Annotated in this window: 49 protein-coding genes (2 of these 49 running past the window's edge); 29 read left to right on the top strand and 20 right to left on the bottom strand. The window is 63.8% G+C overall.

All coding sequences use genetic code 11. The features are described 5' to 3' along the window. Positions 1-11,125, top strand: the 3' portion of a protein-coding gene (locus SJI03_RS11005; RefSeq protein WP_322427212.1) for a hemagglutinin repeat-containing protein. 7,196 nt of this gene lie to the left of the window's left edge; only the last 11,125 of its 18,321 coding nucleotides appear in the window; its start codon lies beyond the left edge, outside the window; its stop codon occupies positions 11,123-11,125. Further along, the gene (locus SJI03_RS11000; RefSeq protein WP_322427211.1) at positions 11,122-11,466 is read left to right on the top strand and encodes a hypothetical protein; all 345 of its coding nucleotides are present in this window, start codon (positions 11,122-11,124) and stop codon (positions 11,464-11,466) included. Before SJI03_RS11005 ends, SJI03_RS11000 begins: the two co-directional genes overlap by 4 nt. Positions 11,467-12,420: 954 nt before the next feature. On the opposite strand, the gene SJI03_RS10995 is transcribed toward SJI03_RS11000, so the two are convergent. Further along, complete coding sequence (locus SJI03_RS10995; RefSeq protein WP_322427210.1) at positions 12,421-12,954, bottom strand: ankyrin repeat domain-containing protein; 534 nt, start codon at positions 12,952-12,954, stop codon at positions 12,421-12,423. 218 nt (positions 12,955-13,172) lie between these two features. Here SJI03_RS10995 and SJI03_RS10990 point away from each other — a divergent pair, with 218 nt between their 5' ends. Further along, positions 13,173-13,541 (top strand): cupin domain-containing protein, encoded by a 369-nt coding sequence (locus SJI03_RS10990; protein WP_077403412.1) that lies wholly within the window; start codon positions 13,173-13,175, stop codon positions 13,539-13,541. A gap of 30 nt (positions 13,542-13,571) precedes the next feature. On the opposite strand, the gene SJI03_RS10985 is transcribed toward SJI03_RS10990, so the two are convergent. After that, positions 13,572-14,771, bottom strand: a complete 1,200-nt coding sequence (locus tag SJI03_RS10985; RefSeq protein ID WP_099377093.1) for a YbfB/YjiJ family MFS transporter — start codon at positions 14,769-14,771, stop codon at positions 13,572-13,574. Positions 14,772-15,077: 306 nt separating this feature from the next. Between SJI03_RS10985 and SJI03_RS10980 the strand changes: the two genes are divergently transcribed. The 4 genes from SJI03_RS10980 to SJI03_RS10965 all read left to right on the top strand — a co-directional run bounded on the left by SJI03_RS10980 (position 15,078) and on the right by SJI03_RS10965 (position 17,042). After that, positions 15,078-15,752 (top strand): CsgG/HfaB family protein, encoded by a 675-nt coding sequence (locus SJI03_RS10980; protein WP_071077629.1) that lies wholly within the window; start codon positions 15,078-15,080, stop codon positions 15,750-15,752. Positions 15,753-15,760: 8 nt separating this feature from the next. Further along, positions 15,761-16,129: a DUF4810 domain-containing protein gene (locus SJI03_RS10975; RefSeq protein WP_225240994.1), complete on the top strand. Its 369-nt coding sequence runs from the start codon at positions 15,761-15,763 to the stop codon at positions 16,127-16,129. Continuing rightward, complete coding sequence (locus tag SJI03_RS10970; RefSeq protein ID WP_099377092.1) at positions 16,126-16,788, top strand: DUF799 domain-containing protein; 663 nt, start codon at positions 16,126-16,128, stop codon at positions 16,786-16,788. The genes SJI03_RS10975 and SJI03_RS10970 overlap by 4 nt, the downstream gene beginning before the upstream one ends. Positions 16,789-16,853: 65 nt before the next feature. Further along, on the top strand, positions 16,854-17,042 hold the full coding sequence (locus SJI03_RS10965) for a hypothetical protein (protein WP_099377091.1): 189 nt from the start codon (positions 16,854-16,856) through the stop codon (positions 17,040-17,042). On the opposite strand, the gene SJI03_RS10960 is transcribed toward SJI03_RS10965, so the two are convergent. Further along, positions 17,039-18,145, bottom strand: coding sequence for a tryptophan 7-halogenase (locus SJI03_RS10960; protein WP_322427209.1), 1,107 nt, complete (start codon positions 18,143-18,145; stop codon positions 17,039-17,041). The genes SJI03_RS10965 and SJI03_RS10960 overlap by 4 nt on opposite strands. Beyond that, positions 18,142-20,007: a LodA/GoxA family CTQ-dependent oxidase gene (locus tag SJI03_RS10955; RefSeq protein WP_322427208.1), complete on the bottom strand. Its 1,866-nt coding sequence runs from the start codon at positions 20,005-20,007 to the stop codon at positions 18,142-18,144. Before SJI03_RS10955 ends, SJI03_RS10960 begins: the two co-directional genes overlap by 4 nt. A gap of 232 nt (positions 20,008-20,239) precedes the next feature. Here SJI03_RS10955 and SJI03_RS10950 point away from each other — a divergent pair, with 232 nt between their 5' ends. From SJI03_RS10950 to SJI03_RS10940, 3 genes are all read left to right on the top strand, one after another. After that, positions 20,240-20,410 carry a hypothetical protein gene (locus SJI03_RS10950; protein ID WP_322427207.1) on the top strand — a complete coding sequence of 57 codons (171 nt, stop codon included), beginning with the start codon at positions 20,240-20,242 and terminating at the stop codon, positions 20,408-20,410. Between the two features lie 78 nt (positions 20,411-20,488). Further along, positions 20,489-21,154, top strand: a complete 666-nt coding sequence (locus SJI03_RS10945; RefSeq protein WP_322427206.1) for a response regulator transcription factor — start codon at positions 20,489-20,491, stop codon at positions 21,152-21,154. Then, positions 21,148-22,458, top strand: coding sequence for an ATP-binding protein (locus tag SJI03_RS10940; RefSeq protein WP_322427205.1), 1,311 nt, complete (start codon positions 21,148-21,150; stop codon positions 22,456-22,458). The genes SJI03_RS10945 and SJI03_RS10940 overlap by 7 nt, the downstream gene beginning before the upstream one ends. 69 nt (positions 22,459-22,527) lie before the next feature. Here SJI03_RS10940 and SJI03_RS10935 read toward each other — a convergent pair whose 3' ends face one another. Further along, complete coding sequence (locus SJI03_RS10935) at positions 22,528-23,166, bottom strand: NAD(P)H-dependent oxidoreductase (protein ID WP_322427204.1); 639 nt, start codon at positions 23,164-23,166, stop codon at positions 22,528-22,530. A gap of 109 nt (positions 23,167-23,275) precedes the next feature. Next, positions 23,276-24,274, bottom strand: a complete 999-nt coding sequence (locus SJI03_RS10930) for an aldo/keto reductase (protein WP_322427203.1) — start codon at positions 24,272-24,274, stop codon at positions 23,276-23,278. Between the two features lie 100 nt (positions 24,275-24,374). Between SJI03_RS10930 and SJI03_RS10925 the strand changes: the two genes are divergently transcribed. Beyond that, positions 24,375-25,262 carry a LysR family transcriptional regulator gene (locus SJI03_RS10925; RefSeq protein ID WP_322427202.1) on the top strand — a complete coding sequence of 296 codons (888 nt, stop codon included), beginning with the start codon at positions 24,375-24,377 and terminating at the stop codon, positions 25,260-25,262. Here SJI03_RS10925 and SJI03_RS10920 read toward each other — a convergent pair whose 3' ends face one another. Both SJI03_RS10920 and SJI03_RS10915 read right to left on the bottom strand, forming a co-directional pair. Then, positions 25,263-26,348, bottom strand: a complete 1,086-nt coding sequence (locus SJI03_RS10920; protein WP_322427201.1) for an ATP-binding protein — start codon at positions 26,346-26,348, stop codon at positions 25,263-25,265. Further along, on the bottom strand, positions 26,348-27,103 hold the full coding sequence (locus SJI03_RS10915) for a response regulator (protein ID WP_219308741.1): 756 nt from the start codon (positions 27,101-27,103) through the stop codon (positions 26,348-26,350). Before SJI03_RS10915 ends, SJI03_RS10920 begins: the two co-directional genes overlap by 1 nt. A 163-nt stretch (positions 27,104-27,266) precedes the next feature. Here SJI03_RS10915 and SJI03_RS10910 point away from each other — a divergent pair, with 163 nt between their 5' ends. The 3 genes from SJI03_RS10910 to SJI03_RS10900 are packed head-to-tail and all read left to right on the top strand — an operon-like array spanning position 27,267 to position 32,944. Continuing rightward, positions 27,267-28,394, top strand: coding sequence for an efflux RND transporter periplasmic adaptor subunit (locus SJI03_RS10910; protein ID WP_322427200.1), 1,128 nt, complete (start codon positions 27,267-27,269; stop codon positions 28,392-28,394). A 33-nt stretch (positions 28,395-28,427) separates the two neighbouring features. Next, positions 28,428-31,574 (top strand): efflux RND transporter permease subunit, encoded by a 3,147-nt coding sequence (locus SJI03_RS10905; protein WP_322427199.1) that lies wholly within the window; start codon positions 28,428-28,430, stop codon positions 31,572-31,574. Next, on the top strand, positions 31,574-32,944 hold the full coding sequence (locus SJI03_RS10900; RefSeq protein ID WP_322427198.1) for an efflux transporter outer membrane subunit: 1,371 nt from the start codon (positions 31,574-31,576) through the stop codon (positions 32,942-32,944). The genes SJI03_RS10905 and SJI03_RS10900 overlap by 1 nt, the downstream gene beginning before the upstream one ends. 3 nt (positions 32,945-32,947) lie before the next feature. Here SJI03_RS10900 and SJI03_RS10895 read toward each other — a convergent pair whose 3' ends face one another. The 3 genes from SJI03_RS10895 to SJI03_RS10885 all read right to left on the bottom strand — a co-directional run bounded on the left by SJI03_RS10895 (position 32,948) and on the right by SJI03_RS10885 (position 34,622). Then, positions 32,948-33,769 carry a hypothetical protein gene (locus tag SJI03_RS10895; RefSeq protein WP_322427197.1) on the bottom strand — a complete coding sequence of 274 codons (822 nt, stop codon included), beginning with the start codon at positions 33,767-33,769 and terminating at the stop codon, positions 32,948-32,950. Between the two features lie 89 nt (positions 33,770-33,858). Continuing rightward, entirely contained in the window at positions 33,859-34,434 is a 576-nt protein-coding gene (locus SJI03_RS10890; RefSeq protein ID WP_322427196.1) for a type VI secretion system tube protein Hcp, read from the bottom strand. Between the two features lie 41 nt (positions 34,435-34,475). Continuing rightward, positions 34,476-34,622 carry a hypothetical protein gene (locus SJI03_RS10885; RefSeq protein WP_322427195.1) on the bottom strand — a complete coding sequence of 49 codons (147 nt, stop codon included), beginning with the start codon at positions 34,620-34,622 and terminating at the stop codon, positions 34,476-34,478. 321 nt (positions 34,623-34,943) lie between these two features. Here SJI03_RS10885 and SJI03_RS10880 point away from each other — a divergent pair, with 321 nt between their 5' ends. The 8 genes from SJI03_RS10880 (at position 34,944) to SJI03_RS10845 (ending at position 42,880) form a co-directional block, all read left to right on the top strand. Beyond that, a complete protein-coding gene (locus tag SJI03_RS10880; RefSeq protein ID WP_322427194.1) occupies positions 34,944-36,590 on the top strand; it encodes a DUF4394 domain-containing protein in 1,647 nt (548 codons plus the stop codon). Between the two features lie 113 nt (positions 36,591-36,703). After that, positions 36,704-37,984 carry an arsenic transporter gene (locus SJI03_RS10875; RefSeq protein WP_099377074.1) on the top strand — a complete coding sequence of 427 codons (1,281 nt, stop codon included), beginning with the start codon at positions 36,704-36,706 and terminating at the stop codon, positions 37,982-37,984. Between the two features lie 59 nt (positions 37,985-38,043). Continuing rightward, on the top strand, positions 38,044-38,631 hold the full coding sequence (locus SJI03_RS10870) for a TetR/AcrR family transcriptional regulator (RefSeq protein ID WP_322427193.1): 588 nt from the start codon (positions 38,044-38,046) through the stop codon (positions 38,629-38,631). Positions 38,632-38,703: 72 nt separating this feature from the next. Further along, entirely contained in the window at positions 38,704-39,804 is a 1,101-nt protein-coding gene (locus tag SJI03_RS10865) for an alkene reductase (RefSeq protein ID WP_322427192.1), read from the top strand. 41 nt (positions 39,805-39,845) lie between these two features. Beyond that, positions 39,846-40,229, top strand: coding sequence for a nuclear transport factor 2 family protein (locus tag SJI03_RS10860; protein ID WP_322427191.1), 384 nt, complete (start codon positions 39,846-39,848; stop codon positions 40,227-40,229). Positions 40,230-40,287: 58 nt separating this feature from the next. Beyond that, positions 40,288-40,917: an NAD-dependent dehydratase gene (locus SJI03_RS10855; protein ID WP_322427190.1), complete on the top strand. Its 630-nt coding sequence runs from the start codon at positions 40,288-40,290 to the stop codon at positions 40,915-40,917. A 45-nt stretch (positions 40,918-40,962) separates the two neighbouring features. Then, positions 40,963-41,412 (top strand): GNAT family N-acetyltransferase, encoded by a 450-nt coding sequence (locus SJI03_RS10850; RefSeq protein WP_322427189.1) that lies wholly within the window; start codon positions 40,963-40,965, stop codon positions 41,410-41,412. A gap of 163 nt (positions 41,413-41,575) precedes the next feature. After that, on the top strand, positions 41,576-42,880 hold the full coding sequence (locus tag SJI03_RS10845) for a glycosyltransferase (RefSeq protein WP_322427188.1): 1,305 nt from the start codon (positions 41,576-41,578) through the stop codon (positions 42,878-42,880). On the opposite strand, the gene SJI03_RS10840 is transcribed toward SJI03_RS10845, so the two are convergent. From SJI03_RS10840 to SJI03_RS10830, 3 genes are all read right to left on the bottom strand, one after another. After that, on the bottom strand, positions 42,846-43,787 hold the full coding sequence (locus SJI03_RS10840; RefSeq protein WP_322427187.1) for a DUF2145 domain-containing protein: 942 nt from the start codon (positions 43,785-43,787) through the stop codon (positions 42,846-42,848). The genes SJI03_RS10845 and SJI03_RS10840 overlap by 35 nt on opposite strands. Further along, a complete protein-coding gene (locus SJI03_RS10835) occupies positions 43,784-44,215 on the bottom strand; it encodes a hypothetical protein (protein WP_322427338.1) in 432 nt (143 codons plus the stop codon). The genes SJI03_RS10840 and SJI03_RS10835 overlap by 4 nt, the downstream gene beginning before the upstream one ends. A 92-nt stretch (positions 44,216-44,307) precedes the next feature. Continuing rightward, entirely contained in the window at positions 44,308-45,141 is an 834-nt protein-coding gene (locus SJI03_RS10830; RefSeq protein WP_233516049.1) for an HDOD domain-containing protein, read from the bottom strand. A gap of 259 nt (positions 45,142-45,400) precedes the next feature. Here SJI03_RS10830 and SJI03_RS10825 point away from each other — a divergent pair, with 259 nt between their 5' ends. Next, positions 45,401-45,886, top strand: a complete 486-nt coding sequence (locus SJI03_RS10825) for a cupin domain-containing protein (RefSeq protein ID WP_322427186.1) — start codon at positions 45,401-45,403, stop codon at positions 45,884-45,886. Here the strand turns inward: SJI03_RS10825 and SJI03_RS10820 are convergent, their stop codons facing one another. After that, positions 45,887-46,780, bottom strand: coding sequence for a LysR family transcriptional regulator (locus tag SJI03_RS10820; RefSeq protein ID WP_322427185.1), 894 nt, complete (start codon positions 46,778-46,780; stop codon positions 45,887-45,889). A 93-nt stretch (positions 46,781-46,873) separates the two neighbouring features. Between SJI03_RS10820 and SJI03_RS10815 the strand changes: the two genes are divergently transcribed. The 3 genes from SJI03_RS10815 to SJI03_RS10805 are packed head-to-tail and all read left to right on the top strand — an operon-like array spanning position 46,874 to position 49,626. Beyond that, the gene (locus SJI03_RS10815) at positions 46,874-47,536 is read left to right on the top strand and encodes an RraA family protein (protein ID WP_322427184.1); all 663 of its coding nucleotides are present in this window, start codon (positions 46,874-46,876) and stop codon (positions 47,534-47,536) included. A gap of 34 nt (positions 47,537-47,570) precedes the next feature. Beyond that, positions 47,571-48,218, top strand: a complete 648-nt coding sequence (locus tag SJI03_RS10810) for a 4-carboxy-4-hydroxy-2-oxoadipate aldolase/oxaloacetate decarboxylase (protein ID WP_322427183.1) — start codon at positions 47,571-47,573, stop codon at positions 48,216-48,218. A 40-nt stretch (positions 48,219-48,258) separates the two neighbouring features. Then, positions 48,259-49,626 carry an MFS transporter gene (locus SJI03_RS10805; protein WP_322427182.1) on the top strand — a complete coding sequence of 456 codons (1,368 nt, stop codon included), beginning with the start codon at positions 48,259-48,261 and terminating at the stop codon, positions 49,624-49,626. Here the strand turns inward: SJI03_RS10805 and SJI03_RS10800 are convergent. The 4 genes from SJI03_RS10800 to SJI03_RS10785 form a co-directional block, all read right to left on the bottom strand. Beyond that, complete coding sequence (locus tag SJI03_RS10800) at positions 49,612-50,709, bottom strand: acyl-CoA dehydrogenase (RefSeq protein WP_322427181.1); 1,098 nt, start codon at positions 50,707-50,709, stop codon at positions 49,612-49,614. The genes SJI03_RS10805 and SJI03_RS10800 overlap by 15 nt on opposite strands. Before the next feature lie 61 nt (positions 50,710-50,770). Further along, entirely contained in the window at positions 50,771-52,327 is a 1,557-nt protein-coding gene (locus SJI03_RS10795) for an FAD-dependent monooxygenase (RefSeq protein WP_322427180.1), read from the bottom strand. A gap of 285 nt (positions 52,328-52,612) precedes the next feature. After that, positions 52,613-53,227: a glutathione transferase GstA gene (gene gstA, locus SJI03_RS10790; RefSeq protein ID WP_322427179.1), complete on the bottom strand. Its 615-nt coding sequence runs from the start codon at positions 53,225-53,227 to the stop codon at positions 52,613-52,615. Positions 53,228-53,341: 114 nt separating this feature from the next. Beyond that, positions 53,342-53,842 (bottom strand): LysR substrate-binding domain-containing protein, encoded by a 501-nt coding sequence (locus SJI03_RS10785; protein WP_322427178.1) that lies wholly within the window; start codon positions 53,840-53,842, stop codon positions 53,342-53,344. Positions 53,843-54,033: 191 nt separating this feature from the next. Between SJI03_RS10785 and SJI03_RS10780 the strand changes: the two genes are divergently transcribed. The 3 genes from SJI03_RS10780 (at position 54,034) to SJI03_RS10770 (ending at position 56,596) form a co-directional block, all read left to right on the top strand. Continuing rightward, positions 54,034-54,495, top strand: coding sequence for an MFS transporter (locus tag SJI03_RS10780; protein ID WP_322427177.1), 462 nt, complete (start codon positions 54,034-54,036; stop codon positions 54,493-54,495). A 22-nt stretch (positions 54,496-54,517) separates the two neighbouring features. Further along, complete coding sequence (locus tag SJI03_RS10775; RefSeq protein WP_322427176.1) at positions 54,518-55,033, top strand: hypothetical protein; 516 nt, start codon at positions 54,518-54,520, stop codon at positions 55,031-55,033. Between the two features lie 435 nt (positions 55,034-55,468). Then, entirely contained in the window at positions 55,469-56,596 is a 1,128-nt protein-coding gene (locus tag SJI03_RS10770; protein WP_322427175.1) for a fimbrial protein, read from the top strand. 121 nt (positions 56,597-56,717) lie between these two features. Here SJI03_RS10770 and SJI03_RS10765 read toward each other — a convergent pair whose 3' ends face one another. Continuing rightward, positions 56,718-57,507, bottom strand: the 3' portion of a protein-coding gene (locus SJI03_RS10765; RefSeq protein ID WP_322427174.1) for a LysR substrate-binding domain-containing protein. It continues 71 nt past the right edge of the window; the window shows 790 of its 861 coding nt (coding positions 72-861); its start codon lies beyond the right edge, outside the window; it ends in the stop codon at positions 56,718-56,720.

Genomic DNA, 57,507 nt, shown 5'->3' with positions numbered 1-57,507 from the left:
CAACTTGCAGGGTGCCGGCGGCAGCATCATCGGCAATGGCACCGTCGATTTCAAGGCCGGTCTGTTCGACCATGCCAACGCCACCACCACGGGGCGTACCCTGAGCGTACAGGCTGATAGCCTGAGCAACCGGGGCGGTCATTTGCTGCAGACGGGCGCGGGCGGCATGACGGTCGCCGTCACCGGCCAGCTCGACAATACGAGTGGGGAAATCGCCGGCAATGGCGTGTTGTCGGTGCAGACCGGCAACCTGGACAACAGCAAGGGCAAGATCACCTCGGCCACTTTCGCCGACATCGTCAGCACTGGCGCACTCGTCAATACCGACGGCGTGATCGCGGCAGCGACCGATCTGCACTTGGGCGGTGCCATCGACAATACGCGCGGCTTGTTGCAGGCAGGCACTGGCGCCTTGAGCCTGGACACGGCCAGCCTGCGCAATGCGCAAGGCACGCTCAGCGCGGGCACGGATATCACGGCCAAGGTCAGCGGCGACGTGCTGAACGCTGGCGTGCTGTATGCGGGGCGCAACCAGACCCTGGACATCGGCGGCTTGCTCAGCAATACAGGCTCGCTGGCTGCCCTGGGCAATACGACGATCACGGCGGGCAGTCTGAACGGTAATGGATTGCTGGCCGCAGGCATGCGCGCCGATGGCAGCTTTGCCTCGGCTGGCGATCTGACGGTGAAAACGGGCGGTGCCTTGCAGGCTGCTGGCCAGAACATGGCGGCAGGTCAGCTGCAATTGACGGGCGCATCGGTCGACGTGGGCGGCAGCCAGACCAGCGCGGCGAATATCGGCTTGACGGCCTTGACGGGCAATGTGACGACCAGCAAGGCGATCGTATCGACCAATGGTTTGCTGGCCATCACGGCCAATGCCGCCAACGGGCAGGTACTGGCCAACCAGGGCGGCAGCCTGAGCGCCGGGCAGTTGGCCATGCGCGTTGCCAACTTGGACAATACCAAGGGCACCTTGATACAGACGGGCGCCGGCGATACGGTCATCGAAACGGGCAAGCTGGACAATACGGGCGGGCGCATTGCCGTCAACAGCGCCAATCTGCGCCTGCAGGCGGGCGACCTGACGAATATCGACGGCAAGATCGAACATGCGGGCAAGGGTGTGCTGGACATCCGCGCCACGAATCTGTATGGACAGCGGGGCCAGCTCACGGGCAATGGCGCGCTGCAGGTGGCGGCCAATTACATCGATCACCGCAACGCCAGCCTGCTGGCGCAGCAGGTGGGCGTCTCCGCCGGCATCCTCGACAATCGCCAGGGACAGATCACGCAGCTGGGCACGAGTGCGGCAACGGTACTGGCCAGCACGCGCCTGGACAATAGCGGCGGCAAGATCGAAGCGAATGGCAATGTGCGCGTGGAAACGGGCGAGTTGCTCAACGACCATGGCCGTATTGCGTCCGCGCAGGACGTCAATGTGGCAGCGACGGGCAAGCTGGACAATACCGGAGGCGTGATCATTACCGGGCGCGACCTGACAGTGGCCGGCGGCAAGGTGCACAATACGCTGGGCCAATTGCAGGCGGCAGGCGGCAATGTGCAATTGAGCATGGACGAACTGCTCAATGAACAGGGCAGCATCGTTGCCAGCGGCAATCTGACGACGACGGCAGGCAGCGTGCGCAACAGCGGCAGCCTGTTTGCCGGCGGAGAACAGGTGCTGAAGGTGAGCGGAGCGTTGGAGAATGCCGGCGTGATCCTGGCCCAGGGCAACAACACGATCAGCGCCAATAGCGTCAACAGCGGCGCGGCCAGCCTGATCGGCGCGGGCGTGAAAGCCGATGGCAGTTTGCAGGACAGCGGCAATCTGCAGGTCACGGCGCAGCAGGCGCTGGGCGCCCACGGGCAGGTGCTGGCGGCGGGCAATGCCATTCTGGGCGGCGGCAGCGTCGACCTTGGTGGCAGCCGCAGTAGCGCCGCCAATATCAGCCTGACGGCCAGCGTGGGAGACGTCAGCACCAGCGGCGCCGTGGTCACCACGCCGGGAGCCTTGACGATCAAGACCGGTGCGAATAACCAGACCTGGAACAACCAGCGCGGCGATATCAGCGCCGGCCAGCTGGCCGTTGGCGTGGGCAACCTGAACAACCAGCAAGGCAGCATCGTGCAAACGGGCACTGGCAACACCGTCATCGAGCTGACATCGCCAGCGGGCGCGCTGGACAACACGAGCGGCCGCATCGCCGTCAACAGCGCCAATTTGACCCTGAAGGCAGCCACCCTGACGAATACGGATGGCAAGATCGAGCATGCGGGCAGCGGCACCTTGAACCTGCAAGCGAACCAGCTGAACGATCTGCGCGGACAGATCACGGGCAATGGCGCGCTGGTCGTGACGGCCGGGGCGATCGACCACCGCAACGCCAGCACCATCGCGCAGCAACTGAGTGTGACGGGTAGCACTCTGGACAATGGCGGCGGCAACCTGACGCAGCTGGGTAAAGGCGATACCAGCATTCAATTGACCACCAGTCTGGACAATCACGGCGGCACCATCGCCAGCAACGGCAACACCAGTATCGTCGCACCGACCCTCAACAACCAGGGCGGCAAGCTGCAGGCGGCCGGGAGCGCCAACCTGACGGTGACGGCGAACAATGTGCTGGACAACAGCCATGGCGGCGCTATCGCCGGTGGCGGCAATGTCGTGCTGGGCGCAGGGAATCTGCTGAACCAGGGCGGCAGCGCCACGGCGGGCGGGCAGCTGACGGCGAACGTGGCGCAGGCATTGAACAATGCGGGCGGCTTGCTGGCCGCCACGGGCAATATGACTGTGAACGCGGCCAGCGTCGACAACAGCGCTGGCGGCAAGCTGGCCTCGGTACAGGGCCAGTTGCAAATGATCTCTACCGGCGCCACCATCAACAATGGCGGCACCCTGCAAGCGGGTGGCGACATCATCCTGCGTAACGGCGGCCTGTCGAATGTGCAGGGAACTATAGCGGGCGCGAACGTCACGCTCGACACGCATGGCCAGCTCTTCAACAACACGCAGGGTACCCTGGTGGGCGCAGGAACCGTCAACTTGCAGACGGGCATCCTGGACAACGATGGCGGCTTGCTGCAGTCGGGCGGCGCCATGGTCATCGACACGCACGGCAACGCCTTGCTCAACACCAATGCGGGCGCGTATGCAGTGCGCCATCCCGGCAGTGCCGGTGGCATCAGCAGCGGTGCCGGCCTCAGCTTGCAAACGGGCAGCTGGAACAATGCGGGTGGCTATCTGGGCGCGGCAGGCAACATCGCGGGCAGCGTGGGCCAGCTGGATAACCGTGGCGGCCAGATCGTCGGCAAGTCGGCGCTGGACCTGACCCTGAGCGGCTTGCAAAACCAGGGCGGGCAAATCCAGGTGCTGGGCAATATCGGCTTGAACGCCGGTGGCGGCAGCATCAACAACCAGCAAGGCTTGATCCGTTCCGGCGCTGCCGTCACGTTGACGGGCGGCGCGATCGACAATGCCAGCACCCTGGGCGCGAACCAGGGCATCGAAGGCGTGCATGTGACTTTGAACAGCGCTAACGTCAGCAATGTGCAGGGCGCGGTGCGCGCCGATGGCAACCTGGCGATCAACAGCGCGGGCAGCGTCAACAACACACTGGGCATGCTCAGTGCCGGTGGCGCGCTGACGCTGCACGATAGCGGTCCTGGTCGTGGACTGGCCGTGACCAACACGGGCGGTACCATCATCGGTGGCGTGCGTACCGATATCCGCGCGGGCAGCCTGAGCGGCGACGGCAAGGTGCTGTCGCAGAAGGATCTGGCGCTGGACCTGGCCGGCAACTTTACGCTGAACGCAGGTGCCGAGATCATGGCCAATGGCAATGCGGATATCACCATTGGCGGATTGCTGACCAATGCAGGGAAGGTTCAAGCGCGTACCACCCTGACCCTGGGCGCGGCGAATTTCGACAACGCGGCCACGGGCGACCTTAATGCGGGCACAACGCGCGTCAACGTCGGCGGCGTACTGAACAACCGGGGGGTGATCGACGGCATCAGCACACAACTGAACGTGGGCACGCTGAACAACGTCGGCACGGGCCGCATCTATGGCGACCATCTGAGCATAGCCGGCGGCACCGTCAACAATGACGTGGAAGGCGGCGTGGCGGCCACCATTGCCGCACGTGACCGCCTCGATATCGGCGTCACCAAACTCAACAACCGCGAACACGGCCTGATCTTTAGCGGCGGCGACATGGCCATTGGCGGCTATCTGGACGGCAACCGCACCGCCACGGGTTGGGCGGAATCGGTGACGAATGCCAGCGCGACGATCGAGGCGTTGGGGAACCTGGATCTGAGTGCGAATCAGGTCAATGTCCTCAATAACCATCTGGTTTTTGATGCTGGACGGGAAACGACAGAAACAGTAACCGAGTATCAGATATATGGATCCGCGAACAGGTATCGCGAAGGTACTCCGGGATTGAAAATTGTTATGATGTTGCATCGACCCGGCGAGTTATCCAGTTTAGAGACTCCAGACGGTGCAATTTCAGTCCTCTTCTTTCGTCGGGATATAACTCGAACCATTTATGAAAGTGCGATAGTTAGTTCTGATCCGGGACGAATTATTGCAAGTAACAGATTAAAGATTAATTCAAATTATGTATTAAATGACAATAGTCATATTATTGCTGGTGGTGAGCTGGCAATGGATCGTGTAGTTTTGCACAACAAAACTACACGAGGGGGGGGAAGTATTCACGAAAAAGGTGTGTCTTACTTTATTAGCCCTACTCGCGGTGGCGGTGGACAGGAGACGCTTATTGAAAGCACACCAATTAATACAACTGAGAGTTTTCCATCGGCCAATATTGACACGGCTCGTAACGAGCAATTTACGGCGCCGGGTGGCCAGGGTACCCGACCTGCCAATGTGGCAGCAGCTGGCGTCAGCACTGGGGCGGAGCACATAGGGAATACATCTGCAAGTATTAATACGTCAAATGTTGTCTTGGGTTCGGTCGGGGTTGGAAACGCCAGCAATGTGAGTGGCAAGAAAATCGCTCACGTCGATGGGGGAAGCACTATCCAGAGAACTGACCGCGCTGGTAATTCAACCGTAGATGCGGCCATCGGTGTCGCTCCGGCCAACCAGCTCAAGGCAGCGAAAGGTGTCGCCGCCGATACTGCCTCTGAATTGAATCATGCATCGGCTGTGGCGGCGGGTCTTATTGCAGGACAAAGCGCAGCGCTGGCATCCGGTAGTAAAGGTATGGCTGGCAGCACGCGCACGGGCGATGCGGCTCGCACTGTTGCCGTTGACACGGTGTCCAGCGCGCGTGTTGATGCTGCCAGCGGTGCTGGCCAGCATGGCGCAGGCGTTGATGCGTCCTTGTTATCTCGCTCGTCTGTGGGTTCGGTCACGGTGGTATCAGGCGGCAATGGACCCGGTGGCGCCGCTCATGATGGCGCCCTCGGCCGGGCAGGCGAGATCGCAACGCTGGCGTCGACTGCGCTGGCTGGTGTCAACGGCGCGCAAGCAAGCGCCGGCACGGGGTTGAAGCCGCTGAAAGACGTGGCTATCGCAGCTTCGACAGGAAGTGCTGCACACGCAGGTGCTGTCGGTGGAATGGGGCAGGTGCGCATGAATGGCATTACTCAGGTGAAACTGGGCAATCCATCCACGCGCGCACAAGTGGTGCGGACCACTGGTTCATCGCTGCAGATTCCGAACGCCAGTCTGTATAAAGTGAGCTCTGCACCATCGTCCCGTTATCTTGTGGAAACGGATCCGCGCTTTGCCAGCTATCGGGAATGGACGGGTTCCGACTATCTGCTCAACCAGGTAAAAAACGATCCATCCGTGACGCAAAAGCGCCTCGGCGATGGCTTCTATGAGCAACGCCTGGTGCGCGAGCAAGTTGCCGCGTTGACGGGACAGCGTTTCGTCGGCGACTACAGCAACGACGAACAGCAGTACAAGGCCTTGATGGATCAGGGCATTGCCTTTGCCAAGCAGTGGGACCTTCGTCCCGGCATTGCGCTGACAGCGGAGCAAATGGCGGGGCTGACCAGCGATATCGTCTGGCTGGTGGAACAGGAAGTCGTTCTGGCCGACGGCAGCACGCAAAAAGTGCTGGCGCCGCAAGTGTATGTGCGCGTGCGCGAGGGCGATATCGATGGCCAAGGGGGATTATTGGCCGGTAAGGAAGTCAATCTGAATCTCGAAGGCGATTTGACCAATAGCGGTACGATTGCCGGACGCACGATCGTCAAGCTGAATGCGGAAAATATCGACAACCTCGGTGGGCGCATCACGGGCGATGCCATTTCTGCCAATGCCAGGACGGACCTGAATAACATCAGCGGCACCATTTCCGCCAACAGCGAACTGCAAATCACTGCGGGCAGGGATATCAACGTGAAGACCTCCACGCTGGCATCCAGCAGCAATGATGGTAAAAACAGCTACAGTCGTACCACTCTGGATAAGCTGGCTGGTCTGTATGTCACTGGCAATGGTACGGCCGGCAGCGGTAATTTGCTGTTATCTGCCGGGCGCGACGTGACTATCGCGGGTGCTTCCGTCGTGAATACGGATACCGGTGGCGGTATTGGTATTGCAGCCGGCCGTGATATTGCCGTCACGACGGTGAGCAGCGGTAGTGAGTTCAAGTTGTCAGGTCCTGGGCAGCGGCATACGACCGACACGTCCAGCAAAGAGACCGCCAGTACTATTTCATCTGCCGGCGATATTCGCCTGAGTGCCGGTGATAATATCCAGCTGAAAGCGGCAAATGTCCAGGCAGCGGAAACGCTCCAGCTATCTGCGGAACGCAACATCGATATTGCGACGGCACAGGATACAGAAACGCGTCAAAGCTGGTATGGCAGCAGCTCGACCAAGAGTGCCACCCAGGGCAGCGAGCTGGGCGGCAAGCAGATCGTCATGCTGGCTGGCAACGATATTAATAATGTTGGCGGCCAGGTGATCGCGACAGACAAGCTCATCGCCGGTGCGGGTCGCGACATCAATGTGGTCACGACCACGGTCAGCAACGCCAGCTCGAAATGGGCGGGCAACAGTGAAACCAGCACCGTCGTCGACAAGGTCGCCGGCATGTATGTGACTGGCACGGGCGAAGGCAATACGCTGATCGTGCAGGCGGGCCGTGATATGACGCTGACTGGCGGCGTCATCGCCAATGCCGCTGCAAATGGCCAGACCAGCCTGATCGCGGGCAATAACCTGACCCTCAATACCGTCGCCGTCGCCTCGACCCACGACGAAGTGCGTAACGCTAACAATTACCGCAAAGAAAGCAAGACCGGCGAAGTGGGCAGCCAGATCATCGGCGCCGGCAATGTCAATTTGCAGGCGGGCAATGACTTGCTGGCCCGCGCTGCGAATGTGCAGGCGGGCGGGGCGCTGGGTCTGGTGGCGGGCAATGACATCAGCCTGGTCAATGGCGTGGCCACCGACAGCCTGGATGTGGCAAGCAAGGTCAAGAAGAGCGGTACTTTCTCCAGCAAGACCACGACCACGCGCGATCTCGTGCAAACCAGCACGGCGCTGGGGACTTCATTGACGGGCAATACCGTCGATATCGTCGCCGGGCATGATTTGAAGGTGGCGGGTTCATCGGTACTTGCGCACGAAGCAGCCAACTTAATTGCGAAAAACGATATCAGCATCGAGTCCGTCGGACTGGACGGCAAGGAGATTCACTCCAAGCAAGTCAAGAAGAGCGGCACCTTTGGCCTGAGCAAGTCGCTGACCAGCCAGGCCGACGATGGTCGCACCGTTACCCAGGCGGGAAGCGCCGTCAGTGGCGGCAGTGTGACGATGGTGGGCGGGCGCGACGTCGCCATCAAGGGCAGTACGGTGGTAGCCGATGGCAACATTGACTTGACCGCCTTGCGTAACTTGAGCATCGTCAGTGCCGAGAACGACAAGGACACGACGTCGAGCAGCTTCAGCAAAAAGTCCGGCTTTATCGGCAGCATCAACCAGCCAGCTTTTGGTACGGTAAAGACCACCAGCGATGGTAAGAACTCGGGCGTGGCGCAAGTGGGCAGCCAGATTGCCAGCCTGGGCGGCAATGTGTCGCTGCGCGCGGGCGAGACGTATACGCAGACGGCCAGCGAAGTGCTGGCGACCGGCGCGGGCGCGAATGGCGGCCTGCCTGGCGATATCAGCATCGTGGGCAAGAATGTGCTGATCAAGGAGGCGTATAACAGCAATGCCAGCGAGCAGCACACGACCTTCAGCAAGGTGGCCCTTGGCGGTACGGTCAACGTGCCGATTGTCGATGCCGTGAAAAGCATCGGCAGCCTGGCGAAGGCAGCCGAACAGACGAAAGACTCGCGCATGCAAGCCCTGGCGGCCGTGACTTTGGCATCGAAGGCCACGGATCTGGCTGGCATGGCTGCGAAGGGATTGACCAACACTGCTGGCATCAAGATCAGCGTCAGCCTGGGCAGCAGCAAGAGCGAAAGCGAGATGCACCAGAGCAGCAGCACGGTGGTTGGCAGCGCGGTCAATGCAGCCGGTAATGTCAGCATCGTTGCGACCGGGGCAGGGGCGGGCAGCGACTTGACGGTGGCCGGCAGCAAGATTGGCGCGGGCGGCAATCTTACCTTGTTCGCCGACGACAAGATCAACTTGCTCGCGGCGCAAAATACGGCGACGCAAACGAGCAAGAACAGCAGCAGCGGTTCCAGCATCGGCGTCGGCTATACCTTTGGCGGCACGCAGAATGGTTTCAGCCTCGATATTGCGGCAAACCAGGCGCGCGGCAAGGCTGATGGCACGGATAGCTATTACACCAACACCTATGTGACAGCTGGCAAGACGGCGACCATCATCAGTGGCGGCGATACGACCTTGCAAGGCGCGATCCTGGCGGCAGATACGGTCAAGGGTGCCATCGGCGGTAACCTGAACATTATCAGCCTGCAGGATACAAGCACGTACGCCAGCAAGAGCAGCAGCGCGGGCTTCAACATGAGCTTGTGTATTCCTCCGTTCTGCTATGGCGCCAGCAGCGTCGGAGGCAGTGTCTCGAAGAGCAAGGCCAAAGGCGACTTTGCCAGCGTCACGGAACAAAGCGGCATCAAGGCGGGCGACGGCGGCTTCCAGATTAACGTTGCCGGCAATACCGATTTGCAGGCCGGCGTGATTGCCAGCAGCGGCAAGGCCATCACGGATGGCAAGAACTCGCTGATCACGGGTACGTTAACGACGAGCGAGTTGCAAAACAAGGACCAGCATTCGGCGAGCGGGTTTAGCTTGAGCGGGTCAGTTAGTGGGAAGTTAGGTGACCAGAGTACGGCAAGCACTGCCAAAGACGAGGCCGCAGCGGGTGCGAAATCGGCGCCAGGGGGTTCTGGAGGTATTGGTAACGTATCCGGTAGCCAGAGCAGCACGACAAGCTCGGGCATCAGCGGCGGCACTATCTTGATCACGGACGCAGAGAAGCAACAAGCGCTGACGGGCAAGACGGCGGCGGAAATGCTTGCTGAACTGAACCGCGATGTCAGCAGCGAGAAAGATAGCAGCGGTGCCTTGAACAAGGCGTGGGACGGCAAGAAGCTGGAGAAGGAAACGCAGGCCCAGATGGCAATCACGGCGGCGTTCGGTTCAATGGCTGCGAAGGAGATCGGGGATTATGCTGACAAGAAAATGAAAGATGCCAGGGATGTGGGCGATCTGGCGGAGGCCGCGAAATGGGAGGAAGGCGGGGTTTATCGTGTTGCTGCGCATACGGCGGCCGGTGCACTTGCGGGAGGTATCGGTGGCGCGCTTGGCGCTGGGGCCAGCGCTGCGGCCATGCCCAAGATTGGTGAGATGATCGACGGTATGGATCTGCCTGAACCCGTCAAGCAGGCCTTGGGTGCGGCGGCAGCCACGTCGATTGGCGTTGCTGCCGGAGGAGGGGCTGGTGCGGCGACAGCATTTAATACCGATGTCAATAACCGGATGCTGCATCCGGGTGATCGCCAAAAAGCAAAGGCCTTAGCTGAATTAAGCAAGGGTAAATATACCGAAAAGCAAATATTGGACGCTATGCGCTATTCGGGGTTGCGTGACGAGGCAGGCAATATTGTTGTTGCTGAAAATACACAGGAAACCTTCGTTAGGAACGTCGATATTAGAACGGGAAAGACGATACAAGAGACATTAGCGGCTGACAATACTATGTCTTTGGTGTCTGTTCACGGGGACCAAGTCACCTTACTTGAAAAAGCTCCGACTCGGCCGAGTAATGACTTGATGGCCTACATTACTGCCAATACTGGTGGTAAGTCCAGCCCCTATGTATTGACACCTGGACCCACCTATGTAACGAGTCAGTCCTTGCCAACGGCACCTGAAGGTACGAAGCGCGTGACCATGACTGTCGACGGAGCGGTGTACTTCCCCCTTGTCGCTCCGTGTCCAGCGGTTAGCTGCACCAATGGTGATCCTATTGCTAATGCCATACCAGATGCAGGAACCAAAGCTTACAATGAAGCTGTTGCACGTAAAACCGAGAGGGAAGTTGAAATTTTTACGGCGGTACTTGGCTTAGGCGGCGCAGCTATTCGTGGAGCAGGTGCCATTGTCAATTTAGCGACGAAGACAAGTGTTGTGGCACGGGGGGGCGAGCTGGCGGGATTAAGTAGCGTAAACGCGGCAGCAGCGGATGGATTTGCTCCGTTTAGAAGTAAGTTGGGATTCGACTTTGAAACCAATCTAACTCCTACACCCAATGGATCGTTTATTTCTCTTTCTTCACGCCAAGTAGTCTTAGAGGATGGATCAATTGTCTTGCAAAAGAGCGGCGCACCGGCCAGTGAATTTAGAGGTACTTTTAACTCAAAGACTGGGAACCTAAATGTCGACTGGATGGGTAGTGCGCAACAGGGGAACGGCCTCGGGACGGAAATGATGTCCCGTGCGGTTGAGAACATTGGACCTTCCAACGTAAGATCAATATCGGGTAGATTGGATGAGTTGAATAAGAGTTTATTTAATGAGTATTATAATGAAATTGGATATGATGTTATGCAATCGATATCAAAAATACCAGCCGGAAAAATACGAAAATCAATAGGCTATGGCGATTTGCAATATTCGAATGGAGTTATAACGGGAAGCAAGAAATGAAAAAAGAGAGCATGGTAAAAGAAGAATTGATAGACAAATTATTGAAAATTGATGGCTCTATGGAGTTATATAAATTGCTGATGGGTATTTCTGATTTTAATCGTGAGAGAGATAATGTTGATTACTCTTTGGGGGAGGCTAAGTTAATTTCAGCAGCAAGAAATCATTTGTCATTTGTGGCAAAATTTGGAAATAAAGAATCTCACGTAATTGTTGGTGAGAAACACTATTTTTCTTATCCTGATAAATTCAATGAATGGATTCAGGCAGGTGCTCCGGGGATTTTTATTGAAGAACTGGAGCTTTGTTTGAGTACTAAAAGCAGTAGCATCGGCAGATAATGTAACGGCGGGCGAGATGGCAAACTCGATAGCAACATTCCCAAAGAGGGGGCGGGGTCAGGTCCGACTTTAAGAGGGAGCGGAAGGGGGCGGGGTCAGGTCCGACTTTTGTACACGGTCTCAACCTTTGCCGTCGTGATCGACAGCAAGTTGCGCTTTATTAAATGCCAATACGGCCCGACTGACTGTCTTGCTCGAGACGTGAAAAGCGGTGGCGATGTGGGACATGGTAAAAGCGGTAGACAGATAAGCGCGTGCCATTGCCTCGTCTCTGTCGCGATAGCGGACCTGATATTGCGCGAGTGACAGTGTGACCGCGCGGCGCTGCTGCCTTGGCGTATCTTTGAAGGAAGGGGGCGGGGTCAGGTCCGACTTTTGTACACGGTCTCAACCTTTGCCGTCTTGATCGACAGCAAGTTGCGCTTTATTAAATGCCGATACGGCCCGACTGACTGTACTGCTCGAGACGTGGAAAGCGGCGGCGATGTGGGACATGGTAAAAGCGCTTGACAGATAAGCGCGTGCCATTGCCTCGTCTTTGTCACTATAGCGGGCTTGATATTGCGCTAATGACAGTGTGACAGCTCGGCGCTGCTGCCTTGACGTATCATTGAGTGCATTGGACCGCTGCGATTGCTGATGTGCCGAAACGAAAGCGTCATCGGCCAGGAAAATCTGGTGACCGGTTTGAACAAGCGGATTTCCTCTTCCGTTCCGTCCGCGACAAACTGGCAATGACGGGTTTTGCTGGTGAGGGTATTTTTGAGGGTATCGGCAACTGAATGGTTTGGAAAGCACTGAAAAATCAGGCGCTTAGCCAGCTCATTGACCATCGAGTGGGAATAATCTCCCATCCGGCAGCGTAAGCTAATACCAGATCAATGAAGCAGCTAAGCGTCTGATTCTCAATTTTTTAAGCGCCAGTCGCAAAATCGCTGGCGATATCTGCATGGGCTATGCCGTCTGCCCCAAACTGACCAGGCGGCCCAGCGTCTCCTGTGCATTCATGGACTTGGCCAGTGACACGGCAGTCATGCCGCGGCTGTCCACGGCATCGATGCGGGCGCCGTGTTGCAGCAGCAGGTCGAGGATGGCCAGGCGGTTGAACATGGCGGCCATCATCAAGGGGGTCTTGCCATCCGGACTGTTGCCTTCCACGTTGGCGCCGTGCCGGAGCAGCAGTTCGGCGATGTCCAGGTAACCCTTGTAGGCCACGCCGGCCAGCGGCGTCTGGCCCTGGTCGTTCGGGACGTTGGCGTCGGCGCCTGCTGCGAGCAGCAGGCGCGACGTTTCCAGGTGGCCATGGTAGCTGGCCAGCATGATCAGGCTGTCGCCTTTTTCGTTGCGAAAGTTCACTGGCACGCCCTGAGCCACCATGGCGCCCAGTTGCTGCGTATCGCCTTCGCGCACGAGGGCGAACAGGCCCTGGATGAATTCCAGGGTTTCGGCATCCATCGTTGGCGGGAGTTTTCGTGCTTCGGTGTTCATCGTGTTCTTTCTGCGAACGTTAAATGGATATTGAAGTATTGGCCGGGAAGTGTCAATTGTACGAGTTCCGCTCATCATGAGAGGCAAATGCGGCAGGTGCTTTGCTTGTAAATTTCCATTATTAAACTATATTGGAAAATGATGTGATTTTTATATCGCGTCAGTTATTCCGATTCGGAAATTTAATACTTCCAGAAATTCCAAAGGAGGGACGGAGCATGAGTGCGATGTTAGAAAAGAAATCCTTGGATAAGCCGGACGAAGTTCGCCCATTCAAGGATGGGGCTGGCCGGATGGCTGTCTTTACGCTTGGCGAACAGACCATGGGGCGCGGCGAATTTGAGCCTGGCTGGCGTTGGAGTCTGCACGTAAAACCGATTGCAGGAACCGATTCGTGCCAGGCAGCGCATACCGGCATGGTCCTTGAGGGACGGATGGTGGTACGGATGAATGATGGCGCCGAAATGGAATATGGTCCGGGTGACGTCTTCTATATGCCACCGGGGCACGACGCCTGGGTGGTTGGAAACCAGCGTTGTGTCCTGTTCGATGTAACAGGCGTCGCAAGGTATGCCAAACCGCAATAAGCGGGGCCAATGTATGCGCGAGACAGTCGCCTACACGCCCGCCGTCAGCGCCTTTTGCCGCGCGGCCAGCGCCGCGCCGATGAAGAGGGCGATGGCCGAGGCAATCAAGCCCCGTTCCAGGCCTGCGGGGCCGTCGGCGATCCAGCCGACGACGATGGGGCCGACGATCTGGCCCAGCGCAAACACCGTCGTGTAGGCGCTGATGCCTGCCGTCCAGGATTGCTGCGGCAGGTTATGCCGTACCAGGGCCGTGGTCGACGCCACCACCGACAGGAATACGGCGCCGAAGACCAGGCCGGAGAAGAACACGACGGGTACAAAGCTCGTCAGTGCGGGCAGGATGGTCACTGCGCCCAGCACGCCATTCAATATCGCCAGCGATTCGCCGCCCTTGTAGCGGTCCAGCATGCGCGCCCAGATGCGCGACGACGCTACCACCGCCAGCCCCAATAAGGTGTAGAACACGGTGATCAAGGTGGCGCTCATGCCTTGCTGCTTGAGCAGGGCGATCACGAAGGTCATGTAGCCGATATAGCCGACGCCAAACATGAAATAGCCTGCCAGACTGGGCAAGAAATCGCGCCAGGCGAAAGGCCGCGGCGTGTCGAGGGTACGCGGCGCTTCGCCGATCACTTTCGCCGGCAAGGCCATGATGGCGGTGGCGAGCAGGCAGGCGATGCCCAGTGCCAGCCAGGGCCACTGCCACGCATGCGCGGCACCGTGCTCCTGGGCGGACGCCAATGCGGCCGGCACCAGCAGGGCAGACAAAGCAATGCCGAAACCCGTGCCACCGTAATACAGCCCGATGTAGAAGCCGGCGCGCTGGCTGTGCATGGAACCGAGCCGCGCCGCCAGCACGCCGCCGGCGATGAACATGAAGGCGCTGGCTACGCCCGCGCACACGCGCTGCAGGAACAGGGTGGCCGTGTCGCTGACGAGGCCCGACATCAGCATGAAGATGCTGGCCAGCACGGAACCGATGATCAGCAGGCGCCACACGCCCAGGCGGCGCATCAGGGCGGGCGTGGCCAGGGCGCCGAGAAAATAGCCGAGTGCATTGAAGGTGTTCATGGCCCCGGCCAGCAGGTAGGACCAGCCCAGGTCGGCGCGCATGGGCGGCAGCAGCAAGCCGTAGGAAAAGCGCGACAGGCCGAGGGCGACGGCGGCGCCCAGCGAGAGCGCCAGCGCCGTGGCCAGCGGATGGGCCGGGGAATGATCGTGTGTCGGCATGGCCTTGGGACCCGTTTATGTGAACAGCGTGGCGTTGGCGCCGGGGCAGGCCGGCGGGCGAGGTCTGTGAGTGACAGTGGCATAGGGCGCTGACGACACGCTTTTTTACTATCAAGTTAATGAATTGGCGCTGGGAAGTCAAGCAGGGCCGCACCTGTGTATGGCGGGCAATAGTGCAATCCTTGCCATCGTTACTTTTGGAGAGAATTGTGAGACATGCAATACCATATAATTGCAATTAGGAAATTAACTTGCTTAAAATCAATTTTGCAGGTGGCTCCTGATCCTCCATATCATAAGGGCACTATGAACAAGAATAAACCCGGCGCGTTGTTGATTGCAGCGCTGATTGGCGCGGCGTTGGCTGGCTGCGCTTCCGAATCCTCGCAAGCTTTGGCTGTCCCTACGGTTGCCAGCGCAGCCCGTCCCTACGTTGGTCCACGCACGCTGATCGCTGTCGGCAAGTTCGACAATCGCTCGAATTTCATGCGCGGCATCTTTTCCGATGGCGTCGACCGCCTGGGCAGCCAGTCGAAAACGATCCTGATTGCGCACCTGCAGACGTCCAACCGTTTCAACGTGCTCGACCGCGACAACATGGCAGAACTCAAGCAGGAAGCCGAGTTCAAGAAGCAGGGCCAGAATATCAAGGGCGCCGATTTCGTCGTCACGGGTGACGTGACCGAATTCGGCCGCAAGGAAGTGGGCGACAAGCAATTGTTCGGCATCATGGGCCGCGGCAAGACGCAAGTGGCCTATGCCAAGGTTACCTTGAACGTCGTCAATATCGCCACCTCGGAAGTCGTGTACTCGGCTGGCGGCGCCGGCGAATACAGCCTGTCGAACCGTGAAGTACTGGGTTTTGGCGGCACCGCCAGTTATGACGCCACCCTGAACGGCAAAGTCCTGGACCTGGCCATGCGCGAAGCGGTCGAGCGCCTGGTGGCTGGCGTCGAAGCGGGCGCATTGCGCAAACAATAAGGTATCCCATGAAAACAATGATGAACAAGGGCGCAGCCCTGCTGGCGCTGCTCGCCTGTGCCGCCCTGACCGGTTGCGCCACGCAATCGAAGACCCTGTACCAGTGGGAAGGCTACCAGCCGCAAGTGTATGAATACCTGAAGGGTGAAAGCCCGGAGCAGCAGATCGCCGCCATGGAAAAAGACTTGCAAGTGATCGGTGCCAAGGGCAATCACGCGCCGCCGGGTTACCACGCCCACCTGGGCATGCTGTACTCGATCGCGGGCAAGCCGGAGCAGGTCGCGGCGCAGTTCGAAGACGAGAAAAAACTGTTCCCGGAATCGACGCCGTACATGGATTTCCTGTTGGGTAAATTGAAAAAAGGCGAGAAATTATGATGTCGCGCATGTTGAAAATGGCCCTGTGCCTGGGTCCTGCCATCTTCATGGTCGGTTGCGCCACCAAGCAGGCGGCATACGACTACACCGCCTTCAAGGCAGCCAAGCCCCGCTCGATCGTGGTCTTGCCGCCGCTGAACAATTCTCCGGAAGTCAATGCCGGCAACAGCGTCTATGCCCAAGTAACCTATCCGCTGGCCGAAGCGGGCTATTATGTGCTGCCGGTGGCCGTGGTCGGTGAAACCTTCAAGCAGAACGGCTTGACGAACGCCGCCGATATCCACGGCGTCGATGCGAAAAAGCTCAACGAGATCTTTGGCGCCGATGCGGGTCTGTACGTGACGATCTCCAAGTACGGCACGACGTACGCCGTGATCGACAGCGTGACGGTGGTATCGGTCGATGCCAAGCTGGTCGACCTGAAGACGGGCGCCTTGCTGTGGCAGGGCGCGGCCAGTGCGTCGAGCAACGAAGGCAATAACAGCGGTGGCGGCGGCCTGATCGGCGTGCTGGTGACGGCGGCTGTCAAGCAGATCATCAACACCAGCACCGACGCCAGCCATCCGCTGGCTGGCACGGCGAATGCGCGCATGCTGTCGGCCGGCGTGCCGAATGGCCTGTTGTACGGCCCACGTTCGGAACGCTACCTGGCGCAGTAATGGCCTTACCAGGCCCGGCGCTTTGCCGGGCCTGTCGCAATGTCAACGACCGGCCTGCCGTGAGCATGCCCAATGTCGAATACCAGCCCAGTCTCTACTTCATGGTGGCCATGCGGCCGATGGTGGGGCAGACCCATGGCCTGGAGAATTTCCCGGACATGACGCAGTATGCGCGTCCGGTCACTGTCGCCACGGTGGACGTGACGCTGAGTCGCCAGCAGGGCCTGTGGCGCTTCGATTTCAGCGCCAGCTAGAGCGCGCCGACCTGCACCGGCCTGCGCCGGCGCCAGAACGGCGCCGACGGCCAGCGCGTTTCCTGGCCGTAGCAGTACGCCAGGTGGCGTGCGTATGCGGCGCCGATGGCCGACAATTCCCCATGGTAGTGTTGATAGGCTTGCAGCTCACCCTGCAGCGTGCGGTCGGCGGCCTCGGCGGCGGCCAGGCCCGTGTACAGGGCGTTGAAGATGCCTTGCGACGACAGCGGATCGAAGCTCAGGGCGGCGTCGCCGACGGCGAACCAGCCTGGGCCGGCTCCGGTGTCCAGGGTGGCCGTATGGGCAGGCGTGGCCAGGGTTGGTGTATCGGCCGTGTAGCCTTGTTGTTCCAGCAATTCCCGCGTGGCCGGCAAGCGCCGCGCCGCCGCTTCCAGCCAGCCGGTATTTCGCAAGGCGTTGCTGTCGAGCAAATCTGCATCCGTGTGCAGGGCCAGCACGCGGCGCTGGCCGGGCAGGGGGGCGCTGTACCACCAGCCGTCTTCGCACGCCTCGATGTGGGCAAAACCCCGCGCCGAGGGTGTGCGCTCATGTCCATATTGCCATACTGAAACTAACCGGTCGCTGCGCCGGCGCCGCGCCCCGATTCCGCGGGCCAGCCGGGCGCTGCGGCCCGTGGCGTCGATGACAATGCGCGCCGCCGCGTCGCAGGGGCCGCGCGATGTTTCCAGCCGTACTTTCCAGCCGCCATCTTCCGGCGTGATGCCGGCGACCTTGGCCGAAGCCAGCAACGCGGCGCCGCGCCGGCGCGCCTCGTCGCGCAGCCACAGGTCGAAGCTGCCGCGCGCCAGGTGCCAGCCGTGCCCGTCGGGATCGCTGAGAAAATGGTGTTCCGTCCAGGCGCCGTTCCACCAGGCGCGGTTGCCGTGGTAGGGCGCATGACCCTGCCGCAGGAAGGCGTCAAGCAAGCCCATGTCCTGCAGCAGGCGCGCGGCGGCCGGCGGCAGCGATTCGCCGATGCGCGCCAGCGGCGCGGCCAGCCGGTCCACCAGCAAGACCCGGTGCCGCCCTGCCAGGTTCAGGGCGGCCGTGGCGCCGGCCGGACCGGCGCCGACGATGAGCACGTCGGCCTGCAGCACGGTCACAAGCGGTGCCGCTGCAGATGGCGCGCTTTTTCCGTGCCTTCCAGGTCGACGTCGACGAACTCGTCCGGAATTCCCGCCGCGGCGCGCAGCTGGTGCTTGCCGGCTATCGGCTGCGGCAGGTTTTCCACCTGCAGGAAGGCGGGGAAACCGGTCATATCCGTGGGGCCGGGACGCACCTCGACCACGCCCACTTGCGCCAGGTCGGCGATCATGTTGTTGATCTGCTCTTCATAGCTGATGTTACCCAGCGGACGTATCCACGCGGCACGCCGGGCGAAGGCGGCCAGACGGTCGTCGATGGGAATTTCGCGGTTCATCACCGTGTCGTAGGCAAGCTTGCTCATCACCTGGTTCGGCACGCGCGCGGGCCAGAACGTGGGCACGTAGGGATCGTAATCGGACTGGTAGCCGGAGCGGCAGCTGGCCGTGTCCGTCTGCCATGGCACGGCCATCCAGCGCGTCACGCCGCCGGCGATCTGCGCCGAGCAGGGGCTGCCGATATTGTCCGGCGTCAAGACGGCGCCATAGTCGGGCTCCACCCAGCCCGGTGGCCGGTGCGCCAGGCGGAACGGTGCGCTGTACATGCTGGCCTGCCGCATGGGCCAGGTCATTTCGCAGCCGGGGTGGAAGGCGTCGGCCAGGCAGAATTCCATGGCCGCGCGCAGCAGGGTGTCCGGTTGCAGGACCACGTCCACGTCGGCCAGGCTTTGCGGCGGCACCTTGCCGGGCGCGTAGTCGTCCGTGAATTCGCCGGCCGCCCATTGCTTGAGGAAGCGCAATTGCAGATTGCTCAGGGCGCAGTTCTGGCGCGGCGTGTCTGCCGGCGGGATGGCCATCGCGTCGCCATACAGCCACGGCCACGGCGATGGCGCCCAGGCGTCGCGCTCGAACTGGCGGAACTGGTTATAGATGACGTTGCGCCACTCCTTGCGGTTGTCGGACGGGCTGGCCAGGCGCGCCATCCACTCGTCGCGGCTGAACGGCGTGCTGCCATCCCAGCCAAAGGCGGCCGCGAAGCCGGCGTTGACCCATTGCAGGTTGGACAGGCGTTCGAAAATGGGGCGGATATCGTCCTGGAACGAGGGAACGGCCGGCGCGGCAATTTTGCCTTCGGAAACAAACAAGTCGCGCATCAAGTCCCACATGGTGCGCACCGACTTTTGCTGCGGCGCATAGTCGGGCGGCGCGACGACCACCCAGGCCATGTCGACGGGCAAGGCCTGGCCTTGGTAGTGGACCTTGGCGCAGACGGGGCCGTCGGCCGTGTCGTCGTACCAGCCTTCATTGTTGGCAAAGGTGATGGCGCGCGCGCCATTCCACGAAGCGGACTTGCCATGCCCGCCCAGCACGATCAGCCGGCCCATGGCGTCCGTGCGCAATTCGCCCAGGTAGACGGGCGTGCCCAGGAAGCTGCCGCTGTCGAAGGCGACGGCCGGCTGTTCGCTGCCGCTGATCTTGCGCTCGCCCGGCGTGATTGACAGTTGCGCGCGGTCGGTGACGGCCATGTTGCGCAGGAACGAGGGCTGGGTGACATGCGCCTCGGGAATATCGAGCGCGATCTGGAACTGGTACCACGCCGCCTTGGTATTGGCCAGGGTGACGGACCATTCGATGTCGGCATTGCCGGCGTTCAATTCGGCCACCGCCACGCCAGCGGCATTCAGGCCGTAGATGCGAAAGCCGGCCGCCTGGCGTTTGATGGCCCCGGATGCATCGCGGTAATACCCGGCCGGCCGTGCCGCCGGTTCCGGCACCTCCGGTCCCAGAAAGTACTCGCTGGGGCTGTTGCCCACGCGGGCAATGCCGATGGGCGGATAAATCGCCGCCTTGACGATGACGGTATCTTGGGTGGAGCTGGACATGGCAGGCCTTTCCAGGTGCGTGGAGGGAAGGAAAATATACCGCATAAAAAACGCGCCAAATGCGCACATAGTCACGCTAGCGTGAATTCCGGCGCCAGATCGGGCAATGCAGTTGCTGCACAGATTGACTTGTTGCCGGCATGCAGGTATCTTGGGCTGGCATTGCCTGTTTGTTAATATATGAAATAGTATATTCATCCGATATTTTTCTATGCAACCTTTAAGGAATGATATGAAAATCAAGGCTATTTTCTGTGTTGGCGCGGTATCCCTGCTGGCCATTCTGCCCGTATCGCAAGCGGCCCAGCCTGGCGAGGCGCTCGCTGCGGCGGTACCGCTTGCGAAAGGCGTGGCGCTGTTTCCGCAAGAAGGGAATATTCCACCGTTCCGCGGGTCGAAGTAAGGCCACTGCGGCAGCTCATGCGGCGCGGCGCCGGTCAAGGTAAGATGGTGGCTTTTTCAAGACCTTGAGAGGCCCCGGGTGCGCGTATTGCTGGTGGAAGACGATCCGATGATCGGGGAAAGCCTGGTCGAAGGCTTGCGCGGCGAGTGCTATGCCATCGACTGGGTGCGCGATGGCCACGATGCGGAGCTGGCGCTGGCCGGTTTCGCCTACGATTTGATGCTGCTGGACCTGGGCTTGCCCGGCAAGCAGGGCATGGACGTGCTGCGCAGCATGCGCGCGCGGGGCGCCGAGTTGCCCGTGCTGATCATCACGGCGCGCGACGGCACGCCGGCCCGCGTGGAAGGCCTGGACAGCGGCGCCGACGATTACCTGGTCAAGCCCTTCGACCTCGACGAGCTGCTGGCGCGCATCCGCGCCTTGCTGCGGCGCCGGGTCAGCCGTTCTCGCTCCGTCATCGAGCATGGCGCGCTGATCCTCGACCTGGCCAGCCACGACGTCACGTTCGAAGGTGAGCTGATCAAGCTGCCGCCGCGCGAATTTTCCGTGCTGCGCGCCTTGCTCGACCATCCGGGCAAGGTGGTGTCGAAGCGCCAGCTGAGCGAAAAGCTGTACGGCTGGGATTGCGAAGTGGAAAGCAATACCGTCGACGTGTACGTGTACCAGTTGCGCAAGAAGCTCGGTGCGGACAGCATCCAGACCGTGCGCGGCGTGGGCTACAAGATGCGGGTGGCAGCATGCTGACCATCCGCCGCCAGTTGCTGCTCGGTTTGCTGGCCGCCACCTTGCTGTGCGTGCTGGGCGCCGGCATTTCGCTGTTCCGCTCGCTGCTGGAAGAAACCAATGAACTGGCCGACTTGCAGCTGCGCCAGCTGGCCGTGGCCTTGCCCGACGAGTTCGAGACGCAGACGGGCCTGGCCGCCGCGCAAGACCCGGAAGAAGCGTTCGTGCTGCAGGCGTGGGATGAAGACGGCCAGCCCTTGCCCGTCCTGCAGGGCCAGCCAGCACTGCCGCGCTATGCGCTGGCCGGCTTTGCCGATGTCGTGCTGCACGGCGAGGACTGGCGCCTGTACGGCGAAACTCGGCGCGGCCGCTACGTGCAGGTGGCGCAGGCGCAGGCCGTGCGCGACCAGCTGGCCTGGCAAATGACCACGCGCGCCGGCGCACCGCTGCTGGTGTTCGCGCTGATCCTGGCGCTGCTGATCGTCGCCGTGGTCGGGCGCGCGCTGGCGCCGCTGCACCGGCTGGCCGAATCCGTGGCGGGCCGGTCGCCGGACGCCTTGACGCCGCTGGCGGCCGACGACATGCCACCCGAACTGCGGCCAGTGGCCTTGGCGCTGAATAGCCTGATGGGGCAGTTCGAGGCGGCGCTGACGGCGCAGCGTACCTTTGTCGCCGATGCCGCGCATGAATTGCGCTCGCCGCTGACGGCGCTGAAACTGCAGCTGCAGGTGGCCGAACGGGCCGGCAGCGAGGAGGAACGCCGCGTGGCCCTGGCGCGGCTGCACGAACGGCTGGACCGCAGCACGCACCTCGTGCGTCAATTGCTCAGCCTGGCGCGCCATGAAACGGCGTTGACTTCCAGCCAGCTGCACACGGTGGACCTGGGGCAATTGCTGGAAGCGGCCGTGGCCGACCACAGCGCGCTGGCCGACAGCCGGGCGATCGACCTGGGCGTGGTGGAAGCGCCGCCGGCCAGGGTGTTGGTGCAAGCCGATCCCGACGGCTTGCAAGTGTTGCTGAATAACCTGATCGACAACGCCTTGCGCTACACGCAGCAGGGCGGCAGGGTCGACTTGCAGGCGGCGCTGGAAGAGGGCCGGCCGCTGCTGCGCGTGTCCGACAACGGCCCCGGCGTGCCGCGCCAGCATCATGCGCGCCTGTTCGACCGCTTCTTCCGTCCCGACGGCAACGACGCCTGGGGCTGCGGCCTGGGCCTGTCCATCGTGCGCCACATCGCCGAGCACCACCAGGCCGATATCGCGCTGGCCGAAGGGGACGAGGGGCGGGGATTGCAGGTGACGGTGCGCTTTCCGCAAGCGGCGTGAACGGTCAAAAAAAAGCGGATGCCGGCGAGGGCATCCGCTTTTCAGTCACGGGCGAGGCGCTGACAACGCTTACGCCAGCTCGGTGATGAATTGCTCGCGCGCAGGGCGCACTTTTTTCAAGCTCACCAGCCAGTCGCCTGCGTCGGCGCGGTAGCCGAGCGGCAACATGACGACGGAACGCAGGCCTTTTTCGCGCAGGTTCAGGATTTCGTCGACCTTGGCCGGATCAAAGCCTTCCATCGGCGTCGAATCGACTTTTTCCTGCGCCGCAGCGATCAGGGCCGTGCCCACGCCGATGTAGGCCTGGCGCGCCGCGTGCTGGTAGTTGGTTTCCGCATCGCGCTGTGGATACGCGGCCAGGATTTGCTGGCGGTACGCTTCCCAGCCTTCATTCTTGAAGCCGCGCACTTCATTGACCAGGTCAAAGCGCGCGTTGATGCGTTCTACCGTGTAATTATCCCAGGCGGCAAACACCAGCAGATGCGAGGCGTCCGTCACTTGCGACTGGTTCCACGCGTGCGGCTTGATCTGCTCGCGCAGGGCCGGATTCGTCACGACGAAGACTTCGTAAGGATGCAGTCCGCTGGAGCTGGCCGTCAGGCGCACGGCTTCCAGGATGCGCTCGACCTTGTCTTGCGGCACCGTTTTCGTCGGATCCATCTTCTTGGTGGCGTAGCGCCATTGCAGTGTTTCGAGCAGTGCGGACATGTCAATCTCTTTCATAATGAATAGTTCAGATTGGAAATGATAGCGGATTCGGGCATTTCAAGTGCGCTGGACAAAAAAGTACCGGTATAGCGCACTCATGCACGGTTGTCTACAGGCCAAGCATGGCAAGCTCATGTTGCGGGTAGCGCGCGCCCTGCACGCTGGCGGGCGCGATGGCCGCGCCGATGGCGGCCAGCTCGGTGTCGCTCAGGGATATCTGCGCTGCGGCCACGTTCTCTTCCAGGTGCGCCAGGCTGCGGGCGCCCGGTATCGGCACGATGTCAGTACCTTGCGCCAGCAGCCAGGCCAGCGCCAGCTGGGCCGCCGTGGCGCCGCGCGCGGCCGCCAGGCGCTGCAGTTCGGCAACGAGATGGGCATTGGCGGCCATCGCGGGCGGCTGGAAGCGGGGCAGGCTGTGGCGGTAGTCGTCGGGCGCCAGTGCGGCGCTGGAAGTTAGCTGGCCCGTCAGGAAGCCCCGGCCAAGCGGGCTGTATGGCACGAAGCCGATACCGAGCGCGCGGCAGGCGGGCAGCACATCGGCTTCCACGTCGCGGCTCCACAGCGAATACTCGGACTGCACGGCTGCAATCGGGTGCACGGCGTGGGCGCGGCGCAGGGTGGCGGCCGACACTTCCGACAGCCCCAGGTGAAGCACCTTGCCCGCCCGCACCAGATCGGCCATGGCGCCGACCACGTCTTCGATGGGCACGGCGGGGTCCACGCGGTGCTGGTACAGCAAGTCGATGCACTCGATGCCCAGTCTGGACAGCGACGCTTCCACGGCTTGGATAATGTGCTCGGGGCGGCTGTCGACACCGGCCATGCGTTCCACGCCCTGGCCGTGGGGCAATATCTTGAAGCCAAACTTGGTGGCGATGTGGACCTTGCCGCGCAGCTGCTTCAGGGCGCGGCCTACCAGTTCCTCGTTGGCGTAGGGGCCGTAGACTTCCGCCGTGTCGATCAGGGTCACGCCCAGTTCCACGGCGCGGTGCAGCACGCGCAGCGAGCTGGCCTCGTCCGCGCCGCCGTAGGCAAAGCTCATGCCCATGCAGCCCAGGCCGATGGGGGCGACGCGCAAACCGGAGTTGCCCAGTGTTCTGTGTTCCATTGTCATTCCTTTTCAAAAAAAAGATGCGAGGAGTATGGGCGAAGCAACAGCATGCGATAAGATGGTTAATCCTGCATGTATTGCTGAATGAAACTCATGAATGATGGCTGATCTGAACGAATTGGCGGCCTTTGCCGCCGTCGCCCGCCTGCGCAGCTTTCGCAAGGCGGCCCTGGAACGGGGCGTATCCGCCTCCGCCCTCAGCCACGCGCTGCGCGCGCTGGAAGAGCGCCTGGGCGTGCGCCTGCTGAACCGCACCACGCGCAGCGTCACGCCGACCGAGGCAGGGCAGCAGCTCTTGGTGCGGCTGGCGCCGGCCATGCGCGAAATCGATGATGCCTTGCTGGACTTGAGCACTTTGCAGGATGTGCCCACAGGCAAGCTGCGCCTGAACGTGCCCCGTCCGGCCGCCCGGCTGCTGCTGGCGCCCATGCTGGCCAGTTTTGTCGCCCGCTATCCGCGCGTGCAGGTCGAAGTGGTCACCGATGATGGCATGATCGATATCGTGCGCGACGGTTTTGACGCGGGCATCCGCTTCGGCGAGCAGGTGGCGGCCGACATGATCGCCGTGCCCGTGGGCGCGCCGCAACCGTTCGTGGTGGTGGCGTCGGCCGCCTACCTGGCGGCGCATGGGGCGCCAAGCACGCCGCGCAACTTGCTGGAACACGCTTGCATAGGCCGGCGTTTCCCCAGCGGGCGCCAGTATGCATGGGAATTCGAGCAGGACGGGGAGGGTGTCAGCATCGCCGTCGGCGGCCCGCTCGTGTTCGACGATGATGAATTGATGCTGCGCGCGGCGCGCGATGGCGCGGGGCTGGCATACGTGTACGAAGCCGATGCGCGCGCCGATCTCGCGGCGGGGCGCCTGGCGTGCGTGCTGGAGCACTGCATGCCGCCGCCGTCGCGCTACTTCCTGTATTACCCGAGCCGGCGGCAGATGCCGGCCGTGCTGCGCGCCTTTGTCGACTTGCTGCGCGCGCCGGCGTAGTCAGCCGACGGGCGGCGGCGCGGCATGTTCGACCGGCCACTTGACGGTAAACACGCTGCCGCCCGCCTTGCCACGCGTGCAGACGGCGCTGCCGCCATGCGCGCGGGCGATGGCTTCAACCACGGCCAGTCCCAGGCCGCTGCCCGCGTTCAGGTCGACCCTGGCGCTGTCGCCGCGGCGGAACGCTTCGAACACATGCGGCGCCAGGTCTTCCGCGATGCCGGGACCCGCATCCTCGACGCTCAGGTAGTACTGGCCGGCCTGCACGCGGGTGCGCACGCGCAGCAGGCCCGGATGCGCATAGCGGCGCGCGTTGTCGAGCAGGGCCAGCACGATTTGCCGGATGCGCGCCGCGTCGCAGCAGACGGGATGGTCGGACAGGTGCAATTGCAACGTAAAGCCCGCCGCTTCCATCTCTTGCGCCAGCAGGCGGCGCACTTCGCCGATTTCCAGGGTCAGGTCCGTCCACGCCATGCGCAGTTGCATGTGGCCGCTGTCGGCCAGGCTCAGGGTGCGCAAGTCCTCGATCAGGCGTCCCAGGTCCTCGACTTGCGCCAGCAGGCTGGAAAACGGCACTTCCTCGGGCTTGAAGACGCCATCGACGACGCCTTGCAAGGTGCCGCGCAGGATGGTCACGGGCGTGCGCAATTCGTGCGCGATGGCCGCGTTCCACGTTTCGCTTTCCTTGGCGCCCCGCTGCAGGCGCTCGGCCATGCTGTTGAAATCGTCGACCAGCATGGCCGTCTCGCCCAGGCTGCGGTCGCCCGCGAAGGCGCGCGCGGACAGGTCGCCATGGGCCACGCGGCGCACGCTGTCCATCACGGAATTGATCGGTTTGAGGATGCGCGAAGCCAGCTTGAGGGCGAAAAAGGCGGCCAGGCCCAGGCCGAAGATGGTGATGGCGAAAATCCACAGCCATTCGACGGTGCTGGGCGACCAGTCGTCCGGCTCGGACAGCATGCCGGGGTCGATCTTGAAGGCGATGGCAAAGAAGGTCCAGGAACCGATCCAGATGATCAGGATGCTGCTGACCATCAGCACGGACATCGACAGGATGATTTGCCGGTTCAGGCCCGTGAAGCGCATCAGAAGTCGCTTTCCAGGCGGTAGCCCACGCCGCGCAGGCTGGCCGGCATGTTCAGCACGCCCGCTTCTTCCAGCTTCTTGCGCAGCTTGCTGACGTGGCTGTCCACCGTGCGTTCCATAGAATTGCTCTCGGGCATGCACGACTCGAGCAATTCCAGGCGGCTGCAGACGCGCCGCGGCGTGCGCGCCAGGTGCGCCAGCAGGCGGAACTCCGTCAGCGTCAGGCTGAGCATGAGAGGCTGGGCCATGCCATCGCGCAGTACGCTGGCCACATAGGTTTCCTGGTCGATTTCGATGGGGCCGCAGCGCAGGCGCTGGCCGCCGACCGGGTGGTGGCGCACGCGCGAGCGGCGCAGCACGGCCGCCACGCGGGCCACCACTTCGGCCGGATTGAAGGGTTTGATGATGTAGTCGTCGGCGCCCACGCGCAGGGCGGCCAGTTTATCGGCATCCTGGTCGCGCGCCGTGAGCATGATGACGGGCGTTTCGCCGCGCCGCCGCACTTCGGCCAGCACGCCCCAGCCATCGACACGGGGCATTTGCACGTCGAGCAGCAGCAGGTCCGGCGCCAGCGCCAGGTGCTGCTGCAGCGCTTCCTGGCCATCGTGCGCAAAGGCCGTGCGGTAGCCGTCGCGCTCCAGGTAGCCGGCGAGGATGCGGGCGATTTGCGGTTCATCTTCGGCGATCAGGACGAGGGCGGAAGGCGGCGTGGTGGCAAGGAAGGAGGGCTGGCTGGCGCTGTGATGATAGTTCATATAAATAGTCTAGCATTCTTCGCTGTCTCCATCGAATCTCCACATTTCTTTGACGGAACATCCACGTTGGCCTTCTATGCTCTTGTTATCTGTCGACCGGACTGCCGGTTGGGATCAGCCATAGAGAAAAGTCATGCCAGTAAAGTACCTCACCAGGAAAAACATGTTGATCGCCGCGGCACTGCTCAGCCTTGCCGCCTGTTCCAAACCCGCGACGGAAGAAGGCGCCGCGCCGCCCGCCGCCGTCACCGTGCTCAAGCTGCAAGCGGCGCCCGTCGTCCTCAGCGATGAATTGCCGGGCAGGGTGGTCGCCTTTCGCACGGCCGACATCCGCCCGCAGGTGGGCGGCATCGTGCTGCGCCGCCAGTTCGAGCAGGGCGCCGAAGTAAAAGCGGGGCAGAAGCTGTTCCAGCTGAACCCGGCCCCATTCCAGGCGGACGTCGATTCGGCCGCCGCCGCCCTGCAGCATGCGGTGGCCACGGCCAAGCGCGCCAGCAGCCAGGCTGACCGATTGAAACCGCTGGTCGAGGCGGACGCCATCAGCCGCCAGGCATATGACGATGCCGTGGCCCAGCGCGAGCAAGCCGTGGCCACCGTGGCGCAGGCGCGGGCCAGCCTGGCGCGCCGCCGCCTGGACCTGGCTTTTGCCAGCATCGAGGCGCCGATTGCCGGGCGCATCGGCTCCGAACTGGTAACGGAAGGCGCGCTCGTGGGCATGACGGATGCGGCGCCGATGGCGCGCATCCAGCAGATCGACAAGGTGTACGTCGACGTGCGCCAGCCGGCCGCCGCGCTGGCCGCCTTGCAAGCCTCGGGTACCGGCGGCGCGGACAAGCTGCCCGTGACCATTTTGGGCGCCGATGGCCAGCCTCATCCCGTCACGGGCCGCATCCTGTTCTCGGGCATCAGCGTCGATGCGGGTACGGGCGACGCCGTCGTCCGCGTGCTGGTCGACAACCCGCAGCGCCAGCTGCTGCCGGGCATGTTCGTGCGCGCCCGCATCGCCCGCGCCGTGCAGGCAAATGGCGTGCTGCTGCCGCAGCAAGCCGTCTTGCGCAGCAGCGGCGGCCAGGCGCAGGCCTGGGTGCTCGATGGCAAGCACAAGGCAAGCCTGAAACCCATTAGCGTGGGCGACGTGATCGAGCACCAGTACGTGGTCAACGGCGGCTTGAAGGCCGGTGACACCGTCGTCATCGAAGGCCAGGAACGCTTGCAGCCGGGCGCCACCGCCGCGCCGCAGCCGTGGAAGCCGGCCGTCGTGGCAACGGCGGCTGCCGCCAAGGCGCGTTGATGCCCACTTTGAATACAATGAAAGCCTAACGACATGCCTCAATTTTTCATCAACCGCCCCGTCTTTGCGTGGGTGGTGGCGGTCTTCATCGTCCTGTTCGGACTGATCGCCATACCGCAATTGCCGATTGCGCGCTTTCCTTCGGTGGCGCCGCCCAGTGTCAGCATCAGCGCCAACTATCCCGGCGCCACGCCGCAAACCATGAACGATTCCGTGGTGGGCCTGATCGAGCGCGAACTGTCGGGTGTCAAGCACCTGCTGTATTTCGAGTCGTCTACCGATACGTCGGGCTCGGCTTCGATCACCGTCACCTTCCAGCCGGGAACGAATCCGGAAATGGCGCAGGTGGACGTGCAAAACCGCCTGAAAGCCATCGAGCCGCGCTTGCCGCAAGCCGTACGGCAAAACGGTTTGACGGTGGAGTCGGCGTCGTCCGGCTTCCTGATGATCGTCAGCCTGATTTCCGAGAATGGCCAGCACGATGAAGTGGCGCTGGGCGACTACCTGGCGCGCAACGTGACGGAAGAACTGCGCCGCATTCCCGGCGTGGGCAAGGTGCAGCTGTTCGGTTCCGAGCGGGCCATGCGCATCTGGGTCGATCCGGCCAAGCTGGTGTCATACAACATCGCCATGGGCGAGCTGACGGCCGCCATCGCGCAGCAAAATGCGCAGATCGCGCCGGGCCGCCTGGGCGACTCACCCGCCGTGCACGGCCAGCGCGTGACCATTCCGCTGACGGTGCAGGGCCAGTTGCAAACGCCGGCGGAATTTGCCGCCATCGTCCTGCGCGCGAATGCGGACGGCTCGAAAGTGACCATCGGCGACGTGGCGAAAGTGTCGCTGGGCGCGCAAAGCTTCAATTTCAGCATCCGCGAAAACGGGCAAGCCGCGTCGGGCGCCGCCATCATGCTGTCGCCGGGCGCCAACGCCGTGCAGACGGCCAGCGCCGTGCGTGCGCGCATGGCCGAACTGGCGCACACCATGCCGGCCGGGATCAAGTACTCGGTACCGTTCGACACGGCACCGTTCGTGAAAATCTCGATTGAAAAGGTCATCGTCACGCTGTTGGAGGCGATGGTGCTGGTGTTCCTCGTCATGTATCTGTTCCTGCAAAAGATACGCTACACCCTGATTCCCGCCATCGTCGCGCCGATTGCCCTGATGGGCACCTTCACGGTGATGCTGCTGGCCGGCTATTCCGTCAACGTGCTGACCATGTTTGGCATGGTGCTGGCCATCGGCATCATCGTCGACGACGCCATCGTGGTGGTGGAAGCCGTCGAGCGGCTGATGGCGACGGAGGGCTTGTCGCCGAAGGAAGCGACATCGAAAGCCATGCGCGAAATCACCGGTGCGGTCGTGGGCATCACGCTGGTGCTGACGGCCGTGTTCATCCCGATGGCCCTGGCCAGCGGCTCCGTGGGCGCCATCTACCGCCAGTTCACGCTGGCCATGGCCGTGTCCATCCTGTTCTCGGCCTTTTTGGCCTTGAGCCTGACGCCGGCCTTGTGCGCCACCATGTTGAAACCGATCGGCCCGCACGACCACGATAAAAAAGGCTTCTTCCTGTGGTTCGACCGCCAGTTTGAGCGCATGACGGCGCGCTACGAAAAAGGCGTGGTGGCGATGCTGAAACGCGCGGGCCGCTCGATGGTGCTGTATGGAGCCATCGTCGCGGCGCTGGGCGTGGCTTTCATGCAGCTGCCGTCGGCCTTCTTGCCGGAAGAAGACCAGGGCTACTTCATCACCTCGATCCAGCTGCCGTCCGACGCCACCATGGAGCGCACGCTCGACGTCGTCAAACTGTACGAGCAGCACGTGGCCACGCGGCCCGGCATTGAGGTAAATCAATCGATCCTCGGCTTCAGCTTTTCCGGCGCGGGCCCGAACGCGGGCCTGGCGTTCACCATGCTGAAGGACTGGAAGCAGCGCAATGGCGCCACGGCGCAGGAAGAAGTGGCGCTGGCGCAGGAAGCCATGTCGCAGGCGAAGGAGGGCGTGATCATGAGCCTGATGCCGCCCGCCATCGATGAACTGGGCAACTCGTCCGGCTTTTCCATGCGCCTGCAAGACCGCGCCAACCAGGGTATCGCTGCCATGCAGGCAGCGCAGAACCTGTTGCTGGGCCTGGCCGCGCAAAGCAGCAAGGTGGCGGGCGTGTATCCGGACGGCTTGCCGCCCGGCGCCAGCGTGCGCCTCGATATCGACCGCACCAAGGCGGAAGCGCTGGGCGTGTCGTTTACGGCCATTGCCGACATGCTGACGGCAGCCATGGGTTCGACCTATGTCAACGATTTCCCGAACGCCGGCCGCATGCAGCAGGTGATCATCCAGGCCGATGCGCCGTCGCGCATGCAGCTGAACGATGTGCTGGCCTTGCGCATCCGCAATAACGCGGGCGGCATGGTGGCCCTGGGTGAACTGGTGCGCCCCGTGTGGAGCGAGTCACCGCTGCAACTGGTGCGCTACCAGGGTTATCCTGCGGCGCGCATTTCCGGCAGCGCGGCGCCCGGCGTATCGAGCGGCGACGCCATGCTGGAGATGGAACGCCTCGTGAAGCAATTGCCGCCCGGCTTCGCGCTGGCGTGGACGGGCCAGTCGCTGCAGGAGAAGGAATCGGCGTCGCAAGCCCCCATGCTGATGGCGCTGTCGATGCTGGTGGTGTTCCTCGTGCTGGCGGCCCTGTATGAAAGCTGGAGCATTCCCGTCTCCGTGATGCTGGTGGTGCCGCTGGGCTTGCTGGGCGCCGTGCTGGCCGTGATGTTGCGCGGCATGCCGAACGACGTGTTCTTCAAGGTCGGCATGATCACGATCATCGGCCTGTCGGCGAAGAACGCCATTTTGATCGTCGAATATGCGCGCCAGCTGCAGGCGCAAGGGCGTGGACTGGTCGAGGCGACGGTGGAAGCGGCTAGATTGCGCTTGCGCCCGATTTTGATGACGTCGCTGGCGTTTGCGCTGGGCGTCGTGCCGCTGATGCTGGCCACGGGTGCCAGCGCCGAGACGCAGCATGCGATCGGCACGGGCGTGTTCGGCGGCATGATCACCGCCACCGTGCTGGCCGTGTTTTTCGTGCCCGTGTTCTTTGTCGTGGTGCTGGGCGCCGTCGACAAGATGGACCGCTATTTTAATAAACGCAGTCATCACACCGCCATCAAGGCGGTGGAAGGGGAGTTGTAATGCGCTGGTTTTATCTGTTACCGATCGCCGGCTTGTTATCGGCGTGTTCATTGACGCCGCCGCTGGTCAAGCCGGCGGCGCCGATACCGGCCAGTTATGGCGAGGCCGCAGTGCCAGCCACGGCCGACACTGCGGCGGACCTGGGCTGGCGCCAGATGCTGCTCGATGCGCGCCTGCAGCGCCTGGTCGGCATCGCGCTGGAAAACAACCGCGACTTGCGCGTGGCGTCCCTCAACGTGGAAGCCGTGCGGGCCCAGTACCAGATCCAGGATGCGGGCCGCTATCCGGCCATCGGCGCGAATGCCGGCGGCGTGCGCCAGCGCGGTGCCGATGCCCTGACACAAAACCAGTTCAGTGCCGGCATCGCCATGAGCGCGTTCGAGATCGACTTGTTTGGCCGCCTGCGCTCTCTGTCCGATGCGGCGTTTGCGCGCTACCTGGCGACTGAACAGGGCCAGCGCGCCGCGCACATGGCTCTGATCGGAGGCGTAGCCGACGCGTATCTGGAACAGCGGCTGGCCGAGGAACAGCTGGCGCTGGCGCGGCAAACCCTGGTCGACTGGCGTCAGGCCCTGGTCCTGACGCAGCGCCTGCACGGCGCGCAGCAGGGCAGTGGCCTGGACGTGGCGCAAGCGGAAGGGCAGGCGGCCACGGCGGAAGCGGACGTGCAGGCACGCGAGCGGGCCAGTCTACTTTCGCGCAACAATCTGGAATTGCTGCTGGGCGCGCCGCTGCCAACGGACTTGCCTGCTGGCCGCGCGCTCGATGGCCAGCCCGTGCTGACGCAGCTGCCGCCCGGCCTGCCATCGGACTTGCTGGCGCGCCGCCCCGATATCCTGCAAGCGGAACATGCGCTGGTGGCGGCGAATGCGGAAATCGGCGCCGCCCGCGCCGCCTTCTTCCCGCGTCTGTCGCTGACGGCGTCGCTGGGCTTTGCCAGCCCGGAACTCAGTGACTTGTTCCGCGGCAGCGCGCGCAGCTGGTCGTTTGCGCCGCAAGTAACGCAACCGCTGTTCCAGGGTGGCCAGCTGCGCGCGGAATTGCAGCTGTCGCGCCTGCGCAAGGACGTGGCCGTGCTGCAATACGAACAGGCGATCCAGGCAGCGTTTCGCGACGTGCGCGACGGCCTGGCCGGCAGCGCCACGTATGCGCAGCAGATCGCCGCGCAAGAACGCGTGGTGGTGGCGGCGCAGCAGCGCCAGCGGTTGTCGCAGCTACGCTACGACGCCGGCCAGGACAGCCGCCTGGAATTGCTCGACGCGCAGCGCCAGTCGTACGCGGCGCAGCAAACCCTGCTCGACGCGCGGCGCGACCAGTTCAAGTCGGCCGTGGCCCTGTACAAGGCGCTGGGGGGAGGGCTGGAAGAGTAGGGCTTAGCGGCGCCTTGCCGGCGGCGCCAGTGCCAGCGACCACGGTTCCCGTCCCGGACGCAGGGCATACGCGACCAGTGTGCCGTCGCCGCTGGAATCGGCCAGCACGGCCGCCACGCCGTGGACCGGATCGCCGGACAGGGCACGCAGGTCGAAGTTTGGCACGCCCAGGCGGCTCCACCTTGGCTGGGCGCCCGAGTCCAGCATGCACAGCTGCCCCTCGCCGTAGGCAATGAAGCCATCGTGGAAATTGCCCGTCACCATCTCGATGGCCAGCGGTGGCGGCGGCAGCGCCGTCCAGGCGTCGTTGGCGTGCGACAGTTTTGCTGCCGCACCGTCGCCCACCGCCAGCATGCCATGCTGCCAGTCGCCGGCGATCAGGGCGGCCTTGCCGCGCAATGGCGGGGGCAGGGCGGCGCAGCGTTCCCATGCATTCCACTCACCATTGCCATTGGCCGACCTGTCCAGCCGGTACAGGCCGTGGCCATCGGCGGCCAGCAGCAGGTAGCCGTGATGGTCGCCGCCGGCCAGGCCGGCCATGCCGGTGCCGGCAGGCGGCCCCGCGACGTCTTTCCAGCGCGCCTCCGGCTGGCCCAGGGCGGCGAGAAAACGGATGGCCGTGCCATGCACCAGCGTGGTGTAGCCCGCGCCATCGCCCAGCAGGCAGGCGAACGCCGTGTCGCCAGGCACGAAGCCAGGGGCCTTGGTGCAGTCCAGCCAGTACAAGTTCCGCTCGACCTGGGCCAGGCTGCGCAGCGTGCCATCGTCGCCCAGCAGGACGATGCCCTTGGCGGGACTGCCGGCGATGCGGATGTATTTGCTCATGAGGGTATCCTTATGGCGTATCGGTTTGCTGACGGTCTACTGTGCCAGACGCCGGTACTGCCGTGGCGGGCAGGCGCAGCTCATCTTTATCATGCCGTAAAAGCGCTGATCGGGCGGTTGCGCGCCAGGCTCCAGCCCGTCGTGTTCTGGGCTGCGGGCTGGCCGTCCGCACGCTGCACGCTGTGGCTCCAGAGGATTTCCGTAAAGTTCAGCTTGAACTGTTCGGTCGGCATGTCATCGGGATGGGTTTGCAGCTGGATTTCGCTGATCAGAGCATCGCGCAGCGAGATGGTGATGATGTTGACCGTCTTGTCGCCCGAGTTGCGGGCGATGTACAGCTTGGTAGGCTGGGCGGCACCCCTGCCCAGTGGCTCGGCGCGCAGGCACAGTTCATACAGCTTGACGGACGTCTGGTCGACATATTTGACGCAGGTAAATTCCGTGATCACGGGCCGCCCGGACGTGCGCGCCGCATTGCTGACGTCGGTCGTCACTTGCTGCTTCATGCCTTGATGTAACGACACCAGCTCGATGCACTGGCGCATGCCCTGAAACGCGGCGGCGTCGCTCCAGGCAGTGTCGATAAGACTTCCGCCATTGCTACCGTCCGTCGCCTTGCCGAATACGAGTTCCCCGTTGCCGGGTTCCAGCAGGATCAAATCCATGAAGATGCTCCCTTGCAGTCAATGTGTACGGGCTTTTTGCGCTACAGGCGGATATGGCGCGGACGTGGCACTTGCCAGCCTGCCTCGGCGTAGATGTCGACAAAACAGATTTTCAGCTGCGCCATGCCTTGCGAGACGAAGAATACGCGGGCCGTGGCCTCTTGCCGGTCGCGGGTGATGTACCCCACACGGCGTCGCCCCGTGCCAGGCCCCGGCTGCTGACGCGGTGCACCAGCAAATCGGCATTGTCGCGTGGCACGATGGCCACCCGCACGTCGGCTTCTCCCATGGTCTCTGATTGAAATATGCGCGCCACTCTCTGTTTCCACTTGTCGTCGTGACTGCGACTATACACTGAAAAAAGTTGCATAAACACAAGCATCAATGGCGCCGAAATATATTTTTGCATGGCTGCATCCAAACGCGCGCATGGCGAGTAGTACAGGGGTGCGCTCGCCGCAAGGGCGGCACGAGCGGCACTTCCACTCACTCTTACAGGGGCCACGATCATGCCGATATTACCGACTTTGCCATTTGCCAAGCTGCTGCTCGTTTCCGCCGTCGCCATGACCTTGTCCGCCTGCGGCGGCAGCGACCATGACGATGTTGTTGCTCCGCCAGCGCCACCCGTGGCGGTGGCGGGCGATGTCTTCGTGCTCACCGCCAGCAACAAGCTGCTGTCGTTCGACCGCGCCACGCCAGTCACCATCCGCACCACGGCCAGCGTGACGGGCCTGCAGGCTGGCGAAAACCTGCTGGGCATCGATTTCCGTCCCGCTGATGGCCAGCTGTATGGCGTCGGCAGCACGGGGCGCATCTACACCCTGAATGGCGTGACGGGCGCCGCCACCGTGAAGGTCACCCTGGCGGCCGATGCGGCTGATGCGACGGCGCCCTACACGGCGCTGGCCGGCACGGAGTTCGGCGTCGATTTCAACCCGGTCGCCGACCGCCTGCGCATCGTCAGCAACACGGGCCAGAGCCTGCGCATCAATGTCGACACGGGGGCCACCACGACGGACGGCAATATCAATGGCGGTGCAGTCAATGCCGCCGTCACGGCGGCCGCCTACAGCAACAGCTTCGCCGGCACGGCCAGCACCACCTTGTTCGTCATCGATGCGGCCAACGCCACCCTGTACACGCAAAATCCGCCCAACAACGGCACCCTGGCCAATGCCGTGCCGCTGGGCGTGGCGGCCACCGGCGTCGCCGGTTTCGATATCGATGCGCGCACGAATACGGGCTACGCCGTCATGACGGTGGCCGGCGCGCGCAACCTGTACACCTTGAACCTGGCCGTGGCCACGGCGCCTGCAACCCTGGTGGCGGCCATCGGCGTGACGGAAGAATTGCGCGGCATCGCCTTGAAGGCGCCGGGCGCCCCCATCGCCTACGGCCTGACGGACGACAATCGCATCGTCAGCTTCAAGACGGCCACGCCGAACACGTTGGACACCAACGTGGCCGTCACGGGCCTGGCGGCGGGCGAGCGCCTGCTGGGCTTTGATATCCGTCCGAAAGACGGCTTGCTGTACGGGGTATCGTCAACGGGGCGCATCGTTACCATCGCCCCGGACACGGGTGTGGCCACCGTCAAGGCGACGCTGGCGGCTGATGCGGTGGACGCCACCGCGCCCTACACGGCCATCGCCGGCACGGCCTTCGGCGTCGACTTCAATCCCGTCGCCGACCGCCTGCGCGTGATCGGCAACACGGGGCAAAGCCTGCGCATCAATGTCGACACGGGCGCCACCACCACCGATGGTGCCGTCAACCGCGCCGGTGCAACGCCGGCTGTCACGGCGGCGGCCTACAGCAACAGCTTTGCGGGCACGGCGGCCACCATGCTGTTCGATATCGATACGGCCAGCGCTGCGCTCGCCCTGCAAAATCCGCCGAATGACGGTACTCTCGTCAATGTAGGGCTGCTCGGGTTGGCCGTGGCGGGCGACGTCGGCTTCGATATCGCGGGTGGCGCGAATGGCCTGGCTCTGGCGGCCTTGCGCACGTCGGCCACGGGACCGAGCTCGCTGTACCGCATCGACCTGGCGACGGGTGCGGCCGTGCTGAGCGGCGGCGCGGCCACGCCGGCCGCGTCCCTCGTCGGCAACGGGTCGGTGGGACTGGTCGATATTGCCATCGCGCTCAAGTAAGGAAATACGCCGCAGCTTTGCTTTGATTCAATAATTCCAGTATTATAGAATTATTGTTGATCTTCAATGGCTGCGGCGCATGGTGCCCGCGATGCCGCAACGAACGGGACCTCATGCTCACCGCTTTCTTCATCTTTCTCGCCACATTAGTCCTCGTCATCTGGCAGCCGCGCGGCCTGGGCATCGGCTGGAGCGCCGTCATCGGCGCCTGTGTCGCCTTGCTGGCGGGCGTCATCCACTGGGGCGACATCCCCGTCGTCTGGCACATCGTGTGGAACGCCACCGGCACGTTCATCGCCGTGATCATCATCAGCCTGCTGCTGGACGCGGCCGGTTTCTTCGAATGGGCCGCCTTGCACGTGGCGCGCTGGGGCGGCGGCAGCGGCAGAAAACTGTTCGTGCTGCTGGTCTTGCTGGGCGCCCTGGTTTCCGCCGTGTTCGCCAACGACGGCGCCGCGCTGATCCTGACGCCCATCGTCATCGCCATGCTGCGCGCGCTGAAGTTTTCCGCCAGGGCCACCCTGGCCTACGTGATGGCGGCCGGTTTTATTGCGGACACGGCCAGCCTGCCGCTGGTGGTGTCGAACCTGGTGAATATCGTCTCGGCCGATTTCTTCAAGATCGGCTTTGCCGAGTACGCGTCCGTGATGGCGCCCGTCAATGTCGTCGCCGTGCTGGCGACCCTGGCGGCCTTGCTGCTCTTTTTTCACCAGGATATTCCCCGCGACTATGACGTGGCGCAGCTGAAACGCCCGGACGCCGCCATCCGCGACCTCGGTACCTTCCGCGCCGGCTGGCTGGTGCTGGCGCTGCTGCTGGTGGGATTTTTCTCGCAAGAAAGCCTGGGCGTCCCCATCAGCCTGATCGCCGCCGTCGGCGCCGCGCTGCTGCTGGGCGTGGCAGGCAAGGGGCACGTGATTTCCACGCGCCACGTGCTGCGCCATGCGCCGTGGCATATCGTCGTCTTTTCGCTGGGCATGTATCTGGTCGTGTACGGCTTGCGCAATGCGGGCCTGACGGCGTACCTGACGGGCATGCTGAACCACTTTGCGCAGTACGGCGTGTGGGGCGCGGCCATGGGCACGGGCGTGCTGACGGCGTTATTGTCGTCCGTGATGAACAACCTGCCGACGGTGCTGGTGGGCGCGCTGGCCATCGACCCGACGACGGCGCAGGGGGCCGTGCGCGAAGCGATGATTTACGCGAACGTCATCGGCAGCGACCTGGGCCCGAAGATCACGCCCATCGGCAGCCTGGCCACCTTGCTGTGGCTGCACGTGCTTGACAGCAAGAATATCCATATTTCCTGGGGCTACTATTTCCGCGTCGGCATCGTGCTGACCGTGCCCGTGCTCTTGGTGACCCTGGCTGCATTGGCGCTGCGCCTGGGGTGATGGCAGAGCGGGGGATAGTTTACTAGACGACCGGTCAGATTTTTTGCTATACTGGCTGCATGAGCAAAAAATCCTCCGCTGACATGCGCCAGCACCTGATCGACATCGCCAATGCCCTGATGGCCGAGAAGGGCTATACGGCCGTGGGCCTGGCCGAGCTGGTGGCGGCCGCTGGCGTGCCGAAAGGCTCGTTCTACTATTACTTCAAGTCGAAGGAAGAGTTTGGCCAAGCCTTGCTCGATGACTATTTCACTACCTATCTGCAGACGGTCGACGCCTTGCTGACGGGACCAGGCACGGCGCGCGAGCGCCTGCTGGCCTATTTTGACTACTGGCGCGCCACCCAGGCCAGCAGCGCGCCGGAAGGCAAATGCCTGGTGGTCAAGCTGGGCGCCGAAGTGTGCGACCTGTCCGTGGACATGGGCGCCGTGCTGCAGCAGGGCACGGGCGCCATCCTGGAGCGCCTGACGCAGTGCGTGGAAGCGGGCCACCTCGACGGTTCCGTGGCGGCGGCGGCGACGGCGGCGCGCGTGCTGGCCGAATCCCTGTATCAGTTGTGGCTGGGCGCTTCCCTGATGGCCAAGGTGGCCAAAAGCGGCGGACCGTTCGACGCCGCCATGTCGAGCACGCAACGGCTGCTGTCCTAGCCGTTTTTTTTAACCATTAAATAGACGACCGGTCAGTTATTTTGACCTCTCGCACAATATGAAAGCAGTACGATGACCGAACAGCATGAAAGCGATCTATTTTCTCCCGTCGACCTGGGCGCGCTGGCGCTGGCCAACCGCATCGTCATGGCGCCGCTCACGCGCAGCCGCATGGGCGACGATGGCGTGCCGAACGCCTTGCACGCCGAGTATTACGCCCAGCGCGCCAGCGCCGGTCTGATCATCAGCGAAGCGACGAATATTTCGTCCCAGGCGCGCGGCTACGCCATGACACCCGGAATATGGACGGACGAGCAGGTGGCTGGCTGGAAGCTGGTCACCGATGCCGTGCATGCGGCCGGCGGCAAGATCGTCTGCCAACTGTGGCATGTGGGGCGGTTTTCGCATGCGAGCCTGCAGCCCGATGGCGCCGCGCCCGTCGCCCCTTCCGCCATCCGGGCCGAGGGCAGCACCTATACCGCCAGCGGCATGCAGGCCGTGTCCATGCCACGCGCACTGGAAACGCGGGAAATCGCCGGCATCGTGGCCCAGTATGCGCATGCGGCCGCATGCGCACTGCGCGCCGGTTTCGACGGCGTCGAGGTGCATTCGGCCAACAGCTACCTGCTCGACCAGTTCCTGCGCGATTCGACCAACCAGCGCACGGACTCTTATGGCGGCAGCATCGCAAACCGTGCGCGGCTGACCCTGGAAGTGACGCAAGCCGTGGTGAACGTCTGGGGCGGGGCGCGGGTCGGCATCCGCCTGTCTCCCGTCACGCCCGACGCGGGCAATACGCCCGTCGACAGCGACGTGATGGCCACTTATGGCTATCTGATCGAACAGTTGAACGGCTATGGACTGGCGTACCTGCACTTCGTCGAGGGCGCCACGGCCACCTCGCGCGCTGTGCCGACAGGCGTCGACCTCGATGCGCTGCGGGCGCTGTTCGACGGTCCGTACATCGGCAACAACCACTATGACTTGCCGCTGGCGCAGGCGCGTCGCGCGCAAGGCAAGGTTGATGCGGTGGCGTTTGGCCGTCCCTTCATCGCCAATCCGGACCTCGTGGCCCGCCTGCGCCATGGCGTGGCGTTGACCGTGGCGCCGCGCGAGGCGTATTACGGCGGTGGCGCCAGCGGCTACACCGACTGGCCCGCAAACCTGAACTGATTTCTCTTGATTTTCTTTTTTACTCACCCAAGGAGCGCAACATGAACAACACCACTTTTGTGCAGGATTACCAGGCCATCGTCGCCGTGCTGAATCAATACAATGCGGGCGGCGCGCAGGCCGACAGCAGCATCATGCGCCCGGCTTTCAGCGGCCAGGCCACCATTTTCGGCGTCGATGGCGACGATCAACTGACGGGCGGACCCATCGAAGGCCTGTTCGAAATCATCGACAGCGCCTTCCGGCCATCGCCGCAGGCAAGGGCGGCCATCGTGCGCGTCGACATCGTGGGCACGGCGGCCAGCGCGCGCGTCGATACGGACGATATCTCGGGTTTCCGCTTTACCGACTTTTTCAACCTGTTGAAGGTGCAGGGCGAGTGGACCATCGTCAGCAAGATTTATCACACGCACGCGGGCGCCTGATGCACTGGCTGGGCGCCCGATGCTGTATCGTGTGGCGTCCAGCATGCGGAGAGAATGAATGAAACTGATACTGACAGGCGCCACGGGCCTGGTGGGCCGCGAAGTACTGCGCCTGGCTCTGGCCGACGCGCGCGTCACGGCCATCGTGGCACCCGTGCGCAAGCCCTTGCCGGCGCATCCGAAGCTCGATGCGCCGCTCGTCGACTTCGACAGCTTGCCGGCGGAGGCGCCCTGGTGGCAGGCGGACGCCGTCATCTGCACCCTGGGCACGACCATGAAGGCGGCGGGCACGCGACAGGCGTTCCGACGGGTTGACCATGACTATCCGCTGGTCGTGGCGCGCCTGGCGCTGGCGGCCGGCACGCGCACGTATGCGCTCAATTCCGCGGCCGGCGCAAACGCCGCTTCACGCTTCTTCTACAACCGCGTCAAGGGCGAGCTGGAACGCGACCTGGAAGCGCTGGGTTTTTACTCGCTCACGCACGTGCGACCCGGTCTGATTGGCGGCGAACGCGACGTGGCGCGGGCGGGCGAGGGCGCCGCCTTGCGCCTGCTGCGCGTGCTCGCTCCCGTGCTGCCGCGCCGCTGGCGCATCAATCCCGCGCCGCGCATCGCCAGCGCCTTGCTGGAAGCGGCGCTGGCCGCCGCGCCGGGCGTGCACGTGGTGACGTCGGAGCAGCTGCTGTGAGCGCAGGCCCGTATCATTTATCTTCCCGTTTTTGAAAGGATCACAATGCAGACAGTACGCCCTTACCAGGCCGGCGACCGCGACGCCTGCCTGGCCCTTTTCGATGGCAATACGCCGCGCTTTTTCGACCCGTCCGAGCGTGCGGGCTTTGCCGCCTGGCTGGAAGCATCGACGCATCCGTATCTGATCATCGAACGCGACGGAGACATCGTCGCCTGCGGCGGCCACGCCATTGAGGCGGGCGGCACCGTCGCCAGCCTGTGCTGGGGCATGGTGGCGCAGGATCTGCATGGGCAGGGACTGGGCCGCGCGCTGACGCAGGCGCGCCTGGACGCCATCCGTGCCGTGCCGGGAGTCGCCAGCGTGAACATGAATACCAGCCAGCACACGCAGCGTTTTTATGCGCGCTTCGGTTTTGAGGCAGTCAAGGTGACGCCGGATGGCTTCGGGCCAGGCATCGACCAGTGGGACATGATGTTGCAACTGCCCGTGTAGCAACTGCAGGCTGGCATGGCGTCATGCTTCGGCCAAATACTGATTGAGATGGTAACGTTAGTCGCTTACTATCGTTGGGTGTTTCAACTAGGAAAGATGCCCATGCGCCCGTCACTCTCGTTTGACCTCCCATTGCAGACCGCCGCCAGGCACGGAGGGCAGCATGGCTGATGACAGGCTGCCGCCATCCCCGCTCGTCATCGTGGCCAGCAGCGGCACCGGCGGCGACATGCAACCGTTTATCGCGCTGGCGCAGGGCTTGCAGCAACGGGGCCGGCGCGTGCTGCTGCTGGTGCCGGGCTGGCAGGAAGCGGCCGCGCGGGCGTCAAGGCTGCCGTATCAAATCTTTGGCAGCGTGGAAGAGGGGCAGGCCATGCTGGGCGACCCAGGCCTGTGGGATGAGCGCAAGGGTTGGGGCGTGGTGTGGAATGGCCTCGTGCCGCACCTGGGCGCCGTGCGCGACGTCGTGCAAGGCTTGCCGGCCGGCGAGCCGTGCGTGGTGCTGTGCCACCCGATCCTCGTGCCGATGGCGGCCCTGGCGCGCTCCGTGCGCCCTGGCTTGCGCATCGTCGCGGCGTATCTGGCGCCATCGAACCTGTGCAGCAGCCATGACTTCCTGGCGGCCGGCTCCTTGCGGATTCCCGCCTGGGTGCCGCTGGCCTGGCGCCAGGCGCTGTGGCGGCTGATCCACCGCAGCATGGTCGACCCGGTGCTGCTGCCGGGCCTGAATGGCGCGCGCGCGCAGCATGGGCTGCCGCCGGAAGCGCATTTTTTTGCGCACATGCTGGCCGCGCCGGATGCCTCGCTGGGGCTGTTCCCCGCCTGGTTCGCCGCGCCGCAGGCGGACTGGCCGCCGCACTTCGTGCAAGCCGATTTCACCGGCGCCGCCATGCATGGCGCTGCGGCGCTGCCGCCGGAGCTGGAACGTTTTCTGGACGAGGGCGAGCCGCCCATCGTGTTTACGCCCGGTACCGGCCACCAGCACGCGCAACGCTATTTCAGCATCGCGCTGGACGTCTTGCGGCGGCTGGGGCGGCGCGGCCTGTTCCTCACGCCCCACGCGGCGCAAGTGCCGCAACACTTGCCGCCGACCGTGATGTGGCAGGCGCACGTGCCGTTTGCGGCGCTGTTGCCGCGCGTGGCGGCCGTGGTGCACCACGGCGGCATCGGCACCAGCGCGGACGCCTTCCGCGCGGGCGTCCCGCAACTGATCGTGCCATTCGCGTACGACCAGTTCGATAACGGCTGGCGCGCCAAACGGCTCGGTGTAGGGGATGTCTTGCTGGCCAAACGCCTGTCGGCGGGGCGCATGCGGCGGCAACTGGCGCGCCTGCTGGCCGCGCCCGAGGTCAAGCTGGCGTGCGTAGACGTGGCCCGCCGGATGGGGCAGGGGCTCGAATCAGCGCGCCTGCTCGATCACGTCGAGGCGGCGCTTATCGGGACTGGGGCGCACCGTCGTCGAGGGTGATGACACGGTCGTTTGCGCCGGGCACGCAGCCGTCGGCGATCGGTTCCCAGCCCCGGTGCACCACCACCTGCTTGCCGTCGTGGCAGATTTCCACGCGTTCGCTGGCGGGCAGGCGCTGGCGCGCGAACGCTTCCAGGCTGGCCGGCAGGCTCACTGCCAGCTGCATCGTGCCGATGGCTTCCGGCGGGTGGTCATCCATGTGCACGAGGGGCACGAAGATCGAGCCCAGCATCAGCCAGCGCGCGCCGACGTCGACGGGGGCGGGCGCATACGGCGCGGCGCGCAGCCAGTCCTGGGCGCGGGCGCGCAAGTCGCTGCCGGCGGCCAGCTCGCCCCAGGCTGCGGCCAGCATTTCCACCACCCACTGATTGCAGTTCTGGTATTTCAAATTGAAGGCGTACGCGTTGGCGCTGTAGCGGCCCGCCAGCAACTGCTGCACGCGCACGGGGTCGAGCAGGGCGCGGCGCAGGGGCGGCACGGTTTCTGCAGGCAGTTTCACGAGGGAGATGTAGCCAAGTGACGGATTTTCCGTGCCCATGGCGAAACCGGCCGTGCCCTGGTCGAAGATGCGCGGGCGGCCTTCGTCGCAGGCGTAGTACAGCTGGCGCGCGGACCAGCCGCTGTCATTGTCGTGGCGCCAGGCCAGCGCTGCATGCGAGTAGCGGATGCCGAAGCGGGCCAGGTCCAGGCCGGAGCGGCTGATGAGGGCCACGCTGCCTTCGCTGGCGGCCAGTTCCTCGCGCACGACGGCGGCAAAGCGCAACAGGCGGTCCTGTTCCGTGGCCGTGAGTTCCTGCGCGCGGTCGCAAAAGCGCGACGAGGCGAGCGAGGTGCCTGCCTGGGCCGCGCCAGCCAGGAAGAGCGCGGCGCAGCCGGCCAGCAGCGGCGCCAGTTTGCGCAAAATCAAAGGCTGACGGGACGCGTGGCCATTTCGCCGTACCAGTCGTCGGCCAGCACGAGGAAGAAGGCGGCGCGCGTGTCGTTGCGCGAGAATTCGATGCCATAGGCGCGGTTTTGCGCATGCACCACGTCGCCTTGCGTCAGCTGCTGCTTGTCGAGTGCCGCTTGCGGCAAGTCCAGCACCAGCGGCGTTGCCGTGGCGTCGGCCTGCATGGTCAAACGCGTCATGCCGTCGCGGCCTGGCAGGGCTGCCACGTCGATGATGCGGTAGGGGCCATTGGCCACCTTGTTGTCGCGCGAGGAGCTGTTGCTCGAACCGTTGAGCGAATCGGAAATGCTGCCGCTCGACTGGGAGCCGGCGCTGGAGGCCGAGGAAACGAAACTGTCGGCGTTGGCGTTGCACGCCACGGTCAGAGCTGCGGCCAGGCCGAGCATGCGTAAGGAGATAGTCAAGGCAGTTTTCCAGTGGACGTCAATGAAAGCGCGCCGGGTCTGTCCCGGCCTGCGCCATCATAGCAGATCGCTTATCAGCTGAGCAGTACCTCGATCAGGCCCTTCGCTTCGGCCGACGGCTGCGTGCGCAGCGCCTGCAGCACGGGATCATTTTCCAGATACGCTTGCAGCGGCGCGCTGACGGTGACGCTGGCCTGCGGCAGCGGTGTAGGCACGGGTGCCAGCGCCTTGGCCAGCAGCAGGGTGTCGCGCAAGCCCTCGGGCGGCAGCATGATGGTCGAACCGGGCAAGGCGTTGACGGCATCAGCTACCGGCAGCGGCACGCCCAGCTGGCGCATCAGCGCGCGGCCGATCACTTCCAGCGTGGATGCCATCTGCGTTTCCAGCTCGGCGTACAGGCCCGGCGTCTTGTCGGCCTGGGCCAGCAAATAAAAGCCGGCCACTTCATGCACGATGCCGGCGAACAGGGCTGTATCGGCATCCGTATGCGTGACGGCGCCCGCCAGCCCATGCGCCAGGGCCGCCACGTGCACGGTGTGTGCCCACAGCTGGGTGGCGCGGGCGCGCAAGGCTTCGTCGCGGATGCCCGCGTTCAGCTGGCGGATGACGGCCGCCGTGGCCAGCGCATACAGGTTGCGGTGGCCCAGCCGTTCGACTGCGGCGCGCACGCTGGTGAGGGCGGGCGCCTGGCCGGGCGCGAACAGGGCCGAATTGGCCAGCGCCACGGCGCGCGCCGACAAGGTCGGTTCGCACAGCAGCAGCCGGCTGATGTCGGCCGAGTGGCAATCCGGATTCGCCAGTTCCTTTTGCAGGAGCAGGGCCGTATTGATGCTGGTGGGAAAAGCCAGGGTTTCCGTTTCGGCGCTGGCCAGAAGTTGCGCCAGACTGCTGAGCGTGTTGACGTGCATGGATAGGGGAGCGAGAAGTAGCAATGCCCCATCTTATCAGGCAATCCGGCCCGCATGGCGCCCGACAGCCTTTCCTGTGAAATAGGCCGCGCCTCGACCGCGCCTCGACCTATTCATCAGTCCAGCTTATAGACCCTAGTGGGTTTATGGCGCTAATCAGCACGGGCCAGCACTGTTAAGCTTGTATGGCCAGGACAGGCGACGCCGGCTGCCCGGCGGCACGTGAGACCAATCATACCGGCAAGAAAGGAAACCAGATATGCATCGATACGCCGCTGCACTCTTGCCGCTTTGCCTGCCCGCCGGGGCCGCGTCCGCCGAAGCGGGCGCCGCTGCCGCGCCAGCGGCAGTCACCGTCACGCGCGCCGCCGCCATGCCCGCCAGCATCGGCGACGCCGCCTATTTCACGGGCACGGTCGTAGTCGGCGCCAGGTTCCAGCGCCTGGCTCCGGCCCGCGTGGGCGGCGCCCTCGTCACCTTCGCGCCCGGCGCCCGCACCGCCTGGCATACGCATCCGCTAGGCCAGACCCTGATCGTCACGCAAGGCCATGGCTGGGTGCAGCATTGGCAGGGGCCGCTGCAGGCGCTGGCCGTGGGCGACGTGGCGTGGATACCGCCCGGCGTCAAGCACTGGCACGGCGCCACGGCCACGTCTGCCATGCAGCATGTTGCCATTGCGGAGGCGCAAGATGGCACGGCCGTCAACTGGCTGGAGCACGTGGCGGATGACAGCTACCCCAGGTAGTCAGGACTGTTCGCCGTGCGCCAGGATCTCCAGGAAAGCCGCCACCAGGCGGCTTTTTTCATCGGCGCGCGTCACGGCCACCACGGTGGTGCTGGTGGCGATATCGTCCACGGGCAGGAAGACCACGTCGGCGCGGTTGTTTTCCGCGATCGAGCGGGCTACCAGGGTGGCGCCCAGGCCGGCGGCCACCAGTGACAGGGCCGTGTAGATTTCCACGGCGGAATACGCCACGGCCGGCTCGGCGCCCGCCGCCTTCAGCGCGGCGACGATCTGCTGGCCAAACGGGCTGATCGGGTCTTTCGGATACAGGATGAAGGGGATGTCCGCCAGCTCGGCCGCGCGTAGCGACGTGCGGCCCGCCAGCCGATGGTGCAGGGGCAGGGCGGCCACCAGCGGGTCATCCAGCGTGACCGCGTGGCACAGGTCGGGCGGCGCTTCGCAGGGGCCGATGAAGCGCGACAGGCCGATATCGATGCGCCCCTGGCGTAGCTGCGCCGGCTGGTATTCGGACAGCGCCTCGACCAGGTCCAGCTGCACTTGCGGATAGACGGCGCGAAATTGCCGGATGGCCCGTGGCAGCACGGAAAACGTGGCCGAGCGGGTAAATGCGATGCCCAGCCAGCCATGGCTGCCCGTTGCCAGGCCCTTGGCCTCGTCATCCAGGCGCGCCGCCTGCAGCAGCAGTTCCTTGGCGCGCGGGTAGAAAAACCGGCCCAGCGGCGTCGGCTCCATGGGCCGGCGCGAACGGTCGAACAGCTCACCGCCCAGGTGGGCTTCCAGCTGCCCCAGCTGCATGCTGATGGCCGTCGGCGCCACGTGCAGGCGCTCGGCCGCGTGCGCGGCGCTGCCCGCTTCCACCACCTCGCAAAAATACCGCAACTGTCTTAAGTTCATTTTTATTGATCCAAGAGTCAATAATCGATGTTTGATATTGAAAACACTTTATATGAAACTGGGTTCCACGACAACAAGATCTGGAGACGTTTCATGGAAGACAGTGTATTCACGCAGGCGAGCGGCCTGAGCAGTGCGGAAGTGTCGGACGCGCTCGATTATTTCGGCTTGCCCGGCAGCGTGCCTGGCCTCGTCCCCGTGGCCGGGCCGCGGCGCCTGTTCGGTCCCGCCTTTACCGTGCGCTTCGCGCCCGTCGACAGCCAGTCGCCCGGCACGGTGGGCGATTACCTCGACGATATTCCTGCGGGCGCTATTGCCGTGCTCGATAACGCTGGCCGCAGTGATTGCACCGTCTGGGGCGGCATCATGAGCCAGTTGGCGGCGCAGCGGGGCGTGGCCGGCACCGTCATCGGCGGCGTGTGCCGCGACACGGCGGAAGCGGACGCCGCCGGTTACCCCCTGTTTGCGCTGGGGCGCTTCATGCGCACCGGCAAGGATCGGGTGCAGGTGGACGCCGTTGGCGCGCCCGTCAGCCTGGCCGGCGTGCGCGTGGCGCCCGGCGACCTCGTCGTGGCCGATCAGGATGGCGTCGTCATCGTGCCGGCGGGCCGGGCGCACGCCGTTTTTGAACGCGCCCTGGCCATGCAGGCGGTGGAATTGCGCATCGTCGCCGCCGCGCTGGACGGCGTGTCGCTGCGCGACGCGCGGTGCCAGTTCGGCTATCACACCTTGCAGCGCAAGCCTGCGGCTGCCTGAATTTCCCCTCTCTTTACCTCTCAGAAAGCACACCATGGACCAGCATGTTTCCATTGCAACCCTGCACGCCCTGCGCCAGCTGGGCGCGGCCACCATCTATGAAGCGCAGGGCGCGAAAGGCGCGCTCGACAGCGGCATCAAGCCGATTGCGCCCGGCATGCGCCTGGCCGGCCCTGCCTTGACCGTCGATACGCGCCCGGCCGACAACCTGATGCTGCACTACGCCATGCTGAAAGCCCAGCCCGGCGACGTGCTGGTGGTCGACGCCAAGGGTTTCCTGGAAGCGGGCGTGTGGGGCGACGTCTTCACCGAGCAGGCGCAGCGGATCGGCCTGGCCGGCCTGGTGATCCACGGCGCCGTGCGCGACGCGGCCGCCATGACCGAGGCGGGCTTTCCCGTCTTCAGCCGGGGTTTGTCGATCAAGGGCACGGGCAAGCACCAGCCGGGGCGCCTCAACGTGACCGTCACCATTGGCGACGTCAGCATCGATCCCGGCGACATCATCGTTGGCGACCAGGATGGCGTGGTGGTGGTGCGGCGCCACGAGGTGGACGCGGTGCTGCTGAAAAGCCGTCAGCGCGAAGAGAAGGAAGCGCGCTTCCGCCAGCAGATCCGAGACGGCGCCACGACCGTCGACCTGCTGGGGCTGGAAGAGACCTTGCGCCGGCTGGCACTGCACTGACCTCTGTGCCCACCACTAAAAAAAATCAGGAGACACCCTCATGCATACCACCATTACCACCCCGGCTGCGGCGCCCGCCGCACCGCTGGCCGTCCGCCGTCCCACGCGCTACCGCTGGGTCGTCGCGGCCCTGTTTTTCATCGTCTACACGATTGCCGCCGCCGACCGCGCCAACCTGGGCGTGGTCTTGCCGTTTTTGCGCAAGGAATTTGAAATGAGCAATACCGATGCGGGCGGCCTCGTCAGCCTGTTCCTCGTCGCCTATGCGATGGCGCAACTGCCTTCCGCCTGGCTGCTGTCGAAGTTCGGCGTGCGCAAGGTGTTTACCATTTCCATGGTGCTCACGTCGATCGCCACGGGACTGACGGGGCTGGTGGGGTCCCTGCTGTCATTGAAACTGTGCCGCCTCGGCCTGGGCCTGGCCGAAGGACCGTTGCCGATCGGCGTGACGACCACCATCAATCACTGGTTTCCTTCGCGCGAGAAGGGCACGGCGTCGGGACTGTTCTTGTCGGCCGTCAAGTTTGGTCCCGTCATCACGCCGATCCTCGGCGCGGCCATCATCGCCGCCTGGGGCTGGCGCGAAGTGTTCATCTGGTTTTCCGTGCCCGGCGTGATCCTGGCCATCTTCTGGTATTTCCTGGTCACCAACAAGCCGATGGAGAGCCGTTTCGTCAACGCGGAAGAACTGGCCGTCATCGAAGAAAAGGCGCCGGATGGCAGCAGCACCGGTACGGCGGCCACGTCGCGGCCTATGCCCTGGCTCGACAAACTGATCCGCGTGCGCCAGGTGCCCACCGTCAGCACCAGCCGTGGCGTGTTTGCGTCGTGGAATATTCTCGGCTGCGCGCTCGGCTATTGCTGCCAGCTGGGCATTTCGAGCGTGCTGCTGGCCTGGATTCCCACGTACTTGCTGACGGTAAAACAGTTTTCCATCATGAACATGGGCATGGTGGCGGCCGCGCCGTGGGTGGGCGCCGTCTTCGGCAATATCCTGGGCGGCTTGCTGGCTGACCGCGTGCTCGACAAGCGCAGGAAACCCGGCATGCTCATTTCCGCCCTGTCGACGGCCGTCATGATGTATTTGCTGATCCATGCGCCGGCCGACCCGCTCCAATACGGCGCGCTGCTGTTCCTGACGGGCGTGCTGTTGAGCATTGGTTTCTCCGCCTACATGGTGTATCCGATGCAGTTCGTGTCGAAGGAGAAATTTCCCGTCGCCAATGCCCTCGTCAACATGGGCGGCCAGTTGGGCGGCGCGGCCACGCCGTGGATCGTCGGCATGCTGCTGGATCATTACGGCTGGGATTATGTGTTCGGCTTCATGGCGGCCATTTCCTGCCTGACCTTCCTGGTGGTACTGACCATCGCCGAACCGCTCAAGTTGCGGCCGTCAGGGCAGCAGTAAGGAATGCTGGCTGGCCGTGTGGAAATCGCGCCAGACGCGGTTGATGGTGCTGTCTTCGCGGGCCGCGTACAGGCCGCAGTACGGGTACAGGCCATCGACGGCCGCGCGGCAGGCGGCCACCAGGTCCAGCGAACTGTCTTGCACGGCTTGCATGGCGCCCGCGCCGAGCACCGCGCCGGCCGCCACCTGCGCCCAGCTGTCGTCCAGCACGGCGTAAAAGCGGGCGCGGGCGGCAGTGAACGCGTCTTTCTTGCCTTGCAGCATGGCGACCACTGCCGGCACGTCCAGCAGTGGCAAGCCTTCGCGCGCATGGCGGCGGTGGCGCATGCATTCTTCGGCCAATTCCAGGAAATGCGCGGCCATGCCGGCCACGTTGGCGGCCAGGGTCACGTAGGCCAGCGAGTAGAACGGGTAGCGGTATAGCGGGCCGTCGGCCGTCGCGGTGTCAGGACTGATCGCAAAGCCATGGTCCTTGCCGAGCCACTGGCCATCGATGCGGTAGCTGTGCGAGGCGCTGGCGCGCATGCCGATGCTGTTCCAGGACGGCACCAGCTGCACCAGCGCGGCGGGCACGAGGAAGGCGCGGATGCGCGGCTTGCCTTCGTCATCGAGCAGGGGCTGGCCATCGCGCCGCAGCCGGGCGTTCAGGGTGAAGTGGGTCGCCATGGGCGCGCCGCTGGCGTAGTCCCAGCTGCCCGTGATGCGGTAGCCGTCGCCTTCTTCCTCCGCGTAGCCGGTGGCCGCGCCGCTGCCGCCCAGGCAGACCCGGGGCGTGCCGATGATGGCGCGCGCCATGTCGGGCGCCAGAAAACCCGCGAACCAGCCCGCGCCCGCGCACAGGGTCAGCACCCAGCCCATGCTGCCATCGACGGCGGCCACGGCTTCTTCCAGGCGCACCACTTGCGGCAAGGGCAGCTCGGCGCCGCCCGCGCTGCGCGGCGCCAGCATCGTCAGCCAGCCGCGCCGGTGCAGCAAGGCTTGCTGGGCCGGATGCAGGAAGCGGGCCGCATCGGCCGCCTGGGCGTGGCGGGCGATGCGGCGTGCGTCGCGTTCGGAAAGGGTAGCAATGGCAGCGTGCGGCATGGGCAAAGTCCGTCTATGGCAGAGGCGGGCATTTTCGCACAGCGCGGCGGCGCCGTTGCCGTCAGCCGTGCGGCATGGCGATTTTTTCCATCACGGCGCGCAGCAGCGTGGCGCCTGGCGCCGCGGCCGGGACCGAGCGCCAGGCGATGATGCCGTCCGGCCGGACGATCACGGCGCCGTCATCGCCTGCGCCGTAGGTGTCGCCGAAGGCCTGATCGGCGGGGAAGAGCACGTCGGCGCCGATCAGCAAGGTCTTCAACGATAGGTGCGCGGCGGCGGCGGACCAGCGCGGATCGGCTGTCAGCAGCACGAAATCGTCGGTCAACAGGTCGATGCTGGAGACGCTGTTGCCGCGATGCCGGACCCATACGTGGGGCGCGCGCGTGCCTGGCTGGCCAGCCCAGTCGCGCGGATGGGCGGCCGGCGGCAGCGCCGCTCCGGCACCGAGGATGGTGCCAGAGCGCGTCAACTGGCCCAGTTCCATCGCCAGGTTGCCATACAAGGGTTCGTTCTGGTAGCCGTCGCCGACCCATTTCGCGTAGTCCGGCCGGGCGAAGGTTTGCTGGTGCCGCAGCCAGGCGATGGGCCGGCGCTCATCCGTGTAAGTGTCGAGCAGGGCGGGGCGCGATTGCTGCCGCACCACCCTTTGCAGCTTCCATGCCAGGTTGTAGACGTCGTCGATGCCCGTGTTGGCGCCGTAGCCGCCCCGCGTGGGCGGCAATTGGTGGGCCGCATCGCCGGCCAGGAAAATGCGTCCTTCGCTGAACCTGTCCGCGATCAGCCCGGCCAGCTCCCAGCGCCCGGTAGTGATCAGCTCGAAGGCCATGTCCTTGCCCAGGGCCTGGCGGATCAGCGTCCGCAATTGCGCGTCAGTGCTGTCGTTTTGTTCTTCAAACATGAGGAACCAGCGCCCGTCCGAATACGTGCCCAGGAAACCCTTGAAGCCTGGCTGATCGATGTCGAACTGGCGGATGCCCCGCTCCAGAAAGGCGTCCGCCTCCGCGCAGCGGAACAGCACGCTGCGCAGCACGCGCAGGGGACCGGCACCCTGGCGCGCGATGCCCAGCTGTTCGCGGATGGGGCTGGCGGCGCCATCGGCGGCGATCAGGTAATCGGCCGTGACGGCATAGCTTGCGCCCGTGTCGCGCTGGCGTAGCTGCGCCGTGACGCGCTGCGCATCCTGCTGCACGGACAACAGTTCCACGCCCGTGCGCAGGTCGGCGCCCCGTGCGCGCGCGGCCTCGCGCAGTATCGGTTCCAGCAAGTCCTGGGCGATGGCGGCGCCGGCCATGGGCGTAGCCTTGCCGTCGCGCTCTTCCGGCTGGCCTGGCGTCCATGGCAATTCCTCGTAGTGCTGGCCCGCCAGACTTTCCACGCGGGCGCGGCGCACGGTGGCGCCGGGCGGCACCTGGGGAATGCGTTCGGCGATGCCGGCGGCGCGGAAAAATTCCAGCGTGTGTTCCGTAAAGCCCGTGGCGCGTGGATGGGCGGCGCTGCCGTGGTGTTTTTCAACGAGGATATGCGGCACGCCCCGCCATGCGAGGAAGAGCGAGGCTGAAAGCCCGACGAGGCTGCCGCCGATGATGAGTACAGGGGTGTGGATTGAAGCTGGGTTCATGATGTCGTCCTGGGTGTTGTGCAGAGCACACTCGGTCAAGGACGTGGTGAATTTTCGCGGCAGGCGCAACGCCGTTCAGGCAGCAGGGTGACGGAACGCACGCCGACGAAAAAACGGCGCACGTCCGCTTTTCGTCGTGGTCCGCTGCCACCAGGGCTGGAATATGACCGTCCGCAGGCGGACGGCTGACCGGGGCTCACCACGCCGGTCCACCTTTTTCGACAGCGCGATCTTAGCACGGGACTGTCGCGCTCCGCCAGCCCAGGGAACCCCGTGCAAAGGGCTTCAGGCGGCCTTGGCCAAACCTTCCGCTTCCCAGGCAGCCTTGACGCTGTCGCGCTGGGCGACTCTTGCCAGGAAGGCTTGCACATTCGCCAGCGCGGACAAATCCACGCCCAGGCCTGGCGCCCAGCCCGTGATGACGAACAGATAGGCGTCGGCGACCGTGAACGTGTCGCCAGTCAGGTAGGCCTGGCCTTCCAGGCGGCTGTCCACCCATTTGTATTTCTTGCCGAGTTGCTCAATGAACAAGGCCTTGGTGGCGGCGTCGAAGCGGGAATCGAACAGGGGGCTGAACGATTTATGCAGTTCGGACGTGATGTAGTTCTGCCACTCCAGCACCTTGTAGCGGGCCAGGCTGCCCACGGGCGGCAGCAGGTCTTGCTTGCCGCTCTGTTCGGCGATGTACTGGGCGATGACGGGGCCTTCGCTCAAGGTCGTGCCATCGTCGAGCGCCAGCAGCGGCACTTGTCCCTTCGGGTTGAGTTCATAGTAATTGCCGCCTTCCTGCGTCCGGTGCTGGCCCAGATCGACTTTCACCAGCGTAAATGGCGTGCCCGTTTCGCGCAGGAGGATGTGCGGCGCTTGCGAGCAGGCGCCTGGAGAATAAAAGAGTTTCATGGCGATCCTGTCCTTGAAAAGGTGGGAAAGATGCCACTATAGACCTGCGCCGCCGCGCGGTAAACGCGTGTTCGCGCAAGTGGCCGTGCACGCTCGGAGGAGGTTTGCGTCGGCTCAAACCCCGGGATAGCGCAAGGTGTCGAGCAGCAAGGTAAACGCGGGCGACGGGTGGCGCCGGCTCGGGTAATACAGCTTATAGCCCGCATACGTGGGGTACCAGTAGTCCAGCACGCGGATCAAACGGCCATCGGACAGGTAGGGAAGGACGACGTCTTCGGCTATGCAGGCCACGCCCAGGCCATCGAGCGCCGAATGCAATCGCATGGCCATGTTGTTGTAGATCATTTGCCCTTCCACCCGTACTTTCAGCTCCTGCCCATCCTTGGAAAATTCCCAGGCAAACAGGCCGCCCAAGGTGGGTAAGCGCATGTTGATGCAGTTGTGCGCCACCAAGTCCTGCGGCGTGACGGGCGACGCGTGGCGGCTGAAATACGCGGGCGCAGCGACGACGGCCATGCGGAAATCGGGACCGATGGGCATGGCGATCATGTCCTTGGCCACTTGCACGCCCAGGCGCACGCCCGTGTCGCAGCGCGCGGCCACGATGTCTGTCATGCCTAATAAGTTCATGCGTCATGCGGACTTTAGCATCTATTCATGGTAATGCGAAAGCCTTACAGTGGAGGCATGAAAAATCTTCCCGCTACCCCCGCCGCGCCGCACAAGGCGACCATCCTCGCCATCATCCTTGTCAGCTATGTAATGATCGTGCTCGACACGTCCATGTTCTGACGGGCTTGCCAAAAATGCACCGCGACCTGGGCTTTACTGATACGGGCCTAGCCTGGGTGCAAAGCGCCTACACCCTGACGTTTGGCGGCTTGCTGCTGGCCGCTCGCGCTGGCGACGCGTATGGCCGGCGCCGCCTGCTGCAGCTGGGCCTGCTGCTGTTTACCTTGGCCTCGCTGGCCATCGGCCTGGTGCAGTCGCCGGCCATGCTGATCGCCGCACGCGCCATCCAGGGCGTGGGTGCGGCCATCCTGGCGCCATCCACCCTGGCCCTGCTGCAAACCACGTTTGCGGAGGGGCGCGAGCGCACGCGCGCCATCGCCCTGTACAGCGCCGTGGCGGGCATCGCCGCCAGCGTGGGCTTGGTGCTGGGCGGCGTGCTGGCCGAATGGCTGTCGTGGCGCGTGGGTTTCTTCATCAACCTGCCCATCGGCGCAGCCATGCTGGTGGCCGCGCGCCGTTACATCACCGAGATGTGAAACCACTAGAGGCCGCTTCGACGTGGCCGGCGCGGCCAGCTCCACCCTCGGCATGTCGGCCCTCGTGTATGGCCTGATCCGCTCGGCCGGCGCCGGCTGGGCCGATGCCCTGACGCAAGACGCGCTGGCGGCGGGCGTCTTGCTGCTGGCTGCTTTCATCTTGATCGAGCGGCGCGCCGCGCAGCCCATCCTGCCGCTGCGCCTGTTTGCCGATGCGCAGCGCAATGCCGCCTACGGCGCCAGGGTGCTGTTCATGGGGGCCATGATCGGCTTTTTCTTTTTCACCACGCAATTCCTGCAAGTGGTGCTGCGGTATCCGCCCGCGCTGACGGGCCTGGCTTTCCTGCCCATGACCCTGGTCAACTTCGGCGTAGCCCTGTGCGTGCCGCGTTTGACGCGCAGCTTGGGTAATGCGCCTGCTGGCCATGGGATTGGGCTTGACCCTGCTGGCATGGCTGAGCCGCGTCGACGCGGGCACGGCTTACTGGCTGGGTGTGGCCTTGCCCATGGTACTGATCGGCGCAGGGCATGGCCCTGACAATTGCCCGAATGCCAGGTGCGCCGGGATGCTGGCCAGGCAAGAGCTGTTTGTCAGAGTATGGCTAATTTTAATAATAAGATTTTTGCGGTTTATCCATTTTTCGGAGTGCTCCTATATGGCATGTCTTGTGGGGGCCATACACTTCATCCCAACAATACAGGAGTGCATTTGCGCAAGGATGCTTTCCAGTTGACTGCCGGACATCCGTGCATGGCGGCCTAAGGCCGATCAGTATCCAGTCGAGCGATTGCTGTGCCGCCTTCAAAACTGCAGATGCTTTCCTTGATGCTGGTGACATCGTTGCTACGGCTAGCCATGTACCGTTCAGTATGTCGCCATAGCCGCGACAGAGACAGTTACCGCCGTCAGCCCCATGATTTATTTCATTCACTATCAGTAAGTTGCACCAATCAACATTTAAAAGGTCGCGTTATGCATATTGGCTCTTTGCTCAAATCGGGGTTGGCCGTCGCGCTGCTGTGGGCGCTGACCGGGTCGGCCTTCGCGGTCACATGCACTTACCTGGATGGCATCCGGCCGGCGGTGGGCGCCATGCCCTTGCAAGTTTCGGCGCTCAGCGTCGGGCGCGATGTGCCGGTGGGCACGGAGGTGTATCGCCAGACATTCAAAATGGCCAGCGGCCAGGCAGTGAAACTGGAGTGCCTGTATGCGCCGTATCAACAGCATACCGAGTTTGAGGTTGATTCAAACTATGGCTTGGCCAACTGGATCGGTGCGAAGTCTCCGAATAAAGTCTACCAAACCGGCATTCCGGGGCTGGGAGTTTTCTTCAACAGTACGGGCGGTCTGCTGCCGAGAGAGACAAATAAGATATCTACCAGCTGCACGCCGGGCTGGCGCTGCCTTGTTCCTTTTGATGGACCGTCCAATTTTGAATTGATATTGATCAAGGTGGGTGAGGTGACACCGGGAGTGCTGCGGGGTGATTCACTGCCGACCGTCAGCTTGTACGGCAATTTTGGCGATGCCAGGATGCTGGGCTTCAAGATGGGCCTCTCAGGCAATATCCAGATAGTCTCGCGCACCTGCAGCACGCCGGATGTAATAGTGCCCATGGGTACGCATACGTCCAAAACATTTACCGGGCTCAACAGCACTCCCGGCTGGACGAATTTTTCCATTCGTTTGAACAATTGCCCGGCCTTCCATGGAACAGTGAGCAAGACCCCTGTCGCCTGGGTATCACAAAGCGGCAATTCGCCCAGCGGCACGGCCGGCAACGTATCCATAGACAAGAACAGCCTGCGCTACCGCATCGATCCGGTGCGCACGGCCATCAATTCAGACACTGGCGTGCTGAGCCTCGATCCCACTGCAGCAAACCGTCCGCCCGCCGCCAGCGGCATAGGCGTGCAGATAGCGTTCATGACCGGAACCCAACCCTTTTCCTTGGCAGCATGGCAAAGCAGCGGCCTGACCCTGAGCAGCAGCGAAATCAGTTATGACATTCCCCTGCGCGCGCGTTACCTGCAGACCGCAAGCGCGGTGAAGGGGGGGGCGGCAAATGCGTCGGCGACGTTTACGATCAGTTATGACTAAGCTGGATAAATAAACAGGGAGGGGGCGCAAGCCTCAGAACGGTTTTCGTGCTGCTTCATGGTTCTCTCTTGCTGCTGCGCCGCCTTGGGTATCTCCCGCCAAAGCAAGGCAGCGTGCCGTGTCATGCCGCTGCGACGACTGACCACTCGCGCAGCAATTGTCCAAACGCTTCGGCTGCCGCCGTGCTGCTGGCGGCGCGCCAGAGCAGCTGGAACTGGGCGGCGGGCAGGGCGGGCAAGCCATGCTGGCCATCGATGACCACCATGCCCGCTTCCAGATCGCCTTGCGGCAGGGCCGTGATCGCCAAGCCCGCCAGCACGGCGGCGCGCAAGCCCTGCTGGCTGGGCGAGGTGAACGCCACGCGCCAGTCCATTCCGGCGCCATCAAGGGCGTCGACGCCCACTTGCCGGTGCAGGCAGGGTGCGGGCGAAAACGCCAGCGGCAGCGGCAGCGCGCTGTCGTGCCGGAAATCCTGCGCCGCAGCCCAGACGAAGCGCGTGCGGCGCAGCACGGCTGCCTCATCTTGTCCGTCCGCGAGGGCCATGACGACGGCCAGGTCCAGCGCATCGGCAGCGACCAGTTTCTGCAAGTCAAGATAGGTGCCTACCGTGACATCCAGGCGCACGGCGGGAAACAGGTGCGCGAACTGCGCCAGCAGGGCAGGCAGGCGCGCGCCCATGAAATTTTCCGGCACGCCAAAGCGCACGGCGCCGGCAATCGAGGAGCGCTGAAAGCGCCGCGCCAGCGCATCCTGGGCAGCCAGGATCTGCCGTGCGTGGCGCAAAAAATCCTCGCCGTCTTCCGTCAGGCGCAGGCTGCGCGTCGTGCGCACCAGCAGCGCGCTGCCCGCTTGCTCTTCCAGGCGGCGGATCTGGTGGCTGATGGCGGACTGGCTCAGGTGCAACCGTTCG

It is taken from the genome of Janthinobacterium sp. GMG1, assembly GCF_034427795.1.
Lineage (GTDB): Bacteria > Pseudomonadota > Gammaproteobacteria > Burkholderiales > Burkholderiaceae_D > Janthinobacterium.
This window is presented reverse-complemented; position numbering and strand designations above follow the sequence as displayed.

Coding starts and splice junctions, on each gene's coding strand:
- SJI03_RS11000 (WP_322427211.1), top strand. CDS start 11,122: ATGAAAAAAGAGAGCATGGTAAAAGAAGAATTGATAGACAAATTATTG.
- SJI03_RS10995 (WP_322427210.1), bottom strand. CDS start 12,954: ATGAACACCGAAGCACGAAAACTCCCGCCAACGATGGATGCCGAAACC.
- SJI03_RS10990 (WP_077403412.1), top strand. CDS start 13,173: ATGAGTGCGATGTTAGAAAAGAAATCCTTGGATAAGCCGGACGAAGTT.
- SJI03_RS10985 (WP_099377093.1), bottom strand. CDS start 14,771: ATGCCGACACACGATCATTCCCCGGCCCATCCGCTGGCCACGGCGCTG.
- SJI03_RS10980 (WP_071077629.1), top strand. CDS start 15,078: ATGAACAAGAATAAACCCGGCGCGTTGTTGATTGCAGCGCTGATTGGC.
- SJI03_RS10975 (WP_225240994.1), top strand. CDS start 15,761: ATGAAAACAATGATGAACAAGGGCGCAGCCCTGCTGGCGCTGCTCGCC.
- SJI03_RS10970 (WP_099377092.1), top strand. CDS start 16,126: ATGATGTCGCGCATGTTGAAAATGGCCCTGTGCCTGGGTCCTGCCATC.
- SJI03_RS10965 (WP_099377091.1), top strand. CDS start 16,854: ATGCCCAATGTCGAATACCAGCCCAGTCTCTACTTCATGGTGGCCATG.
- SJI03_RS10955 (WP_322427208.1), bottom strand. CDS start 20,007: ATGTCCAGCTCCACCCAAGATACCGTCATCGTCAAGGCGGCGATTTAT.
- SJI03_RS10950 (WP_322427207.1), top strand. CDS start 20,240: ATGAAAATCAAGGCTATTTTCTGTGTTGGCGCGGTATCCCTGCTGGCC.
- SJI03_RS10940 (WP_322427205.1), top strand. CDS start 21,148: ATGCTGACCATCCGCCGCCAGTTGCTGCTCGGTTTGCTGGCCGCCACC.
- SJI03_RS10935 (WP_322427204.1), bottom strand. CDS start 23,166: ATGTCCGCACTGCTCGAAACACTGCAATGGCGCTACGCCACCAAGAAG.
- SJI03_RS10930 (WP_322427203.1), bottom strand. CDS start 24,274: ATGGAACACAGAACACTGGGCAACTCCGGTTTGCGCGTCGCCCCCATC.
- SJI03_RS10925 (WP_322427202.1), top strand. CDS start 24,375: ATGATGGCTGATCTGAACGAATTGGCGGCCTTTGCCGCCGTCGCCCGC.
- SJI03_RS10920 (WP_322427201.1), bottom strand. CDS start 26,348: ATGCGCTTCACGGGCCTGAACCGGCAAATCATCCTGTCGATGTCCGTG.
- SJI03_RS10915 (WP_219308741.1), bottom strand. CDS start 27,103: ATGAACTATCATCACAGCGCCAGCCAGCCCTCCTTCCTTGCCACCACG.
- SJI03_RS10910 (WP_322427200.1), top strand. CDS start 27,267: ATGTTGATCGCCGCGGCACTGCTCAGCCTTGCCGCCTGTTCCAAACCC.
- SJI03_RS10905 (WP_322427199.1), top strand. CDS start 28,428: ATGCCTCAATTTTTCATCAACCGCCCCGTCTTTGCGTGGGTGGTGGCG.
- SJI03_RS10900 (WP_322427198.1), top strand. CDS start 31,574: ATGCGCTGGTTTTATCTGTTACCGATCGCCGGCTTGTTATCGGCGTGT.
- SJI03_RS10895 (WP_322427197.1), bottom strand. CDS start 33,769: ATGAGCAAATACATCCGCATCGCCGGCAGTCCCGCCAAGGGCATCGTC.
- SJI03_RS10890 (WP_322427196.1), bottom strand. CDS start 34,434: ATGGATTTGATCCTGCTGGAACCCGGCAACGGGGAACTCGTATTCGGC.
- SJI03_RS10880 (WP_322427194.1), top strand. CDS start 34,944: ATGCCGATATTACCGACTTTGCCATTTGCCAAGCTGCTGCTCGTTTCC.
- SJI03_RS10875 (WP_099377074.1), top strand. CDS start 36,704: ATGCTCACCGCTTTCTTCATCTTTCTCGCCACATTAGTCCTCGTCATC.
- SJI03_RS10870 (WP_322427193.1), top strand. CDS start 38,044: ATGAGCAAAAAATCCTCCGCTGACATGCGCCAGCACCTGATCGACATC.
- SJI03_RS10865 (WP_322427192.1), top strand. CDS start 38,704: ATGACCGAACAGCATGAAAGCGATCTATTTTCTCCCGTCGACCTGGGC.
- SJI03_RS10860 (WP_322427191.1), top strand. CDS start 39,846: ATGAACAACACCACTTTTGTGCAGGATTACCAGGCCATCGTCGCCGTG.
- SJI03_RS10855 (WP_322427190.1), top strand. CDS start 40,288: ATGAAACTGATACTGACAGGCGCCACGGGCCTGGTGGGCCGCGAAGTA.
- SJI03_RS10850 (WP_322427189.1), top strand. CDS start 40,963: ATGCAGACAGTACGCCCTTACCAGGCCGGCGACCGCGACGCCTGCCTG.
- SJI03_RS10845 (WP_322427188.1), top strand. CDS start 41,576: ATGGCTGATGACAGGCTGCCGCCATCCCCGCTCGTCATCGTGGCCAGC.
- SJI03_RS10835 (WP_322427338.1), bottom strand. CDS start 44,215: ATGCTCGGCCTGGCCGCAGCTCTGACCGTGGCGTGCAACGCCAACGCC.
- SJI03_RS10830 (WP_233516049.1), bottom strand. CDS start 45,141: ATGCACGTCAACACGCTCAGCAGTCTGGCGCAACTTCTGGCCAGCGCC.
- SJI03_RS10825 (WP_322427186.1), top strand. CDS start 45,401: ATGCATCGATACGCCGCTGCACTCTTGCCGCTTTGCCTGCCCGCCGGG.
- SJI03_RS10820 (WP_322427185.1), bottom strand. CDS start 46,780: ATGAACTTAAGACAGTTGCGGTATTTTTGCGAGGTGGTGGAAGCGGGC.
- SJI03_RS10815 (WP_322427184.1), top strand. CDS start 46,874: ATGGAAGACAGTGTATTCACGCAGGCGAGCGGCCTGAGCAGTGCGGAA.
- SJI03_RS10810 (WP_322427183.1), top strand. CDS start 47,571: ATGGACCAGCATGTTTCCATTGCAACCCTGCACGCCCTGCGCCAGCTG.
- SJI03_RS10805 (WP_322427182.1), top strand. CDS start 48,259: ATGCATACCACCATTACCACCCCGGCTGCGGCGCCCGCCGCACCGCTG.
- SJI03_RS10800 (WP_322427181.1), bottom strand. CDS start 50,709: ATGCCGCACGCTGCCATTGCTACCCTTTCCGAACGCGACGCACGCCGC.
- SJI03_RS10795 (WP_322427180.1), bottom strand. CDS start 52,327: ATGAACCCAGCTTCAATCCACACCCCTGTACTCATCATCGGCGGCAGC.
- gstA (WP_322427179.1), bottom strand. CDS start 53,227: ATGAAACTCTTTTATTCTCCAGGCGCCTGCTCGCAAGCGCCGCACATC.
- SJI03_RS10785 (WP_322427178.1), bottom strand. CDS start 53,842: ATGACAGACATCGTGGCCGCGCGCTGCGACACGGGCGTGCGCCTGGGC.
- SJI03_RS10780 (WP_322427177.1), top strand. CDS start 54,034: ATGCACCGCGACCTGGGCTTTACTGATACGGGCCTAGCCTGGGTGCAA.
- SJI03_RS10770 (WP_322427175.1), top strand. CDS start 55,469: ATGCATATTGGCTCTTTGCTCAAATCGGGGTTGGCCGTCGCGCTGCTG.